At 57.5% G+C, this 53,850-nt stretch carries 59 protein-coding genes and 1 tRNA gene (1 of these 60 running past the window's edge); 42 read left to right on the top strand and 18 right to left on the bottom strand.

All coding sequences use genetic code 11. The annotated features are described in order from the left end of the window. The 4 genes from VE23_RS06985 to pstA all read left to right on the top strand — a co-directional run. The coding region (locus tag VE23_RS06985; RefSeq protein ID WP_198156142.1) for a hypothetical protein at positions 1–515 on the top strand (515 nt) is incomplete at its 5' end. Between the two features lie 63 nt (positions 516–578). After that, positions 579–1,439, top strand: a complete 861-nt coding sequence (locus VE23_RS06980; protein ID WP_021877162.1) for a phosphate ABC transporter substrate-binding protein — start codon at positions 579–581, stop codon at positions 1,437–1,439. Between the two features lie 98 nt (positions 1,440–1,537). After that, positions 1,538–2,470, top strand: coding sequence for a phosphate ABC transporter permease subunit PstC (gene pstC / locus VE23_RS06975; RefSeq protein WP_049867633.1), 933 nt, complete (start codon positions 1,538–1,540; stop codon positions 2,468–2,470). 1 nt (position 2,471) lies between these two features. Then, positions 2,472–3,365: a phosphate ABC transporter permease PstA gene (gene pstA, locus VE23_RS06970; RefSeq protein WP_048743819.1), complete on the top strand. Its 894-nt coding sequence runs from the start codon at positions 2,472–2,474 to the stop codon at positions 3,363–3,365. Positions 3,366–3,422: 57 nt separating this feature from the next. Here pstA and VE23_RS06965 read toward each other — a convergent pair whose 3' ends face one another. The 3 genes from VE23_RS06965 to VE23_RS06960 all read right to left on the bottom strand — a co-directional run bounded on the left by VE23_RS06965 (position 3,423) and on the right by VE23_RS06960 (position 4,499). Next, a complete protein-coding gene (locus VE23_RS06965; protein ID WP_021877165.1) occupies positions 3,423–3,656 on the bottom strand; it encodes a hypothetical protein in 234 nt (77 codons plus the stop codon). 120 nt (positions 3,657–3,776) lie between these two features. Next, complete coding sequence (locus tag VE23_RS25725) at positions 3,777–3,920, bottom strand: aspartyl-phosphate phosphatase Spo0E family protein (RefSeq protein WP_021877166.1); 144 nt, start codon at positions 3,918–3,920, stop codon at positions 3,777–3,779. Positions 3,921–4,055: 135 nt separating this feature from the next. Beyond that, complete coding sequence (locus VE23_RS06960) at positions 4,056–4,499, bottom strand: VanZ family protein (protein ID WP_198156141.1); 444 nt, start codon at positions 4,497–4,499, stop codon at positions 4,056–4,058. Between the two features lie 208 nt (positions 4,500–4,707). On the opposite strand from VE23_RS06960, the gene VE23_RS06955 reads away from it, so the two are divergent. Next, positions 4,708–4,780 (top strand) — tRNA-Val (locus VE23_RS06955). Between the two features lie 147 nt (positions 4,781–4,927). Here VE23_RS06955 and VE23_RS27740 read toward each other — a convergent pair. Further along, positions 4,928–5,149 (bottom strand): DUF6199 family natural product biosynthesis protein, encoded by a 222-nt coding sequence (locus VE23_RS27740; protein ID WP_048743823.1) that lies wholly within the window; start codon positions 5,147–5,149, stop codon positions 4,928–4,930. 165 nt (positions 5,150–5,314) lie between these two features. On the opposite strand from VE23_RS27740, the gene VE23_RS06945 reads away from it, so the two are divergent. From VE23_RS06945 to VE23_RS06930, 4 genes are all read left to right on the top strand, one after another. Then, positions 5,315–5,821, top strand: a complete 507-nt coding sequence (locus tag VE23_RS06945; RefSeq protein WP_048743895.1) for a DUF3231 family protein — start codon at positions 5,315–5,317, stop codon at positions 5,819–5,821. A 222-nt stretch (positions 5,822–6,043) separates the two neighbouring features. Beyond that, the gene (locus VE23_RS06940) at positions 6,044–7,390 is read left to right on the top strand and encodes a spore germination protein (RefSeq protein WP_048743826.1); all 1,347 of its coding nucleotides are present in this window, start codon (positions 6,044–6,046) and stop codon (positions 7,388–7,390) included. Beyond that, positions 7,383–8,453 carry a GerAB/ArcD/ProY family transporter gene (locus tag VE23_RS06935; RefSeq protein ID WP_049867631.1) on the top strand — a complete coding sequence of 357 codons (1,071 nt, stop codon included), beginning with the start codon at positions 7,383–7,385 and terminating at the stop codon, positions 8,451–8,453. The genes VE23_RS06940 and VE23_RS06935 overlap by 8 nt, the downstream gene beginning before the upstream one ends. Then, positions 8,450–9,532, top strand: coding sequence for a Ger(x)C family spore germination protein (locus VE23_RS06930; RefSeq protein ID WP_048743831.1), 1,083 nt, complete (start codon positions 8,450–8,452; stop codon positions 9,530–9,532). Before VE23_RS06935 ends, VE23_RS06930 begins: the two co-directional genes overlap by 4 nt. 79 nt (positions 9,533–9,611) lie before the next feature. Here the strand turns inward: VE23_RS06930 and VE23_RS06925 are convergent, their stop codons facing one another. Next, positions 9,612–10,634, bottom strand: a complete 1,023-nt coding sequence (locus VE23_RS06925) for a cytochrome d ubiquinol oxidase subunit II (RefSeq protein WP_048743833.1) — start codon at positions 10,632–10,634, stop codon at positions 9,612–9,614. Then, positions 10,631–11,974, bottom strand: coding sequence for a cytochrome ubiquinol oxidase subunit I (locus VE23_RS06920; RefSeq protein WP_049867630.1), 1,344 nt, complete (start codon positions 11,972–11,974; stop codon positions 10,631–10,633). Before VE23_RS06920 ends, VE23_RS06925 begins: the two co-directional genes overlap by 4 nt. A gap of 162 nt (positions 11,975–12,136) precedes the next feature. Between VE23_RS06920 and VE23_RS06915 the strand changes: the two genes are divergently transcribed. The 7 genes from VE23_RS06915 (at position 12,137) to VE23_RS06890 (ending at position 15,953) form a co-directional block, all read left to right on the top strand. Continuing rightward, entirely contained in the window at positions 12,137–12,559 is a 423-nt protein-coding gene (locus tag VE23_RS06915; protein WP_048743835.1) for a hypothetical protein, read from the top strand. Positions 12,560–12,788: 229 nt separating this feature from the next. Beyond that, positions 12,789–13,949: a YhgE/Pip domain-containing protein gene (locus tag VE23_RS06910; protein WP_049867629.1), complete on the top strand. Its 1,161-nt coding sequence runs from the start codon at positions 12,789–12,791 to the stop codon at positions 13,947–13,949. A gap of 64 nt (positions 13,950–14,013) precedes the next feature. Then, positions 14,014–14,619, top strand: coding sequence for a TetR/AcrR family transcriptional regulator (locus tag VE23_RS06905; RefSeq protein ID WP_049867628.1), 606 nt, complete (start codon positions 14,014–14,016; stop codon positions 14,617–14,619). Positions 14,620–14,701: 82 nt separating this feature from the next. Then, entirely contained in the window at positions 14,702–14,992 is a 291-nt protein-coding gene (locus tag VE23_RS06900) for a hypothetical protein (protein WP_049867627.1), read from the top strand. A 140-nt stretch (positions 14,993–15,132) separates the two neighbouring features. After that, positions 15,133–15,414 (top strand): phage holin family protein, encoded by a 282-nt coding sequence (locus VE23_RS06895; RefSeq protein WP_049867626.1) that lies wholly within the window; start codon positions 15,133–15,135, stop codon positions 15,412–15,414. Positions 15,415–15,420: 6 nt separating this feature from the next. After that, complete coding sequence (locus tag VE23_RS26400) at positions 15,421–15,588, top strand: hypothetical protein (protein WP_021877180.1); 168 nt, start codon at positions 15,421–15,423, stop codon at positions 15,586–15,588. A gap of 77 nt (positions 15,589–15,665) precedes the next feature. Beyond that, a complete protein-coding gene (locus VE23_RS06890) occupies positions 15,666–15,953 on the top strand; it encodes a hypothetical protein (protein WP_048743842.1) in 288 nt (95 codons plus the stop codon). Positions 15,954–15,977: 24 nt separating this feature from the next. On the opposite strand, the gene VE23_RS26395 is transcribed toward VE23_RS06890, so the two are convergent. Then, positions 15,978–16,133, bottom strand: a complete 156-nt coding sequence (locus VE23_RS26395; protein WP_021877182.1) for a hypothetical protein — start codon at positions 16,131–16,133, stop codon at positions 15,978–15,980. A 109-nt stretch (positions 16,134–16,242) separates the two neighbouring features. Between VE23_RS26395 and VE23_RS06885 the strand changes: the two genes are divergently transcribed. From VE23_RS06885 to VE23_RS06870, 4 genes are all read left to right on the top strand, one after another. Then, complete coding sequence (locus VE23_RS06885) at positions 16,243–16,494, top strand: DUF3892 domain-containing protein (RefSeq protein WP_049867625.1); 252 nt, start codon at positions 16,243–16,245, stop codon at positions 16,492–16,494. A 142-nt stretch (positions 16,495–16,636) separates the two neighbouring features. Continuing rightward, a complete protein-coding gene (locus VE23_RS06880) occupies positions 16,637–16,849 on the top strand; it encodes a hypothetical protein (protein WP_021877184.1) in 213 nt (70 codons plus the stop codon). 209 nt (positions 16,850–17,058) lie between these two features. After that, positions 17,059–17,619, top strand: a complete 561-nt coding sequence (locus tag VE23_RS06875) for a stalk domain-containing protein (protein WP_021877185.1) — start codon at positions 17,059–17,061, stop codon at positions 17,617–17,619. Between the two features lie 75 nt (positions 17,620–17,694). Continuing rightward, complete coding sequence (locus VE23_RS06870) at positions 17,695–18,003, top strand: DUF1292 domain-containing protein (RefSeq protein ID WP_049867624.1); 309 nt, start codon at positions 17,695–17,697, stop codon at positions 18,001–18,003. Between the two features lie 63 nt (positions 18,004–18,066). Here VE23_RS06870 and VE23_RS06865 read toward each other — a convergent pair whose 3' ends face one another. Further along, a complete protein-coding gene (locus VE23_RS06865; protein ID WP_048746612.1) occupies positions 18,067–19,536 on the bottom strand; it encodes an aminotransferase class I/II-fold pyridoxal phosphate-dependent enzyme in 1,470 nt (489 codons plus the stop codon). Between the two features lie 122 nt (positions 19,537–19,658). On the opposite strand from VE23_RS06865, the gene VE23_RS06860 reads away from it, so the two are divergent. Continuing rightward, positions 19,659–20,909: an MFS transporter gene (locus VE23_RS06860; protein WP_232313040.1), complete on the top strand. Its 1,251-nt coding sequence runs from the start codon at positions 19,659–19,661 to the stop codon at positions 20,907–20,909. Between the two features lie 70 nt (positions 20,910–20,979). Here VE23_RS06860 and VE23_RS06855 read toward each other — a convergent pair whose 3' ends face one another. Further along, entirely contained in the window at positions 20,980–21,666 is a 687-nt protein-coding gene (locus VE23_RS06855) for a YktB family protein (RefSeq protein ID WP_083436433.1), read from the bottom strand. A 281-nt stretch (positions 21,667–21,947) separates the two neighbouring features. On the opposite strand from VE23_RS06855, the gene VE23_RS06850 reads away from it, so the two are divergent. Both VE23_RS06850 and gndA read left to right on the top strand, forming a co-directional pair. After that, complete coding sequence (locus VE23_RS06850; protein ID WP_021877190.1) at positions 21,948–22,544, top strand: hypothetical protein; 597 nt, start codon at positions 21,948–21,950, stop codon at positions 22,542–22,544. Between the two features lie 344 nt (positions 22,545–22,888). After that, positions 22,889–24,310 carry an NADP-dependent phosphogluconate dehydrogenase gene (gndA, locus tag VE23_RS06845; protein ID WP_048746608.1) on the top strand — a complete coding sequence of 474 codons (1,422 nt, stop codon included), beginning with the start codon at positions 22,889–22,891 and terminating at the stop codon, positions 24,308–24,310. A gap of 49 nt (positions 24,311–24,359) precedes the next feature. Here gndA and VE23_RS06840 read toward each other — a convergent pair whose 3' ends face one another. Then, on the bottom strand, positions 24,360–24,659 hold the full coding sequence (locus tag VE23_RS06840) for a hypothetical protein (RefSeq protein WP_048746607.1): 300 nt from the start codon (positions 24,657–24,659) through the stop codon (positions 24,360–24,362). A gap of 137 nt (positions 24,660–24,796) precedes the next feature. Here VE23_RS06840 and VE23_RS06835 point away from each other — a divergent pair, with 137 nt between their 5' ends. The 5 genes from VE23_RS06835 (at position 24,797) to ptsP (ending at position 30,994) form a co-directional block, all read left to right on the top strand. Further along, positions 24,797–25,351, top strand: a complete 555-nt coding sequence (locus tag VE23_RS06835) for a shikimate kinase (RefSeq protein WP_232316822.1) — start codon at positions 24,797–24,799, stop codon at positions 25,349–25,351. A 37-nt stretch (positions 25,352–25,388) separates the two neighbouring features. Next, positions 25,389–26,687, top strand: coding sequence for a 3-phosphoshikimate 1-carboxyvinyltransferase (gene aroA / locus VE23_RS06830; protein ID WP_049867622.1), 1,299 nt, complete (start codon positions 25,389–25,391; stop codon positions 26,685–26,687). 46 nt (positions 26,688–26,733) lie between these two features. Further along, complete coding sequence (locus tag VE23_RS06825) at positions 26,734–27,162, top strand: CoA-binding protein (protein WP_049867621.1); 429 nt, start codon at positions 26,734–26,736, stop codon at positions 27,160–27,162. Between the two features lie 182 nt (positions 27,163–27,344). Further along, positions 27,345–29,240 carry a glucose PTS transporter subunit IIA gene (locus VE23_RS06820; RefSeq protein WP_048746599.1) on the top strand — a complete coding sequence of 632 codons (1,896 nt, stop codon included), beginning with the start codon at positions 27,345–27,347 and terminating at the stop codon, positions 29,238–29,240. Beyond that, the gene (ptsP, locus tag VE23_RS06815; protein WP_021878344.1) at positions 29,237–30,994 is read left to right on the top strand and encodes a phosphoenolpyruvate--protein phosphotransferase; all 1,758 of its coding nucleotides are present in this window, start codon (positions 29,237–29,239) and stop codon (positions 30,992–30,994) included. Before VE23_RS06820 ends, ptsP begins: the two co-directional genes overlap by 4 nt. Positions 30,995–31,065: 71 nt before the next feature. Here the strand turns inward: ptsP and VE23_RS06810 are convergent, their stop codons facing one another. Further along, on the bottom strand, positions 31,066–31,593 hold the full coding sequence (locus tag VE23_RS06810; protein ID WP_021878345.1) for a type 1 glutamine amidotransferase domain-containing protein: 528 nt from the start codon (positions 31,591–31,593) through the stop codon (positions 31,066–31,068). 328 nt (positions 31,594–31,921) lie between these two features. Between VE23_RS06810 and VE23_RS06805 the strand changes: the two genes are divergently transcribed. The 4 genes from VE23_RS06805 (at position 31,922) to VE23_RS06790 (ending at position 34,509) form a co-directional block, all read left to right on the top strand. After that, a complete protein-coding gene (locus tag VE23_RS06805) occupies positions 31,922–32,305 on the top strand; it encodes a hypothetical protein (RefSeq protein ID WP_332310158.1) in 384 nt (127 codons plus the stop codon). Positions 32,306–32,360: 55 nt separating this feature from the next. After that, on the top strand, positions 32,361–32,699 hold the full coding sequence (gene ytxJ / locus VE23_RS06800) for a bacillithiol system redox-active protein YtxJ (RefSeq protein WP_048746595.1): 339 nt from the start codon (positions 32,361–32,363) through the stop codon (positions 32,697–32,699). A gap of 92 nt (positions 32,700–32,791) precedes the next feature. Further along, entirely contained in the window at positions 32,792–33,802 is a 1,011-nt protein-coding gene (gene ccpA / locus VE23_RS06795; RefSeq protein ID WP_049867620.1) for a catabolite control protein A, read from the top strand. Beyond that, positions 33,799–34,509 (top strand): 5'-methylthioadenosine/adenosylhomocysteine nucleosidase, encoded by a 711-nt coding sequence (locus VE23_RS06790; RefSeq protein ID WP_049867619.1) that lies wholly within the window; start codon positions 33,799–33,801, stop codon positions 34,507–34,509. Before ccpA ends, VE23_RS06790 begins: the two co-directional genes overlap by 4 nt. A gap of 130 nt (positions 34,510–34,639) precedes the next feature. Here the strand turns inward: VE23_RS06790 and VE23_RS06785 are convergent, their stop codons facing one another. Next, a complete protein-coding gene (locus VE23_RS06785; RefSeq protein ID WP_049867618.1) occupies positions 34,640–35,821 on the bottom strand; it encodes an acetoin utilization protein AcuC in 1,182 nt (393 codons plus the stop codon). A 19-nt stretch (positions 35,822–35,840) separates the two neighbouring features. Then, positions 35,841–36,473, bottom strand: a complete 633-nt coding sequence (locus VE23_RS06780) for a GNAT family N-acetyltransferase (protein WP_048746590.1) — start codon at positions 36,471–36,473, stop codon at positions 35,841–35,843. A gap of 270 nt (positions 36,474–36,743) precedes the next feature. Between VE23_RS06780 and acsA the strand changes: the two genes are divergently transcribed. Further along, entirely contained in the window at positions 36,744–38,465 is a 1,722-nt protein-coding gene (acsA, locus tag VE23_RS06775) for an acetate--CoA ligase (RefSeq protein WP_048746588.1), read from the top strand. 136 nt (positions 38,466–38,601) lie between these two features. Here acsA and VE23_RS06770 read toward each other — a convergent pair whose 3' ends face one another. Next, on the bottom strand, positions 38,602–41,712 hold the full coding sequence (locus VE23_RS06770) for a transglycosylase domain-containing protein (protein WP_049867617.1): 3,111 nt from the start codon (positions 41,710–41,712) through the stop codon (positions 38,602–38,604). Positions 41,713–42,254: 542 nt separating this feature from the next. Here VE23_RS06770 and tyrS point away from each other — a divergent pair. The 3 genes from tyrS (at position 42,255) to VE23_RS06755 (ending at position 45,756) form a co-directional block, all read left to right on the top strand. Then, on the top strand, positions 42,255–43,547 hold the full coding sequence (tyrS, locus tag VE23_RS06765; RefSeq protein ID WP_048746585.1) for a tyrosine--tRNA ligase: 1,293 nt from the start codon (positions 42,255–42,257) through the stop codon (positions 43,545–43,547). Between the two features lie 114 nt (positions 43,548–43,661). After that, positions 43,662–44,186 (top strand): NfeD family protein, encoded by a 525-nt coding sequence (locus VE23_RS06760; protein WP_048746583.1) that lies wholly within the window; start codon positions 43,662–43,664, stop codon positions 44,184–44,186. A 10-nt stretch (positions 44,187–44,196) separates the two neighbouring features. After that, the gene (locus VE23_RS06755; RefSeq protein ID WP_021878356.1) at positions 44,197–45,756 is read left to right on the top strand and encodes a flotillin family protein; all 1,560 of its coding nucleotides are present in this window, start codon (positions 44,197–44,199) and stop codon (positions 45,754–45,756) included. 97 nt (positions 45,757–45,853) lie between these two features. On the opposite strand, the gene rpsD is transcribed toward VE23_RS06755, so the two are convergent. Beyond that, positions 45,854–46,453: a 30S ribosomal protein S4 gene (gene rpsD / locus VE23_RS06750; RefSeq protein WP_048746580.1), complete on the bottom strand. Its 600-nt coding sequence runs from the start codon at positions 46,451–46,453 to the stop codon at positions 45,854–45,856. Positions 46,454–46,744: 291 nt separating this feature from the next. Between rpsD and VE23_RS06745 the strand changes: the two genes are divergently transcribed. The 4 genes from VE23_RS06745 (at position 46,745) to VE23_RS06730 (ending at position 49,539) form a co-directional block, all read left to right on the top strand. Next, positions 46,745–47,491: a hypothetical protein gene (locus tag VE23_RS06745; RefSeq protein WP_049867616.1), complete on the top strand. Its 747-nt coding sequence runs from the start codon at positions 46,745–46,747 to the stop codon at positions 47,489–47,491. 93 nt (positions 47,492–47,584) lie between these two features. Further along, positions 47,585–48,700: an aminopeptidase gene (locus VE23_RS06740; protein WP_048746577.1), complete on the top strand. Its 1,116-nt coding sequence runs from the start codon at positions 47,585–47,587 to the stop codon at positions 48,698–48,700. A 137-nt stretch (positions 48,701–48,837) separates the two neighbouring features. Beyond that, positions 48,838–49,080, top strand: a complete 243-nt coding sequence (locus VE23_RS06735; RefSeq protein WP_021878361.1) for an HPr family phosphocarrier protein — start codon at positions 48,838–48,840, stop codon at positions 49,078–49,080. Positions 49,081–49,242: 162 nt separating this feature from the next. Continuing rightward, positions 49,243–49,539 (top strand): YlaN family protein, encoded by a 297-nt coding sequence (locus VE23_RS06730; protein ID WP_021878362.1) that lies wholly within the window; start codon positions 49,243–49,245, stop codon positions 49,537–49,539. 90 nt (positions 49,540–49,629) lie between these two features. On the opposite strand, the gene cax is transcribed toward VE23_RS06730, so the two are convergent. Beyond that, complete coding sequence (gene cax, locus VE23_RS06725) at positions 49,630–50,706, bottom strand: calcium/proton exchanger (RefSeq protein WP_021878363.1); 1,077 nt, start codon at positions 50,704–50,706, stop codon at positions 49,630–49,632. 173 nt (positions 50,707–50,879) lie between these two features. Here cax and VE23_RS06720 point away from each other — a divergent pair, with 173 nt between their 5' ends. Then, a complete protein-coding gene (locus VE23_RS06720) occupies positions 50,880–51,269 on the top strand; it encodes an Asp23/Gls24 family envelope stress response protein (protein ID WP_048746575.1) in 390 nt (129 codons plus the stop codon). A gap of 59 nt (positions 51,270–51,328) precedes the next feature. On the opposite strand, the gene ftsW is transcribed toward VE23_RS06720, so the two are convergent. Together ftsW and VE23_RS06710 are read right to left on the bottom strand one after the other, a co-directional pair. Next, complete coding sequence (gene ftsW / locus VE23_RS06715; RefSeq protein ID WP_021878365.1) at positions 51,329–52,534, bottom strand: putative lipid II flippase FtsW; 1,206 nt, start codon at positions 52,532–52,534, stop codon at positions 51,329–51,331. Positions 52,535–52,547: 13 nt separating this feature from the next. Then, on the bottom strand, positions 52,548–52,895 hold the full coding sequence (locus tag VE23_RS06710) for a YugN family protein (RefSeq protein WP_048746573.1): 348 nt from the start codon (positions 52,893–52,895) through the stop codon (positions 52,548–52,550). Positions 52,896–53,177: 282 nt separating this feature from the next. On the opposite strand from VE23_RS06710, the gene VE23_RS06705 reads away from it, so the two are divergent. Next, a protein-coding gene (locus VE23_RS06705; RefSeq protein WP_084781696.1) for an amidohydrolase crosses the window boundary here: on the top strand, positions 53,178–53,850 show its 5' portion. It continues 473 nt past the right edge of the window; only the first 673 of its 1,146 coding nucleotides appear in the window; the start codon lies at positions 53,178–53,180; the stop codon falls past the right edge of the window.

Here is a 53,850-nt window from a genome sequence, read left to right as displayed (position 1 = left end):
GCCTGTCCTACTCCGTCGTCAAGGCCGGCACGGTGACGGCTGACGCTTCCAAGGCGGTTGATCTCGACGATGTCTCCATCGACGATTCCCAGACGAACCCGCAGCTGTTCGATCTCGATCTGAGCAAGAGCGATGCGAAGCCGGTGCAGGTGACCAAATCCGACGACGGCAAGCTGTTCATCCAGCGTTCCGCGGCCGGCAAAGTCTACTATGTGCAAGCTGGAGACGAAGGCTCGAATTCCAAGCTGGCCTCCGCCACGGCAGCCGGACAAGCCGTCGCGTTCGACAAGGAGGACGTGCAGGAAGCTGTGCAGGCCGGTTCCTATGTCGGCATCCTGACAGACCGTTCCGTCTATGTGCTCAACGAGGAGTCGGGCAGCGTGAGCAAGCTCGCCGACGCTCCGGAAGGCGCGAGCAATCTTGCTCTTTCCAAAGACGGCAGCAAGGCGGCTCTTATCGCGGACGGCAAGCTTCAAGTGCTGAGCGGCGGCAAATGGATTTCCCTGACGAAATAATCGTTTCGGTCTGAAGAGGCCTTACTCGGAACATTCCCCCAATACGAGAGGAGATTTTACACAATGAAATGGTATGGAAAACTTACGACTCTTACACTCGCGGCAACACTTCTGCTTGGTGCGGCAGGCGGCGGCGCGGCTACGGCCGCAGCCTCCAAGCTGAGCGGCAAAATCGTCGTCAACGGATCCTCCGCTCTGCTTCCGCTGACGCTTCAAGCCTCCAATGAATTCAAAAAGCTGAATCCGAAAGTCCGCATCTCCGCATCGGCAGCAGGCTCCGTAACGGGTCCGCAAGCCGTGCGCAAAGGCATCGCCGACATCGGCGCCTGCGACTGGGACGCTTCCACGGACGTTCCGGGCTTCAGCAAATTCGACGGCCAGGTAGCGAACAAGGTAGCGGTCATTCCCTTCGCAGCGATCGCCAACAAGAGCGCAGGCGTAAGCGGACTGACGACCAAGCAGCTGCAGGACATCTTCTCCGGAAAAGTAAAAAACTGGAAAGACGTAGGCGGCAAGGATGCCGACATCGTCGTCGTCAACCGTGCATTCGGTTCCGGCACGCGCGTCAACTTCCAGATGAAAGCCCTGCAAGGCACGGACTTCATCACCAAAGGCGACAATTACAAAGAAGTCAAATCGAGCGGCGACATGAAAACCGCCATCGAAACGACTCCCAACTCCATCGGATACATCGACCTTGTATATGTGACGGACAAAATGACGGCTCTGAAAATCGACAACGTCGCTCCTACGACCGACAACGTCATCAACGGAAGCTACAAAGTATGGAGCTACGGCTACTTCATGACCAAAGGCCAGCCTACAGGCGCGACGAAAGCATTCATCGAGTACATCCAAAGCGCGAAGTTCCAGAACGGCTCGCTGAAAAAGCTTAAATTCATTCCGCTTACGGCCATGAAATAAGATTCATCCTCTCTTCGATTCTTGAACAAAGTCCGGAGCCGAGCTGAAGCTCGGCTTTTGGGCATCCATTATACGGCCAGAAAGGACCGGCCCTTCCTATGAGCAAATCCATTTCCGCACCCGCCCGGCAGCAATCCGGCGGAGTGCCTGCAGGCATCGGTCGCAGGATGCGTCTGCGGCTTGCCCATCGCTCCTTCCGCATACTGTGCGCGGCAGCGGCTGTACTCGTGAGCGGCGTCCTGCTGACGATGCTCTTCTTCATGTTCCGCACCGGCGTGCTGACCTTCCAAAGCGTCTCCTTGCGGGAGTTTTTCCTGTCCGCCGAGTGGGAACCGGAGAACGACAAGTACGGAGCGCTCGTCTTCATCGCGGGCACCTTCATGGTTACCGCCCTTACGCTGGCGATCGCGGTGCCTATATCTATTCTGGCGGCATTGTTCCTTGCCGAGCTCGCTCCGTCCAGACTGGCCCGGGTAATCCGTCCGATCCTGGATCTGCTCGTCGGCATCCCATCCGTCGTCTACGGATACATGGGGCTTACGCTGCTCATTCCGGCGCTGCGCACCGTGACGGGGAGCAATCTCGGGGATGGGGTGCTGGCGGCCTCGCTGGTGCTGGCCATCATGATCCTGCCGACCATAACCCGCATCAGCGACGATGCGATCCGCACCGTTCCCCGCAAATATATTCAGGGCTCGTACGCTCTGGGAGCGACCCGCTTTCAGACCGTGACCGGCGTCATCCTGCCCGCTGCGAGCCGCGGCATCGTCCAGGCGTGCATTCTCGGCATGGCCCGCGCCATCGGCGAGACGATGGCCGTCGTCATGGTCATCGGCAACACGCCGCAGCTGGCCGACAGCCTGCTGAAGCCGACATCCGTGCTGACGAGCAACATCGTCATGCAGATGCCGAACGTGCCCTTCGATTCGACCTGGAACAACGCCCTCTACATGATGGGCTTCCTGCTGCTGGCCATCTCGCTGCTGATGATCGCTGTCGTGCGCCTGCTGCAGAAGAAAGGGGAGAATTAGGATGAGCATGTCCGCAACTGGAATGTCGGACCGCAGGCAGGTCAGGCGCAAGCGCAGATCGGACCGGATGTTCACCGCTCTCGTGTGGGCCGTCGGCATCGGCTGCACGCTGTTTACGCTTGCTCTGATCGCCATGATTCTGGAAAAGGGCATGCCCGGCCTCAGCTGGAGCTTCATCTTCGGGCTGCCGAGCGAGATCGATGCCGGAGGCGGCATTGGGCCGGCGCTGTTCAACTCTTTCTATATTCTGATCCTGTCGCTCGCCATCTCCATCCCGCTCGGGCTCGCGGCAGGCATCTATCTGGCCGAATTCGCCCCGGACAACAAGCTGATCGGATTCGTGCGGATTTGCGTGGAGGGGCTAGCCTCCGTGCCCTCGTTGATTTTCGGGCTGTTCGGCATCGCCCTGTTCGTCGAGGGAATGGGAATCGGCCTGACCATCCTTGGCGGAGCGATCAGCCTGGCGCTGCTCAATCTGCCGCTCCTGACAAGGGTGACGGAAGAGGCGATGCGCTCCGTTCCGCCGGAATACAAGCAGGGGTCGCTCGCACTCGGGGCGACGCATACCCAGACCATCTTCAAGGTATGTCTTCCGGTCGCTCTGAACGGCATCATGACCGGCATATGCCTGACGGCGGGCAGGGCATTCGGCGAAAGCGCCGTGATCGTCCTTGTGGCAGGCGTATCGACCTCCGGCATCATGTGGGATTTCGATCCGTTGTCTCCCGGAGCGACTCTTGCCGTGCATCTCTGGTATGTGCAGTCGGAGGCTATCGTTCCGGATGCGGCCGAGATCGCAAGCAAGTCTGCGGCTGTCCTGCTCATCGTGGTGCTTCTCATCAACATGGTGCTGAGAATTCCGCTGTGGCTGGTCGACCGGAAAAAACAGGCTTGAGTTTATACGATAATAACCGCCTCCGGCAGGAGGCGGTTATTTGTGCCGGCCGGAAGCTCAACCGGTTTCGGATGCCTCCGAGGAAGCGGGCCGTACCTGCTGGCAGCTCTCGAACTGGCATTCGTCCCGGAAATAATAGTTCCCCCGGATCTTGACGGTATGCTCATTGAACAGCTGCAAAGGAGCGCCGGGCTCCAAAAGTCTGCCGTTGCGGTATACGGCGACGGAAGCTTTGGCCGCAAGGGCCGCTTCAAAATGGGCGAGAGTGGTGAGCATACGAAACAGCAGCATGGGCAGCTCCTAAGCAAGGATCTTTTAATGATACAAATCGTATCATAAAAAGATCCCGGATAGAAGAGTTCTTTGCCAGCTGCTGATAAAAATACAACTATATGACGATAACGGGACCGTTTACCCGGCTTTATAATAGGAAACAATCAATTCATCCAGGCGTTGGCTAAGCTCCAAATTGTATCCGGATTTTCCCGTAGCCGTTTTGTTCAAAATTTCTCTCAATATTTCGATATTTCTCATGATTTCATGTTTATTCGACATTATTCATTCTCCTATTCATTAAAAGATCAATAAGATGTCGAACTTCCGGACAAATTTATACCTAAAATTTAACATATCGCATATTCAATATTAACCGATCTAATTGCTTTGAAACAGAATGTTGATTGAATATGACTATTGCTTTTTTATTGGTGCAGAGATCGGATGCAGTCGGAATAGAGAGCGGGAGACGAGTCCGGCTGTCAGGGCTCCAAAGGAATCAATGAGCACATCGTAAAGGCGGCCGTCGCGGTTCAGATATAGCTGCAGGATTTCAGTCGCCAAGGCGAACAAAATGGACACAAGAAGCGAGACGGGCCGGTTGCGCAGCCAGTTGTATACGAGCAGATCAAGAATGCCGAAGCCGATGAAATGGCCCAGCTTGACGATGACCCAGACGTGATGAATGCGGGTAACGTCGGCCCAGTTGAAAAATTCGCCGAAATCCGGGTGGGGATTGAAGACAAAGACGAGCTGCTTGTGCAAGAGCAGATTGTTGAGGTTTTCGGTGCCGGTAAAGATCAGCAGCACAAGAGCCCAGAGCAGGGCCGCGGCCGCCCTTGTACGATTCGAAATCATATCGAGCAAGCCCCCCATGAAAAAACTTCCATTTTGTAAATGCTGACGACACGGAAGGGGCAATGGTTTCGGTGGAGAGAAGATGTAAACGCTCCCTAAAAGAAAAATAAAAATATCTAGAAAAAGTGTTGACTGTGATCTGGGGTTTTGATATATTAATAACTGTCCTCGAGACGAGGTCGAAAAACAAAAGAGAAATACTTAACATGATCTGTTAGCTCAGCTGGGAGAGCACCATCTTGACAGGGTGGGGGTCAGTGGTTCGAGCCCACTACAGATCATACTGAAAAACCCTTGCGGAGCAAGGGTTTTTTGCTTTCTACGGAGAATTAGCGTACTGAATTTAGTGCGAGCTATGCTGCGTGCTGCTTGCCGGACCGGCCGCAGAGGGTCAGCGTGATGACAGCCTGCATAAGGCCAGGCGGATCTTATAATAAGTAGGCAAATCCAATAAGCAGAAATATGGATCCGAAGAGGATAATTGCCACGCCACCTGCTTTGGAGAGAGCGAGATACATGTCGCTTGGCTCTGAATCCCCGTCTACTTTCCATCCCTCTCTTATGTACCAAGCAAACGAAGGATAAATGACGTTTACGATTCCCAACCCCAGTAAAAATAAGCCGCCTAAAAGATACCCCACCCGAATCATCTCCTTTGTTAATAACTACGCGGTAAATGGAAATTTGTTGCCATGTTGATGCCGAACGATTCGAAAACGACAGCTAAAAGCTGGGATGATAGGGATGCATACAAGCTATATCCAGAGGGAACCATCTTAACCGTCGATATCAATTTGCTAAAAAGGAGCATGGAAATGTCTATTTTAGGCGGGAACCCGAAAGATGAGCCCTTGCATTACGGAGAGATATTTGCAATTTGGACCTACTCTGTAGGTGCGAAAGGAATGGTCTCGGCCTATCAAGCCTTCCTTTCGCATGCTGGAGACAAAGATCTGAGGAAAATACTTGAAAACCTTATCGAACAGGCAAAGAAGGAAGCCAAAGAAGTGGATGTTTTATTGACAGCAAACGGCATCGCACCTGCACCTGCTCTTCCTGAGCGCCCTCCCGTTAATCTGGAGGATATCCCCGTCGGGGCAAGATTCAGTGATCCAGAGATTGCAGCTGCATTGTCGATGGACATTGCTGCAGGCTTAGTCAGTTGCAGCCAGGCGATGGGAATGTCCATTCGTGAAGACGTCGGCGCTTTGTTTTTGAAATACCACACCGTCAAAGCAGCCGATGGCGTGAAAATCTTGGAAATGAATAAAGAAAAAGGCTGGCTGATTCCACCGCCTCTTCAAGTAAAACGGCCCGAATAGGCAAGCTTCACTAAAATCACTAGAAGAGGTAAAGGCCGCAGCTGTTGTTGCGGCCTTTATTCTTGAAGCATGAGCACATCCTCGATTGTACATTTTTTTCTGAGGTCTCCGAGACCTTCATGCCCTTTAACCGTCCGCGCTTCATACGCACAGGAAAAGCAAGAGCCAATTGCATAAAGAAGTTGGAAAACCGGCATAATACCTCCAAAGAGGTGGTAAATTTTGCAGCATTTTGATCCGGAAATTGTTCAAAGCTTGGAGAGCGGGCTGCAGGAGCGTTTTCATCAAAGATCGGATTTTCTTTGCAAGCACGTTGTCATTGCAGGAGAGAAATTCAAAGCCTATTATTTCCGTACTCTAGTCAACCTTCCCAAGACGCTGTCGATTCTAAATCAGATCGGCATCGATAGAAAGAATGACTTGAAATGGAATTCCATTCATTCAATGGAAGTCGATGCTCCCGTCTCGTTGAATGAGTTGTACAATCATTTGCTGCGAGGAAAGCTTATCCTTCTTGGCCAAGAGGGATTTGTCGCCGTTATTGAACCTGAACATGCGGAACTTTCCAGGCCGGTCATGAGTCCCAACAGCGAAAATCCCCTGCAGTCGGCATTTGATGCCTTTACGGAAGATCTGGATACCAATATCGGGCTGATCCGAAAAAAAATGATTTCGGACCAATTGGTGATCGAAACTCGATCCGTCGGCAGCCAATCGATAAAGAAAATCGCCCTTGTGTATTTAAAAGGAACAACGCTTCCGGAAGTAATTGAATCGGTGGAGAAAAAGCTGGAGGAAAATGCCCATCATGAGCTTACCACCGTACGGGACTTGACCCAAATTTTGGGGCATCCTAAATTCACTCTTATTCCAACCTATATTTCCTCCGAGTTGCCCGAGGAGACGGTGCAAAATCTGCTCAATGGAAAAGTGGTTATTTTAATGGACCAATTTTCCTTTGCTTTCGCATTTCCAGCAATCGTCTCTGATTTGTGGTCCACCACCCTGGATGTCCAATACCCGCTTCTGTTTCAACAGTTTCTCCGAACCATTCGCGGCGCATCCTTATTGTTATCCGTCACGCTTCCAGGCTTATATGTTGTTCTCAACTCCGTGAACCCAGAGCTTCTCCGCATCCAGCTGGCCATCACCGTAGCCAAGAGCAGGGAGGGCGTACCGTATCCATCGCTCATTGAAGCGCTGCTGGTTTTATTGCTGCTGGAGTTGATCGTAGAAGCGACCATACGGCTGCCCAAAAACATTGGTCCGACCATAACGATGATCGGCGGCATCCTGCTGGGACAGGCGATCGTACAGGCCAAGCTGGTCAGCAATCTGCTTATTATTATTTTGGTGGCGTCTGCCATTTCGAATTTTGCCTTGACGAGCTACATGAATGCGGTCGGAGTAAGGCTGTACAAGTATGTGGTGCTGGTGGTCAGTTCCATTTTCGGCATTTGGGGTCTAGAGGCTGCCCTAGTTTGGGTCATTCTTTACTTCGCGTCGTTGACGACCTGTACGGTGCCTTACTTGAGCTGGAGTGTGAAGGGAAAGACGGCTGATGAATAAATTCCCGACGATCATCCTTTTCTTCCTGCTGCATTTGGCTTCCATATTCGCCATTTTTCCCGAGCGAATGATGGTTTCCGCCTCCAAAGGACACTGGATGCCGGTTGCGATCATTTTTTTGGTTGAGCTGCTTGTCGTGAGGCTCTACCTGAAGGCCCTGTCCAAATTTCCTGGGAAAACGATCCTGGATCTTTGCTCGGATGCAGCCGGAAAATGGGGGGCCAGGCTAATCGTGCTCCCGCTGTTGGTTTTTTTATTCCTGGAAGTAGTCCTGCTGACTTATTACCTGTCTGTAGAGATCCGAACCGTTCTGCTCCCGAAAACACCTACATACGCTACATCGGCCATTTTTGTCGCCCTCTGTTTCTACGGAGCCTGGAAGGGACTCAGCATAATGATCCGGGCGAGTATGGGATGGTTTATTTTGTTCATGCCTTTCATTCTTTTCTCCATGCTGATCAGCATAGGCAATTTTAATGTCCGCTATATTTTTCCGGTCTGGGATAGCCAGTTTTCTTTCCTGTGGCGGCCGGATTTTTATGTGGGGACTGTTATTTTCGCGGGTTTTCTGTTTCTTGGCATGACTCCGTCCCATTTGAGGATCCGTTTTGGCACTGCTGCTGCGCTGGTCGGAGTTATCTTCCTGTTTGCGCTGACCGCCGTCTACGTCCCTTTGCTCATTTTCGGACAGGAAACGGCGATTCATTTTCAATATCCGATGCTCATGGCTTCGGATACCGTCGATTTGGAATGGGTCGTTTTTGACTGGCTTCCGAGTTTTTATGTCGTGTCTTCCAGCGGACTGGGATTAATAAAGGTTGCTGTTTTGCTCTCGATGCTGATGACTATGCTGAAACAGCTCTATTTGCCTAAGGCGAAAAACCGATGGATCCTGGCCGTTGTATGCCTGTTTCTGTATGCCGCTTGCCAGTGGATCCCAAATGCAAAAGCTCTCGATAAATTTCTGTACATCAACTCCTGCTTATGCTTGTATTCCACCATAGGTTTTCCAATCATCGTTTACCTGTCGACAAAGTGGCGCAGAAAGGAGGTTCGCGCGTGAAAAGCTTCAGGGTGAAGATCATTGCCGTCATCATGGGGATGATGGTTTTGCTGGAAGGATGTTGGGATATGAAAGATATCAATAAGGCTTATCTTCCTGTCGTTATGGGAATCGGGAAGGGAAGCAAGGAAAAATATAAGATTATTCTGGAAATCCCCGATGCGGCCGGAAAAATTCAGTTTTTGGAAAAGGAGGCGAAATCCATCAGCAAAGCGATCGACCTCATTCGCACCGATTCCGAAAAAAGCATTAATTTGGTGCATTTAAGGCTGATGTTGTTTGATCGGAAGGTTGTCGACGATGGAATTCGGGATATTATCGATTATGCCGTAAGAGCAAACGATATTTCCATAAAAGGAATGATCGCGATTGTGGATGCAGATTTTGACAAGACGCTTTATCACGTCATTTCGCCGACACCTGAAATATCGACCTATGATTTTTTCAGCAAAGAAGCAGGATGGACGCCTAATCAATCGCTGGTAACCATATGGGAAGCCTATCGCAGCCAGAATTCCTATTCCGAAGATATGGCCGTACCGCTTCTTCAGAATGGCGAGCGCACCATCTACACCTTTAAAGGAACGGCTGTCATGCGGGAGGACCGCATGGTCGGAAAGCTGAACCGGGAAGAGACGTTTCTGTACAATTTATTCAAAGGAAACTATTCCGGCGGAACGATCGAGATTGCGGAGAATACGAGCGTTCTGATCAAACAATCCAAAATAAAGCATCATCGCCATTGGTCGGATAAAGGGCCATCGCTGGCAACGGATATTACGCTCGATGTGGTCATTGCTGAAAGCCCGAGCGGTAAAAGCAATGTGCAAATTGAGAAAGAGGTCAGGGATCAACTGAATCGGAACTTTGAAATGACCCTAAAAAAAATAAAAGGCTACCGGTCGGATGTTCTAGGCATCGGGGTTATGTATCGTCCGCAGTTGACTGAAGAGCAGATCAAGAATTGGAAATCAAAATGGTTTCCAAAGCTGGAGCAGAAAATCAATGTTCGTGTGAACGTCATCAACGAAATCTTGATCAAAGATGAAGCTCATCTTGATCAGACCTTCATTCGGTAGAAGTGCAGCATCTTATGAATCAAAGGCTCATCAGGAAAGAGGCTTGCAGCCGCAAGCCTCTTTTTCCATGCCTTCCTTCTCAAGGCTTCAAGTAACGCTTGTCCTTGAGGAACAGCAGCCAGAACCAGATGAACACCGGGACGAGAACCAGTGTGCTCACGCTGTAGCCTGCCAGCAGCGACACGAACATGGCGTGGTTCGTGAAGCCCTGCTCCACCGTCATATGCGGGTAGATCAGATAAGGAAGATGGGCGCTGCCGTAGCCGAAGCTGGCCATGGCGTATTGGATGATGACCAGCACGACGGCCGCGCGGGGAACACCCGTCCAGCCGCCTCTTCCTTTCCACCATAAAGCGCTGTACCCGGCGACGAAGAACAGCGCGGACAACGCGAACCAGATCCACTGCTCCTTCATTCTCTCGACAATCCACTGGGCTTCCGGATTCATGGCGACAGCGGCCAGCATGCCGGTCAGGAGAGTCAACGGGCCGATGGTCATCGCAATATTGCGGTAGATGCCGTACGCTTGGCGGTCTTCCGATTCCCGGGCGTAATCGGCCAGAAATACGGCGGACAGGAACAGCTCGCTCGCGATCCCGAAGCCGAGATGGGCATAGAGGGTACGGCTGGTCAGCAGCTTGTCGGCAAGAACCTGAAGATGGCCTTCCCGGAGCTCCACGAACCCTCCAAGGGTAACCGGAAGCACGGTAATGAGCAGGCCGGGAATGAGCAGGCCCGTCACCCCCGAGACGATCCGAAGCTGGGCCACATATTTGGCCGACATTTGCGAGTAGACCATGAAGGTGCTCCGCAGCGCAAGCAGCAGCAGCACGAGACAGACCGGCACGACGAGCAGGGAGCTGAGCATCGGCATCGCGAACGGGAAAAAACCGACGAAGGCGACGACGAGCAGGACGAGAAAGACGTTGGTGACCTTCCAGGTCGGGGACAGGTAGCGGTTGGCGATATCCGCCGCCGTGCTCCCTTGCCGGCCGGCAAACACCATCGACCAGAAGCCGGCGCCGAAATCGATCGAGCCGAGTATGGAATACGCGAATACGAATATCCAGATCAGCAGGATGCCCAGGCTGGAATCGCTCATCGGCCGCTATGCTCCATATGCTTGACCGTCAGCTCGGCATGGACCGGATTGCGCTTGAAATAAGACCACAGCACCAGGATGGTGATGCACATCAGCATCACATACAGTCCGATGAAGAGGATGAACAGCGTTCCGAGATTCTGCGACGCGGTTGCGGCTTCGGCCGTGCGCTGGATATGGTAGATCGTCCATGGCTGCCGGGCGCTGCAGCTGAAGATCCAGCCGGTCTCGATGCCGATCAGAGACATCGGCCCGGTCAGGACGAGCACCCTCAGCATCCAGCCGGGGAGGGGGCGTTTTTTTCTCCAGCGGTAGAACAGCGCCCCGAAGGAAATAACGATTAGCAACGATCCGAGCATGACCATCAGATTGAATAGGGTATGCACGAATAGCGGCGGCCAATTTTCCACCGGGAACTCATTCAAGCCTTTGACGACCGTATCGAAGCGGTTGCCGGCCAAAAAGCTCAGCGCTCCGGGAATCTCGATGGCGCCTTTGATCTCTCTGCTTTCCTTGTCGACGATTCCTCCGATGGCGAGAGGGGCATAAGCCTGCGTTTCGAACAGCCCCTCCGCTGCGGCCAGCTTCTCTGGCTCGTATTGATGAAGCATTTGAGCCGTACTATGGCCGTTCAAGGCGGTGGCAAGCGACATCACGCCGCCGATGACGAGCGCAAGCATGAGGCCTTTGCGGTGATAAGCCGTCTCGCGCGGCTCCCGGTTCCGGGAGAGCAGCTTCCAGGCTGCGATCGAAGCGATCGCGAATGCGCCTGTCATGTAGCCGGATAAGGAAACATGTAGCGCCGTGTTGAAAAAGCTGGGGTTGAAAACCGCCGCCCACGGATGCACATCCGTAATTTTGCCGTCTGCAATCGTGAATCCTCGCGGCGTATTCATCCAGGCATGCGCATCGGTGATGAGGACGGCGGAGCCCGTAGCTCCGACAGCCACGAAAACAACGCTGACGATTCTCATCCATGGACTCAGCCTGTCTGCGGCATAAACGTATATGGACATGAACAGGGCTTCCAGGAAGAAGGCCCAGATCTCGATCTGGAAAGGCAGCGAAATCACTTGCCCCACGATTTCCATGAAGCCGGGCCAGAGCAGGGCGAGCATGACGCCGACAATCGTTCCCGAAGGGATCGCGACGCCGAGCAGGATGGCAAAACCTTTGGTCCATCTGCGGGCCATGGTGGCGTAGTCCGAATCCTTGCGGAGCTGGAACAGCACCTCCGCCGCGATGATCATCAAGGGAAGGCCGACGCCGAGCGTCGCAAAGATGATGTGGAAGGCCATGGAAGAGCCGAATAGAGAACGGGCGAGCTGAACATGATCCATACCAAAAACTCCCTTTTCAAATTGATGCGGGTATTATTGGCAGAAGCACCCATGATTATGTAAGCCTCCGTCTCTTCCATTAAAAGGCGCATTCCCTCTCACAATCTATCAATCTGCGAATATAGTATAGTATTCTTCGCCGGAGAAAGGAGGTGCACGAACATGTCTACTTTCCTTGATGCACGAACATCCCAGAACGCCAGCACCGCCGGTTCGATCGCCATTCCGATCACGGTTCTGAACACCCCTCAGCTGTGGGCGCAGCTGGGATTGATCACTGCGGGCGCGGGCGCCAACCCGCGGGCCATCTTCACGGGAACGATGACCGTCACGCTGCCGCTCGCGCTTGTCGGAATTACGATTACGGTCGTTCGCGGAACCGCGATCACGGATCCGGTCATCTTTTCCGCCACTTCCACATTCGAGCTTACCGTTCTCGCTCCGCAAATCATCACCTTCACGGCTGCGGATTATCTCCCTCCCATTACACCCCAGCTCACGTACACCGCATTTGTCTCCTCCAACCTGCTCGGCACGGTGCGCGTCGGCCCCGAAAGCTTCCAGGGCATCCTCGTCAGCGACTAATCTCGTCCACGCCGCCAGCCAAACACAGCACGCCGAAGGGGCGCCTGAACCAGACTTCCATCATGAGGAAGCCAGGGGGAGGCGCCTTTTTTTCATGCCCGCCGAAACCGCTTTAATTGAAGCGGCTTGAAAATTTATTGACAACTTAAAGATAAAGGAGATAAACTTCGTTTAAACATTTGTTTTAAACAAGTGTTTAAATACAGATAGCCTGGGAGGGCATATAGGCATGTGGAGAGGGATCACTCTGTTTTTAAGAAAGCCGATGACGATCGTCGGAATCGTGACGGCTGTTTTGTTCCAGGTCATTTTCTCGAGCATCTGGATGACGGCTTACAAGGGCGTCAATGACCGGGCAGGCAATCTCAGCGTCGGCATCGTCAACGAGGACAGCGGCCTCGGCGCCAAAGTGGTCGAGTCGCTGGAAGCCCAGTCGGCCTTCCATCTGATCTCGCTGGGATCGGCCGAAGAGGGCATGGAGCGGCTTAACACCCGCGAACTGCAGATGCTGGTCACCATTCCCCCCGACTTCACCAAAAAAGCGACCTCGCTTCAGGACAAGGCCGAGCTGAAATTTACGGTCAACGAATCGAACCCCGCTCTCATCAAAAGCATTATGACCTCGGCGGCAGGCGGAATTGCCGGAGCAATCAATGGACAGGCCGTTCAAATGGGAACTGCCGGCCTGCTTGAGCAGCTGAATGCGCCTGGGGAGCTGGCGAAAACCGCAGCGGCCGGGCTGGGGCAGCGGGTTGTCGCCGACATCCAATCGGTCAATCCGGTCAAAGGCATGAACAACCAGATGGTTCCGATGATGCTCGTCCTGGCTTCCTACGTCGGGGCGATGATCATGGGCATGAACTTCGAGCAGGCATCGATGATGCTGCGCAGGGAGGGAATGGGCAAATGGCACCGTCTGCAATCCCGATTCGCTCTCAATTTCGCAGCCGCGATTCTCGTATCCCTGATCGGAACGATCATGCTGTTCTCTCTCGGAGGCCAGCATGGTCACGGCTTCCTGGCACAGTGGGGCTTCCAGGCATTGTTCGTCGCCGTCTTCATGTTCGTATCCCAGATGTTCCTGGTCGTGCTGGGAATGCCCGGCATGCTGTTCAATATCCTGCTGTTGTCCGTGCAGCTCGTCACGTCCGGCGCCATGGTTCCGCGCGAGCTGCTGTCTGGCTTCTACAGCCGTCTCGGCGATTTCCTGCCGGCAACCTATGCGGTACAGGGCTGCATGAACCTGCTGTTCGGCGGCGCGGGAACCGGCAAGGCTTCGTGGCTGCTCGTCGCGATCGGCGCCGCCGCAATCGTCATCAGCGCAGCGGGAGTCGCTGTGCGCAAGGAAACAGCGCGTCAAGCCGAAGCATCGCCGGCGACCGCTTCATAAGGCGGCGGAGCCGGCATCGGCAGCAGCTTCGATGAAGAATCAAGCCTAAGAGGAGATGAGAGCCGTGAGCGAGGAGACGTCTATCCGGGAAAGGCTGCTTGCCTCCGCCCGCTGCCTGTTCGCCAGGCAAGGCTATGAAGGGACATCCGTCCGTCAGATCTGCGAAGGCGCAGGGGCGAACCCGGCTCTCGTATCTTATTATTTCGGTGGAAAGGAAGCGATGTTCGAGGAAGTGTTCCGGAGCCTGGAGATGTCTCCGGCGCTCGCTTCCTTGCTCTCGCAGCCTCATCAGGCGCCCGATGAAGGCCTGAGGACCTTCATCCGCGAGATGATCGCGCACAGGCTGGACAATCCGGATATTTCCCGCATCATCCAGATCGAGAAATGGACGGAAAGCGAGCGGAGCCAACTGATCCGGGAATGGAGCATGCCGATCTGGAGAAACCTTCGCACCTTCATCGAAGAAGGCGGCAGGCAAGGCTTGTTCCGTTACCGTTCTCTGGATACGGCGCTCAGCTGCGTGCAGGCGCTGCTTCTGAACAACAGCTCATCCTCTTATTGGAAGGACCTGATTTCGTACGGGACAGAAGAAAGGGAAGCGTTGGTGGAGGATATGACGAGGTTCATATTCAGAGGACTCGACTACGATCCCAATCGTTCCTGCCCGTGACACGGGTTCTGGGCCGGGATTTTGAAGCATGCTTCTAGGTCCTGCCTCCTGTTTATTAATACTTGACAGGAGGTTGAGAGAGATGATGAGTACAGATGATCGCCATGCGCTGCAGCATCTGCAGCTTAAAGTTGTCGAGCTTGAACATAGCAGGGACTCGCTGCGCCGCATCAGCCTGGAGCAGGCCGCTGTCATCCGCTCCCAAAACGAGAAGCTTGATGCCTTGGCCGCCATGCTGGCGGCTCCGGACTGGTTCATGGCCGAATTCGGGCCCACAGCCGCGCAGTCCGGGGACAACCCGGCCAATATTCAGCGCACAACCGAGTTCTGGAGCGGAATCGCCGCAGCGCTGCGGGCGGCGGACCGCCGTTAAGCGAGGCGCCTAGAATATCGATCAAGCCAGCCGCATGCCAGCGGCTGGCTTTTTTTGTGCTTGTTCCGCTTCAATTCGAAGTCATGAAGAGGCTCACCGCTTCATATAGTAGCTTGTCGAAGAAATAGGGGGTGACCGCCATGTCGTTGGATTCGCTGTCGGAGGTTCTAGACCCGGGCTTGGCCATCGTCGTTGCCGCATGCTGGGTCATCGGCATTATTCTCAAGGGGACGCCGCAAATCCCCGACTGGACGATCGTTTACGTCGTGACTGCGCTTGCCGTCGTTCTGGCGATGGCTTTGCAGGGCTGGACGCTGCATAATGCCCTGGAAGGGCTTGTCGCTGGCGCCATGGCGATATACGGCCATCAGCTGTTCAAGCAGACGCGGGAAGCGGTTCAATCCGTTTCGGGAAAGGAGTGAGGGGAGATGGCCATCTGGACGGCTCACCTGGCGGTATGGCTGCTTGGCCTGGGGGCGCTGATCACGGCTGCGGTCGTTCCGCTCGCCAGGCTCATCCGCCATGATTCCACCCGTCATGATGAAGTCTATGTCTGGCAGCGCAAGCTGGACGGACCTCCGAGGGAGGACAAGTAAAGCGGAGGACAGCGGTTGAAGCCTCCATTCCCGGTGCATACTTTCCTTATAGGAAGGAAATACCGAGGAGGCTGGACATGGCAACGAGGACATATCGCAGGGGACAAATAGGGAAGAAGCTGCTCATGCAGCTTGCCGCCGCGCTGCTTTTGGCCGCATCGGCAGGCTGCAGCGGAATCCATCACGCAGGAGAAGATGCCGGAGGCAGCCGATCCGCCGCGGAAGAGCTTGATCCTCTTGCTACTTCCGTAAGGGCCTCGCTGTATCCCGATTCCGTACGGGCCTCGATCTACGGAGACGAGGACAGGCCTCGGCTTGCTGCGCCTCATGCCCATGACCGGGGACGCGATTGGAAGAAGTCATGAGGATAGAAAAAGGGACGAGGATCTTTATTCCTCGTCCCATTTTTTGGAGTACGCCTTTTTGGTGACGGCCAGCAGGAGCCATACCATAAGGACGACCATCAAGGCGGATAGAATATAGACAACGACCATGCGTTCCTTCCTCCGTTCGTAGTTGGACAGCTTCCTGCTGCATGCTTCCATGATACCTTATGCCTTCTTTGGAATGCCACCCTTTTATAAAGAGCTCCCTCTCTGGGCAAGCTAGGATGGCATGCCGAAGATCACCTAACGGAAAGGAACGTGTCCAATTATGGAAATCAACAGCAGCGGACAGCAGGCGAGGGAACGGATTGTGGCCGTCCAAAAAAACGGGGATGGCGATCTGACGTCGTTCAAAACCGAGAATGGGCGCATCCTCGCTTATGACGAGGCGATTGCCGAAGCGGGGCAGGGCAGGCTCGCCGGAGTGAATGTGTTCAAAGGGCGGGACGGAGGCCATTATCTGCGCGGCGACGCCGATGGGGATCCGACCAACAACCTGGACAATTTGCCCCTTTTCTGACGTTTCGATTCGATTGAAGCCGTCCTTATGGGACGGCTTTTTTGCTGCGTCCGAATAGGGATTCAGGAGAGCCAACCATCCGGCTCCTGCATAGGATAGCAGGGAAGCGCCCGCCCAGGGCGCCCGGAAGGAGAATGACATCATGAGCAAAGGCAAGGGCGGCTCATCGAAGGCGGCAAAAAAGAAAGTGCCGGCAAGCGACCGCAGGCAGGTCAATATGAAGCTGGTGCTGTCCGATACATGCGCCGTATGCAAAACCCCCTGCAGCCGGGGGATGCGCTACCTGGACCGGATGCGCCAGCCGGGAGCGCTTGGCAAAGGCGTTCCGTGCGTGCTCACGCGAACGTACGGCTGAGCGGGAAATAGACGGATCATTTCCCGGGGAAGCGCATCGTTCTACATGTTGCGACAGCTTGCGGCAGGCGGGTATTCGCTTGCCGCGACGGCTTCGTTCGCGATTCGGGACCATAGTCCCGAATCGCCATGGGGAGTCTCGAAACCCGCGCAACTTTGGGCTGCGGGCTGAGTATAAAGCTGTAACGAACAATCGGGAAGAGGGATCGAATGAAAGGAAAAAAAGTCCTTGTGCTTACGCTTGCCATGGCTCTCTGGGGAGGAACGATGATATTTGCGGACTCGGCCACCCAGGCCGTGAAAGTCATGTTCAACGGCAGCGAGCTCCAAGAGACGGGAATCATGTCGGACGGCAAGACTTACTTGCCGCTGCGTCAGGTGGCGCAAAAGATGCAGGCTCTCGTTGTATGGGATGACAGCAGCAAGAAGGCCAGCATCATCAAGCCCAACGTACATATGGTGCTGTTCGACAAAGACAACAGTCCGTTCGGCTATGTCAAAAATAAAGGAACGACCTCGTTCAGCCTGCTTGCCCAGGTGGACAGCCTAGCGGCGGAGGTGGACTCGTTCCGGATCACGATTATGGATCCTGCCGGCAAGGAGACGGTCCTCGCGACAAGCGCGACGAAGAAAGACAATTTCTTCTACCTCTCCAAGGAGATCAAATACAGCTTCGACAGCTCTGGAACGTATGCGATCCGCTTCGCGCTGCGCCTGAGTCCGAACGATGATTGGAGCGTCGTGTCGGAGAAGAACATTACAGCCGGATAGCCGTTTGACCCGGAGCGGGACAAGTGATACGATACGGAAGGTACTTTAAGGCAGACAGAATTGTGAGGGATAACGATGAGCGAGCATCAGCATGACGACAACTGCGGCTGCGGCCAAGACCATGACCATGAAGAGCATGTCTTTCTCGTGACGGATGAAGAGGGCAACGACCGCGAGATGGTGATGGTATATACGTTCGAATCCGAGAACCAGGCGTATGCCGTGCTTCTCGACCGCAACGATCCGGAGGAGGACGGCGTCATCTTCCGCATCGAGGAAGAGGAAGAGGAAGCCTTCCTCGTCGGCATCGAGGACGATGCGGAGTGGGAGCGCGTGACGGCTATCTACGAGCAGATCGCCAAGGAACAGAACGAAGGCAAATAAGCAGCAAAAGCAAAAGCCCGGCGGCCAGCCGGGCTTTTGCTTTTGGGAGCGGGATTGATTTCCTTAGAAAATCGCGGATTCCTCTACGATGACCTTCACATATTGGATGCTGCGGTCCTCGGGGCCTTTTACCGGAAGCCCGACTTCCACATGGTCGATGATATAATCGATGTTGGACTGGGAAATGACTTCTCCCGGAAGCAGGATCGGAATGCCGGGAGGATAGACATAAATGAATTCGGCGATGATCCGGCCGGCGGATTCCTTGAACGGAACGACCTCCGTCTCGCCGTAGAAAGCCTCGCGCGGCGTCAGGGACAGCTGCGGGATTTCCGGAATCTTCACGACCAGCTCCTGAACCTCGTCGACGCGCGGATAATGAGCCACCATGGCGCGCAGCGCTTCGACCAGCTGGCGGGTGGTATCTTCGGTGTCGCCCGGGGTAATAAGGCAGAGAATGTTGTACATATCCGACATTTCGACTTCAAGATTGAAGTTGTCCCGCAGCCAGTTCTCCGCGTCGTAGCCCGTAATGCCGAGATGACGGACGTGAATGGTCAATTTCGTCGGATCGTAATCGAATGTCGCTTCGCCGCCAAGGATCTCCTTGCCGAAGCAATAGAGGCCGTCGATTCCGTTGATCTCCGCCCGCGCCTTCTGGGCCAGCTCGATGGCCTTGTCCGCCATCTCGTAGCCGTTGACCGCGAGGTTGCGGCGGGAAGTATCCAGCGAGGCAAGCAGGATATAGGAAGTCGACGTCGTGGTCAGCATGCTGATGATCGTCTGCACCCGATGGGGATTGACGCGGCCGGCTTTCATGTTCAGCACGGAGCTCTGGGTCATGGAGCCGCCGAGCTTATGCACGCTCGTCGCAGCCATGTCCGCTCCGGCCTGCATCGCGCTCATCGGAAGCTTGTCGTTGAAGTGGATCAGGACGCCATGCGCCTCGTCGACGAGAACCGGTACGTCGTAGCTGTGGACGAGATCGACGATTTCCTTCAGATTGGCGCAGATGCCGAAATAGGTCGGGTTGATGACCAGCACGGCCTTCGCGTCCGGGTGGCGCTCAAGGGCGCGCCGAACCGAGCGCGTCGTGATGCCGTGGTCGATGCCGAGCTCGGCATCGCGGGCAGGCGATATGAACACCGGGCGCGCTCCGGCGAAGATGATGGCCGACATGATCGACTTGTGGACATTGCGCGGCACGATGATCTTGTCGCCTGGAGCGCAGACGGACAGAATCATCGTCATGATGGCGCCGCTTGTGCCTTGTACGGAAAAAAAGGTATAATCGGCTCCGAATGCATCGGCGGCCAGTATTTGGGATTCCTCGATGACGCCTGTCGGCTGATGAAGGTCATCCAAGGGAGCTATATTGATCAAATCGATCGACAAGGCGTTGTCGCCGATGAAGGCTCGGAATTCGGAATCGGTGCCTACTCCCTTCTTGTGCCCGGGAATATGGAACTGCAGGGGGTTGTTCTCTGCGTGGCGGCGAAGCGCGCTGAAGAGAGGCGTGCGTGTATGGTCCATCGCTATGATCCACAGCCTTTCAGATTCAGGTATACAAACAAAAATGAGTATAGCATGTACGGGGGGGAATGCAAGCATGCAAGCCCTCGCCGTCTCAGATCGGGAAAGGGGTTCGTCGCTGCTTGGAACTGAAGATGCCCGCGAACGGGAAAAAGATCATTCGCTCGCCGTTCGTCATTAAACTTCTTCTTATTATGTTCGGAGTCGAATTTGTCAAAGGAGCCGTGCTCGTATCGGTGCTCCCGGTGTATATGCGCGATGCCCTCGGGCTGTCCGCCTACGCCGTAGGCTGGGCGCTCGCGGCCCAATATATCGGCGACAACGCCTTCCGCAGCCCGCTCGGCTGGATCATCGACCGGATCGGCTACCGGACGGTCATGCTGCTCGGCGTGCTGTTCACCTGCATGTCCGTCGGGATCATCGCCTTCACCTCGGGCACCGGCTGGATCATTGCCGCCTGCGTGCTGCTCGGCGTCGGCACCTCGCCCCTATGGCCTTGCGTCATTACGGGGGCGACGGCCGTAGCCGGGAACGAGGCCGGCGGCAGCATGATGAGCGTCATCTATATGAGCTGGCTGATCGGCGTCGGCATGGGGCCGATCGTCATCAATTTCTTCATCATCAAAAGCTATGAGCCCGCCTTCTGGCTGATGGGGGCTATCCTGGTCCTCATCCTGCTCGTCACCTTGACTCTGCCCGGCCGCAGGGGATCGAGGGAAATCGAGGGCAAGCTCGAGGAGCAGGCGCCGCACGCATCGCGCGGACCGCTTATCCCGCGGATCCGCCGCTACTTCAAGAAGGTCGGCGAATCCCTGCATGCCAGCAAGCTGCTCTATCCCGCCATGTTCATCCAGAACTTCGCGCTCGGCTTGCTGACGCCTGTCCTGACGCAATATGCGCGGACGGTGCTGCATTTGACCCCGCAGCAGTACAGCGCTTATCTCGTGGCGGGGGGAGCGGTGACGGTGCTGGGCCTGATTCCGGTCGGCAAATGGGTGGACCGCTACGGCACCCGCTGGTTTCTGCATGTAGGCTTTCTCGTCGCGGCCGTAGCGCTGCCTCTGCTCGGCTATACGCGCCAGCTGACGCTTGTCCTGTTCGTCGTTGCGCTGGTCGGGCTCGGGTATGCCTGCATCATCCCGGCATGGAACGCACTGATCGCCAAGGCGATTCCGAAGGAGGAGCGAGGCGCGGTATGGGGCTTCTTCCTGACCATCGAAGGCCTCGGCATGGTGCTCGGCTCCATCATGTCCGGACGGCTCTGGGACAGCTACGGCTCCCATGCGCCGTTCCTCATCAGCGGCGGATCGCTCATTGTCCTGTTCGTCCTTCATCTGCTGATCATCCGCCGCGGCCGGATTTCCCTGGCCTAGCTGCCGGAAACGACAAGCAAGCCCCCCTGCAGGTCCTTGACGGGCCGGCAGGGGGGCTTTGTCGTTTCGATTATTGTACAGCCAGCCGGTAGAGGGGCATGAGCGTCTCGACGACCTGCTCCGCGCGGGCGACGAAAGCTTCGCCGTCCGTCAGGAGAGGGTCATGCCGGTCGATATGGATGCCGCACAGAATTTCCGCTGCCTTGACGTTCTGCAGGCGCTCGAACAAGGAGGCGAGCTCTCCGGGAGCCAGGGCGGAACCTGCGACGGCGCCGGGAACGGTATGATCTCCCGACCAGACGTAGAAGTCCGGGATGGCGGAGTGGATGCTGTCCAGCTGCTTCAGGGCGTCTGCGGCGAAGGCAGCCTTGCCGGCAGCCTCGTAGATGACGGCGAACTGGATGAAGACATGAGTACCCCACAGGCCGATCTGGAAATGGGGATGAGCCTTGTAGCCGCGCTTGTTGGCGGCGAAAGCGACCCAGGTGTCGCTGGGGGGATTCACGGTTCTTCTGGCATGCTTGGCCACATGCGGGTAGAATTCAGTCCCGGCGAGCACGCTCAGCAGCGGGGCGATGCGGCGGCCCAGCTCTTCCAGCTTCGGGCGAATGCGGCCGATGAGCGCTTCCATCCGCGGCTCGAGACCCTGGATCTCGAATACGTCGAAGTCGCTTTGGGAAAATCCGGGAAACGGAGCGATGCGGCCGTCAGCCTGAGCGGCAGGAGCGGTTTGCGGCGCTGTGGCGGAGGTTGTCATAGAGTGTCGTCCCTTCGGGGGAAATAATGAGCCCCGCATTCCGCTCAAGCGGTCATGCCGGGGCTGTCTTGTCCATATAGTATACCACAGGGCAGGGCCGATATGGACAAGGCGGGGACGTTGATCAGGTAACCGCTTCCAATCGAGAGGGGGCGGCAGCCCTTTTCTTGAAAAATAGTCAATAAACCAAGTTGCCAGCACATAAGATGGAGTATAAACTACAGGTAAGAACAAATTGTCAGAACATTTGGTCAACATTATCCAGACAGGGAGGGATTGCCGTGAACAAAAGCTACGAAGTGGAGTATTGCAATTTGGAGCTGCGATTTGACCGCCGGCAAATCCAAAATCTCATTCGCGATTTGATTCATGAGGGGTATTCCCTGTATTGGAGCGAGACCGAGGCACAGTTCCTGATCTCCATCCGCACGGGAAGAAAGCTCGTCAAGCTGCGCTTCCAAAAAATGAAGAGCCGCTACAAAATCGTGGGGGATTATATCATCAAGGATGAGAAGCTGTCGGAATTAATCGAGAAGCTGATTGGCGATACCCGGGGCCATGCTGTCGTGAAGCGGATGAAGGACCGTCAGATCGTCATTGAAAATATCATGTTCGGCGAAATCATCCGATTGGTGGAGGTGTCGGGAATGGAGCACCGCATCATTTATCAAAAGCGTCCAGTCGTCACGCTGGAGGAGATTCTCAAGTCGTTCCAGTCGACTCGGGCCGAAGAGCGGGCTGCCGTTCTCCGCTACGAGCTGGATTACGAGCTGTGCGTGCTGCACGACGCTCTCAAGAGCGGGGACGAGGCGGCGGCCGACGAGAGCCGCGAGCGCCTGGCCGTCATGAGAAGCGAAATGCTTCAGCTGGAGCTGTAAGGCCGAGACGGAGAACGTCGTGGAGGCCTTCGGCTGGAGCTGTAAGGCCGAGACGGAGAACCATTGTCGGGACGAAGCCAATTTAAAACCTGCGGCCGCCGGCGAGCCTTGTGCTCCCGGCTTTTTTTGCGTTGCCGGACTGCCGTCAAAGGGGTCCCGTTTCGCGCCGATCGGTCGGATTGGAACTTGCCGCGGCATTTCCGGCCCAGGGTTCATCCAATATTCATCTGGTCCGGATTCGTTTCGGGAGGCGTTCATGGTACAATGACTTGCATAACGGAACAAAAAGGGTACACTAGTGGAAGTGCGTATCGCCTGTATAACTTAGCAAAGGAATGGTCAATATGTCGAAACAGCAGATCGGCGTCGTCGGCCTTGCCGTCATGGGCAAGAACCTCGCGCTTAACATTGAGAGCAAAGGCTTCACGGTATCGGTATACAACCGTTCCCGCGAAAAGACGGACGAGCTTGTCGCGGAATCCGCCGGCAAAAACCTGTTCCCTGCCTACACGATCGAAGAATTCGTCGCTTCCCTTGAAGTGCCGCGCAAAATCCTCATCATGGTCAAAGCCGGCCGTCCGACGGACGCCGTCATCGACGAGCTGGTTCCCCATCTGAGCGAAGGCGACATCATCATCGACGGCGGCAACGCCTACTTCCCTGACACGGAGCGCCGCAGCAAGGATCTCGAGGCCAAAGGCTTCCGCTTCGTCGGCGCCGGCGTATCCGGCGGCGAAGAGGGCGCTTTGAAAGGGCCGGCGATCATGCCTGGCGGTCCTGAATCGGCCTACAAGCTCGTCGAGCCGATCCTGACCGGCATTTCCGCCAAAGTGAACGGCGACCCATGCTGCACGTACATCGGACCAGGCGGCGCCGGCCATTACGTCAAGATGGTCCACAACGGCATCGAGTACGGCGACATGCAGCTGATCACCGAAGCCTACCACCTTCTGAGCTCCGTGCTCGGCCTGTCCACGGACGAGCTGCACGAGATTTTCACGGAGTGGAACAAGGGCGAGCTGGACAGCTACCTGATCGAGATCACAGCCGACATCTTCTCCAAGAAGGATCCGGAGACGGGCAAAGCGATGGTCGACGTCATTCTCGACTCCGCCGGCCAAAAAGGTACGGGCAAATGGACGAGCCAAAGCGCTCTGGATCTCGGCGTGCCGCTGTCCATCATTACGCAGTCCGTCTTCTCCCGCTTCCTCTCCGCCATGAAGGAAGAGCGCGTCCATGCAAGCAAAGTGCTGAGCGGACCGCAAGCCGCTCCGTACCAAGGCGACAAGGCCGCATTCATCGAAGCGGTCCGCAAAGCCTTGTTCGCGAGCAAGATCTGCTCCTATGCCCAAGGCTTCGCCCAAATGCGCGCGGCTTCCGATGAGTTCGACTGGAACCTGCGCTACGGCGACATCGCCATGATCTTCCGCGGCGGCTGCATCATCCGCGCCCGCTTCCTGCAGAAGATCAAGGATGCGTACGATCGCGACGCGGGACTCAAAAACCTGCTGCTTGACGATTACTTCAAAGGTGTCGTAGAGGAGTATCAGGGCGCATGGCGCGAAGTCGTGACGGCTGCCGTAACGAGCGGCATTCCGGTTCCGGGCTTCTCCAGCGCGCTGGCCTACTTCGACAGCTATCGCACGGAGCGCCTGCCGGCCAACCTGCTTCAGGCGCAGCGCGACTACTTCGGCGCCCACACGTTCGAGCGTGTGGACAAGGAAGGAACGTTCCACTTCGAGTGGATGGAATCCAGCGAGGGCTGATGGCAAGCTGCGGGGATGGAGTCCAAGAGGAGGCCGGCGAGGCGTGGCGTCAGCCTTGCCTCTCCAAGCCGTGCAGAGCTTCGCGAAGCATGCCTCGCAGCCGGTCCGCCTCAAGCGGTCCGGTGCGCGGCGAAGCCAGCAGGCTCATGGCCGCTTCGGCGAATCCCCGATAGTTTTTGAGCAAGCGTGGCTGCGATAATTCCGCTAGGGCGGAATCTTCGTCGGCCACCTTTTTTTTGATATAATCCAGCGCCCACACGACATCTTCCCGGCATAATGACGATCCAGGATCGAGGATATGGCGAAGCTTGCGGGCTGATTGCGCCTGCGGTCCCTGTTCCATCGGCATGGCTGGCCGCCCTCCTTCAAGAGGTAGAATGATCTCCTCTATCCATATGGAAAAATAAGAATTTTATACCCTGTCTCTAGCAATTGATGATATGATATTTGAAAGATTGACATCGCATGGGAAGGTGTGAGCATCAGGTGGTCGGAGAAGATCAGCCCTCGCGCAGCAAAATCGTTCTCGTGGGCTTCATGGGAACCGGGAAATCCACCGTCGCGGGCCAGCTTGCCGCGCGCCTTGGATACGGCTGGACCGACACGGATTCCGAGGTGGTCGCCGAGGAGGGCTGCTCCATTGCGGAGCTGTTCGCCCGGCATGGCGAGCCTTATTTCCGCGAAGCGGAAACCCGGGCATTGACCCGGCTGCTGACAGCGGACACGCCCCTCGTCATCGCCACGGGCGGAGGAACGGTGCTGTCGGAAGCGAACCGCGAGCTGATGCTGCGGCATGGCTTCGTGGCCGCGCTGCACGCGAGCGAAGCCGTCATCGTGCAGAGGGTCGCCGGCGACACGGCCAGACCACTGCTGGCCGGAGATCCGGCGGCCAAAGTACGCGAGCTTATGAAAGCCCGCAGCGGAGCCTATGACTTCGCCCAGCTGAGCGTGGATACGGACGGCCTGAATCCCGGTGCCGTCGCCGAATCCGTGTTGTCGGGCTACCTCGGTACTTCAGGGCTTTACCGCGTTTCAGAATAATTCCATTTCAATCCAGCATAAAGGGGAATACACTCCAATGGACGTGATCGTAACGCCTACGCCGGAGCTCAAGGGCAGCATCCAGGCGCTTTCATCCAAAAACTACACGACGCGGTATTTGCTTGTCGCCGCCCTGGCCGAAGGAACCAGCACGATCTACTATCCGGCGCATAGCGAGGACAGCGACGCCATGCGCCGCTGCATCCGCGATCTCGGAGCCGAGCTTCAGGAAGATGACGAGAAGATCGTCATTAAGGGCTTCGGGAGCTCCCCGCGCGACGTGAAGGAGCTCAATGTAGGCAACGCCGGAGCTGTGCTCCGCTTCCTGATGGGCATCGCCGCTCTCTGCCCGGAGGTGACGTTCGTGAACGCGTATCCCGACTCGCTCGGCAAGCGCCCGCATCATGACCTGATTGATTCCCTGCGCCAGATGGGCGTCGAGGTGGACGATCAGGAAGGCAAGCTGCCGATCACGATCCGCGGCGGCAGCCCCAAGGGCGGCCGCATCACCGTATCGGGCAGCGTCAGCTCGCAGTTTCTGAGCGCGCTGCTGTTCCTCGCGCCTCTCCTGAAGGAGGACAGCGAGATCCAGGTGCTGCATGACCTCAAGTCCAAAGTCGTCATCGGGCAGACGCTCGAAGTGCTGGAGGAGGCGGGAATCGTCATCGAAGCGTCCGAAGATCTCATGAGCTACCGAATTCCCGGAGGGCAGCGCTATGCCGCCCGGACGTACCGGGTGCAGGGCGATTATCCCGGATCGGCCGCCGTGCTGGCTGCTGCGGCGGTGACCCGCTCGGATGTCGTCATCCATGGGCTTCCGGAGAAGAGCCGCCAGGGCGAGCGCGCCGTTGTCGACGTGCTGCGCATGATGGAGGTGCCTCTGGAGCATAAGGACGGCGACATCCGGGTCCGCGGCAACGGACGCCTCAAGGCGGTTGAATTCGACGGAGACGCGGCGACCGACGCGGTGCTGGCCATGGTCGCGGCAGCCGTCCACGCCGAAGGCACCTCCCGGTTCTACAATGTCGAGAATCTCCGCTACAAGGAATGCGACCGCATCACCGACTACTTGGCGGAGCTCCGCAAGGCCGGCGCCGACGTCGAGGAGAAGCGCGACGAGATCATCGTGCACGGCAAGCCGGAAGGGCTCGAGGGCGGCGTGGAAATCAACGCCCATTACGACCACCGGGTCATCATGGCGCTGACCGTCGTCGGCCTGCGCTGCCGCAAGCCGCTGCGGATCAAGGATGCGCATCATGTCGCGAAGTCCTATCCGATCTATTTCGATCATTTGCAGGCGCTCGGCGCGCAGGTGGAATGGACGGAATCCAAGTAAATATTCTCTATCATGGTTAAGTTAACTTGAAAGGGAGGGCTTGCACATGGCATTTGAAAACCCCGCCAGGGACGAAATCAAGAAGCTTCTCGAACAGAATCCTGTCGTTGCCGTCGTCGGACTGTCCGACAACCCGGAGCGGACATCCCATTCCGTATCCGCCGCCATGAAGGAGCGGGGCTACCGGATCATTCCCGTCAATCCCGCAGCTCCCGCCATACTCGGCGAGACGAGCTACGCCTCGCTGCTGGACGTGCCGGAGCCGATCGGCATCGTGAACGTGTTCAGGCGCAGCGAGTTCACGCCTGACATCGCCCGCGAAGCGGTGCAGGCCGGCGCCAAGGTGCTCTGGCTGCAGCTCGGTGTCTACAGCGAGGAAGCGGCCGACATCGCCCAAGCGGGCGGCTTGACGGTCATCATGGACCGCTGCATCAAGGTCGAGGATTCCATTCTCCGGCCGGCAATCGGCGGCTAGACGGACTGGGGGAGCGTTTGCTTGCGACGCTGCCTTTCTCGAATGTGCCGGCATGGGGCAGGACCTTTGAGGGCCTGCCTTTTTGCTTTTGACAAAGGGAAATGAAACGCTTACCATACTCATAGACCTCGGGCGGAGCCGTCATATGCGGACGCGCGAGCGATCGGAATAGGAGGTCCAGCATGAAATTCATGGGCAATCTGCAGCAGCTCGGCCGTGCGGTCATGCTGCCGATGATCATTCTGCCTGCCGCAGCCATCTGCCTGAGCTTAAGCACGCTTCCATGGGAATCGGTCGGACTGCCGTCGCTGGGGGAATATTTATCCGTTGCCGGGTATTCGCTGTTCGCCTTCCTGCCGTATTTGTTCGCTGCCGGCGTTGCCTGGGGAACCTCCAGCAACGGGGGAGCATCGGCCTTGTCGGCGCTGGCGGGCATGTTCATCTATACGGGCATCGTCAAGTACAGCCACTACGATATCGAGCCGACCGTCCTCATCGGCGCGCTCATCGGCATGCTTTCGGGATACAGTTATGAACGATTCAAATCTATCCGGCTGCCCGAGTACATACAATTTTTCGGAGGGCCTCGTTTCGTCCCTCTCTTCGTCAGCTTCGTCTCGGTGCTGTTCTCGGTCGCGATGATCGGAATCGCTCCGCTGCTGGGCAAAGGACTGCTGCTGCTCGGAGACGTGGTATCCTCCGCCGGAGGCTTCGGAGTATTTCTGTATGGCTTCCTGCACCGCATTCTCGTCGTGTTCGGGCTTCATCATCTGCTCAACCACGTTTTCTGGTTCCAGGTCGGCGGCTTTCGGCTGCCGTCGGGCGAGATGGTGAACGGGGACCTGCCGCGCTTTTTTGCGGGAGATCCGACGGCCGGAGCGTTCATGGCGGGCTTGTACCCGACGATGATGTTCGCTCTCCCGGCCATCGCCATCGCCATCATCCAGGAGGCCAGGGAGGACCTCAAGCCGAAGATCCGCAAGACGTTTTTGACGGCTGCGCTTGCGTCGTTCCTGACCGGCGTGTCCGAGCCGGTCGAATTCGCCTTTCTGTTCGTCGCGCCCTACCTGTTCGTCATCCATGCGCTGCTGTCCGGCGTCATCATGTGGCTGGTCTACGAGCTGGGCATTCTGCACGGATTCTCTTTCTCGGCCGGAGCCATCGATTACATTCTGAACATGCATCTGGCCACGAAGGGTTGGCTGCTGCTTCCGATCGGCGTGATCGTGTTCATTCTGTACTATGGACTGTTCCGCTGGGCGATCCGGCGCTTCCGAATCCCGACGCCGGGCCGCGAGGAAGGATCGGCCCTCGACGACTGGGCGGAGGATATCCCGTCCAGGGCGCCGCTCATCCTCCAGGCGATCGGGGGCAAGGCCAACCTCGATACGATGGAAGCCTGCATCACGCGCCTGCGGCTGAAGCTGAAGAACGACCGCCTGCTGGACAACACGGCGCTGCGGGATCTGGGAGCTGCCGGCGTCATCCGGCTCGGCGGAGGCAACGTGCAGATCGTATTCGGCACGTTCTCGGAGCTGATCCGGGAAGAAATCGTCAAGACGATGCAGCGGGACTCCGCCCAGGTTTTATTCAGCTCTCCAGTTCAAGGCCGAATGATTCCGCTGGAGGAAGTGCCGGATCCGATCTTCTCCGGCAAGCTTGTCGGCGATGGAGTCGCCTTCCTGCCGGATCGGGGCGAGCTGGTGGCGCCGGTGCGCGGCAAGGTCATCATTTTATATCCGACGATGCATGCCATCGGCCTCCGCACCGAGGAAGGGCTGGAGGTGCTGCTCCATATCGGAATCGATACTTCCTCGCTCAAGGACGGCAGCTATTTCCAGGCAGCCGTGAAGGAAGGCGACGACGTTGCGCCCGGCCAGCTGCTCATTTCCTTTGATTTGCAGAAGCTGCGGGCGAAAAGCAAGTCGCTGGCCACTCCGATGGTCATCACGAATTCCCAGCTGGTCCGCTCCTGGGGCTTCGGAGCCTTCAAGTCGGTGAAGAAGGGGCAGTCGCCGGTCATGTCCGTAATGCTGAAAGAACGCAAGGATAGTCATGTTGGAGGGATCAGGCCATGATGCAAGGAATCGGAGCTTCTTCCGGGATCGCGATCGGGAAATGTTTTGTGCTGCCGAACTGGGAATGGGATTTGCCGGAGCAAAGAATCGACGTCGCGGATCTTGCCCGCGAATTCGAGCGGCTGTACGAAGGCATCCGCACCTCCAAGGTCGAGATCGAGCAGATGAAGGATGAGCTGCGGGAGGTTGTCGGCCCGGATGAGCGGAGCATTTTCGATGCCCATCTCGCGATACTCGACGATCCCGTCTTCATGAACGAGATTCAGGGGATGATCGAGCGGCAGTACAAAGCGGCCGAGGTGGCGGTCAAGGAAGCGATCGACCATTTCGTCACGATGTTCGACTTGCTTGACGACGAATACATGAAGGAGCGGGCGCTGGATATCAAGGATGTCGGCAACCGCCTCCTCAAGCATCTGCTCGGCGCGCCCGAGATTACGCTGCCCTCGGACACGCAGCCGTACATCCTCGTCGCCAAGGAGCTGTCTCCTTCGCAGCTTGCCCATATCAATCCTCAGAACGTGCTCGGCATCGCCACTTTCGGCGGCAGCACAACCTCGCATTCCGCGATCATGGCCCGGGCGCTCGGCATTCCGCTCATCGTGGGACTCGACAGCAGGCTGGAAGAGAGCATCGCGACCGGGGACGTCCTGATCATCGACGGATCTACGGGGTATGTGGAGCTCAATCCGGGCGAGGAAGCCGTCCAGGCGTTCGCGGCTCTGCGCAGCCGCCAGACCGAAGAGCATGACCGGCTGCTCGGCATCGCCCATCTCGACACGTCCACCCCGGACGGCAAGCATCTGGAGCTGTCGGCCAACATCAGCTCGCTCAAGGAGCTTGAAGTCGCTCTCACGAGCGGAGCGCACGGCGTCGGCCTGTTCCGGACCGAGTTCCTATACATGGACCGCACCCGCTTCCCCAAGGAAGAGGAGCAGTATGAGGTGTACCGGAGCGTAGCCGAGAAGCTCGACGGGAAGCCGCTGATCATCCGCACGCTGGATATCGGGGGCGACAAGCATCTGGACTACTTCGAGCTTCCGGAGGAAGAGAATCCGTTCCTTGGCTACCGGGCGATCCGGATCAGCCTCGATCGCAAGGATCTGTTCAAGACCCAGCTGCGGGCGATTCTGAGGGCGTCCCATTACGGCAATGTGAAGGTGATGTACCCGTTGATCTCTTCCGTGGAGGAGGTCAGAGCTGCCAACGCCCTGCTCCGCGAGTCGATGCAGGAGCTCGAGGCGGAGGGCAAGCCTTACAACAAGGCGATACCCGCAGGAATCATGATCGAGCTTCCGGCTGCGGTCATGATCGCCGATCTGCTGGCCCGCGAAGTCGATTTCTTCAGCATCGGGACGAATGACCTCGTCCAGTTCACGCTGGCTGTCGACCGGATGAACGATAAAATCTCGCATCTGTACGAGCCGCTCCATCCAGCCGTTCTGCGCATGCTGCGGACGACGGTGGAGGCTGCGCGGGCGGCGGGCATCCACGTCGGCGTATGCGGCGAGCTGGCCGGTGACGCCAGGGCGCTTCCCGTCTGGCTCGGCATGGATGTCGACGAGCTGAGCATGTCGTCGCATTCCATTCTCCATGTCAAGGAGCGGCTGTTGCAGACGACCCAGCGGGACAGCCGGAACGTATATGCGGAAGTGATGGCTTGCGGCACGACCTCCGAGGTCAAGCGGCTGCTGGAGCTGAGCAGGGACAACGCAGACGGCTCCAAGGTAAGGACGGCTGCCGGAAGCGAATGACGGCAGCTCAAAAAGAACCCTTGCTTCGGCAAGGGTTCTTTTTCCTTCCATTCGCTGCGAACAGGACAGCTTCAGCTCCGCTGCTTCAGCGCCTCTACGAATGCCTTCGCATAAGGCGGCAGGTCGGGCGGACGGCGCGCGGAGACGAGGTTGCCGTCGACGACGACCGCTTCATCCACCCAGCGCGCTCCGGCATTTTCCATATCGTCCCGGATGCCTGGAGTCGAGGTCACCGTACGGCCTTGCAGAATCTTGGCGGAAACGAGCACCCAGCCCGCATGGCAGATCTGGCCGATCGGCTTGCCGCCGGCGTCCATTTCCTGCACGAGCTTCAGCACTTCGGGGTAGCGGCGGATTTTGTCCGGCGCCCATCCTCCCGGGACGAGAAGGCCGTCGATGCCGCCGGGTTCGAGCTCGCCGTAGGACAGATCGGCCGTTGCCGGCACGCCGTATTTGCCGATATGGACCTTTCCTTTTTCCGGACCGGCGAACAGAACCTCCGCTCCTTCTTCACGCACGCGGTAGACGGGGTACCACAGCTCGAGATCCTCGAATTCATCGTCGATCAGGCAGATGACGCGCTTTCCTTGCAAGGTCAACTTGCATTCCTCCTCTGTAAGGCCTGTCTCGGGATAGGCCGGGCTCTCGGTTCATTGTAAGGCAGCCGGCCCGGAGGCGCAAACGGCTTTCAGATCCTGCCGATCCCCGGGCGATGGAGGGAGCCGAAGCGGCCCATTTATTTTACAGAAATTGCATATGCCCTCCCGGCAGGAAAACAGGCGAAAAAGGTCGAAGTAAGGAGGCAAGCGACACTGCGCCCGTGCTGATTTGCTGCCGCCCCTTCAGGGGCTTGAGGCGGAGATAGGCAGGCGCGTTGACGAAGGAGCGGACTTTTCGATGCATAAACCCTGTTCTTGCGGCCATAAAATGAACATGAAATTAAGAACGGTTATCTACTCGAATAAAGTGGAAATCGACAATGTTCCCATTTATTCGTGCGCCGGCTGCGGCCGCAGCGAGGTGCTTCCCGAGGTGAAGCCGGATCTGACCGGCTTGATCGGCCAGCTTGGCGAAGAACCCGGCAAGCAGACCTTCTTGTTTAACGAGCTTAACGAGTGGGCAGATTTACTTGTAGAAGCTTCTTCGAAGCGAAAGAGTCCGGATCCAGCGGCTGTTCAGCAGATCGTCGGCGAACGGATCGATTCCTTGCTGGAGCTGCTGCTTATCGCGGGTTCGGTCGGAGACGAAGCATGGAGGCAGGAAATCGAGAAGAGGCTCGGCCAGCTGAGCCGCTGCATGATGCATACATAGCCGATGGAAGCCCGAAAGACCCCAGCCAGATAAACGACAATAAGGAGTGTGGCGTATGAGCAGCAAGCAATTGCACACGATGGAAGATTGGAAACAGATTTTGGAGCTGTCCCACGAGAAGCCGGTGCTCGTATTCAAGCACAGCACAAGCTGTTCGGTGAGCGCAGGCGCTATCGAGGAATGGACCCGCTGGCACGAAGGAAGCAAGGGAGAAGGAGTCGAGACGGCTCTCGTCCGCGTCATCGAGGAGCGTCCGGTATCCAATGTCATCGCCGAGGAGCTCGGGGTGAAGCATGCTTCTCCGCAAGCGATCCTGATCCGGAACGGCAAGGCGGAATGGAACACTTCCCATTGGAATATCACGGAAACGGCGCTGTCCGAGAATGCTCGCTGACATTGCATAAGCACGGTATTTGTCGTATGATTACCGTAATGTAAAGGGGTAAAGCCTGCCAATAAATTCGTTTACAATGGAGAGAAGGAACCGTGACTGTAACCATTTACGATGTAGCAAGAGAAGCGGGAGTGTCGATGGCTACGGTCTCCCGGGTCGTCAACAACAACCCCAATGTCAAGCCGCAGACCCGCAAGAAGGTCTATGAGGCGATTGAACGGCTCGGATACCGCCCGAATGCCGTAGCCAGGGGACTTGCGAGCAAGAAGACGACGACGGTCGGTGTCGTCATTCCCGACATCTCCAATTCCAACTTTGCCGAGGTTGCCCGCGGCATCGAAGACATCGCGAACATGTACCATTACAATATCATTCTTTGCAATGCGGACAAGCGCAAGGACAAGGAGATCCGCGTCATCAACACGCTTCTAGAGAAGCAGGTCGACGGCTTGCTGTTCATGGGCGGCGCCGTGACGGAGGAGCATCTCCAGGCGTTCAAGACGGCGAACGTGCCTGTCGTGCTCTGTGCGACGACGGACGAGCAGGGAATCATCGCGTCGGTGGACATCGACCATGAGGATGCCGCGCATGATGCGGTCAAGCATCTTCTGGACCAAGGGCATGCCGACATCGCCATGATCGGCGGCACTTTGCAGGATCCGTCGAACGGTTATGCGAGGTTCCACGGCTACAAACGCGCTTTGCAAGAGAACGGCATCGCCTACAGCGAGGACAGTGTCCGCATCGGGAATTACCGGTACGAGTCCGGAGTGGAGGCGATGAACCATTTCCTCGCCAAGGACAAGCTTCCGACAGCTGTATTCGCGGCAACGGACGAGATGGCTATCGGGGCTATCCATGCGATTCAGGACAAAGGACTCAAAGTGCCGCATGACATCTCCGTCATCAGTGTGGACAACAGCCGCATGGCTTCCATGGTGCGTCCGCAGCTGTCTGCGGTTGCCCAGCCGATGTATGACATCGGCGCCGTGTCGATGCGCCTGCTGACCAAGCTGATGAAAAAGGAGCCGGTCGAGCAGTCCAAGGTGATCCTCCCTCATGAGCTCGTCAAACGGCAGTCGGTAGGAGCTCCGAAGCAATGAGCATCTATCGCACGATCGGCATCATCGGAGCGATGGCAGAGGAGCTGGAGCTGCTTCACCGCCATGCGCAGATGGAATCGGAGATGGTCAAGGCCGGCCTCGTCTTTTATCGCGGGACGCTCCATGGCATGAACATCATCGCGGTCAAGTCCGGTGTCGGCAAGGTCAATGCCGCGGTATGCACGCAGGCGCTCATCGATCTGGGGGCGGAATGCATCCTCTTCACGGGCGTCGCAGGGGCTGTCGATTCCAGCCTGACGATCGGAGACATCGTCGTGTCCACCGCCTGCGTCCAGCATGATATGGACGTCACGGCGCTCGGCTTCGCTCCGGGGGCGATTCCTTACCAGGAAATCTCCGTCTTTCCGGCGGATGAGGAGCTGCGCAGTCTTGCTGTCCGGGCGAGCCGCGATGCGGTGAATGGCCGTGTGCTCGAAGGCGTCGTCCTGTCGGGCGACCAGTTCATCGCGAGCCGCGACAAGGTGCAGAGCCTTCGCGACGTCTTCCAGGGCGCCTGCGCCGAGATGGAAGGCGCTGCCGTCGCTCAAGTCGCGCATATGAACGGCATTCCCTATGTCGTGATCCGCTCCATGTCGGATCAGGCTGACGGCAGCGCGCATATGAATTTCGCCGAGTTCACCGTGCTGGCCGCCGGCCAGTCCTATGCCGTCATCGAAGGCATGGTGCGCAGTCTCCAGCAGGCTTGATCTTCGTTCGGCAGCCTCATTCTTCCCTTGGGAAGGATGGGGCTTTTTTTCAATTGCGCAGAAGGCTTTCCGAATGGCGGCAGCCTCCGTTCGAACGCGAGTGGTCTGTCCTGCCAGGAGGATGCGGCTGCTATAAGTCCTGAACGGCCAGTTCCCAGGCGGCGCGGTTCTGAAGGCGAATTTCTTCGCGCCTCGGCATAGGCTCCCAGATGTCGAGGGGATCGAGCCAATGTTCCGGCAGCGGCTCCGGACTAAGCGGCTGCCAGCGGCTCAGCCATTGCTCCGGGAGCGGAGCGGGGGAGGAAGGAGCGGCAGCGAGCCGGCTCGAGATCTCATGATCGGACATCGCCATCCAGACGAGCGACCAGGCTCTTGGAACGACCTTCCATAGATCGTATCCCCCGCCGCCGAGAGCGACCCAGCGTCCGCCGCAATGCTCGTGGGCGAGCTCATGGATGATGCGGGGCATCTCCAGATAAATCCTCATGCTGCAATGTATATGAGAGAGCGGATCGAAGGCATGCGCGTCGCAGCCGTGCTGGCTGACGATGAGATCCGGCTTGAACGCTCTGGCGACGCGAGTGATCGACTCCGAGAACGCCTCCAGCCACGATTCATCCTCCGTGTAAGGCTGCAGAGGGATGTTGCAGCAGGCTCCATATCCCTTGTCGATGCCCTTCTCGTGCGTGAAGCCGGTACCGGGGAACAAGTACTTGCCGGTCTCGTGGATGGAATACGTGAACACGTCGGGATCTTCATAGAAAGCGTACTGGACTCCGTCCCCATGATGGACGTCCGTATCGATATACAAAATCCGCGCCTTGTATTTGTCCTTCACGGCCGCGATAGCCACGGCAGCGTCGTTATAGACGCAGAAGCCGGAGCCATGGCCCGGAAACGCATGATGCAAGCCGCCTCCCATATGGTAGGCATGCAGCGCCCGCCCCGACATGACGGTCTCCGCCGCGAGGATGGAGCCGCCGCTGATGGCAGCGGCAGCCTCATGCATGCCTTCGAAGTAAGGCGTATCCTCCGTAGTCAGTCCGTAACGGGCAGCCAAGGCGAGGGAATCAGGATGCGGAGCCCGAACACTGAGCTTGAGGACCGCATCCATATAATCGGCGCGGTGAATCCTCTCGAGCTCGATGTCTTGCGCGGAATGCGCTTCCAAAACCATGTCGGGAGAAAGAGCGCCGGCCGTTTCAAGCAAGGAGCCTGCAAGCTCCAGACGAAGCGGGTTGAAGGGATGCTCATCATTGAATTTATACCGGCTCGCGCCGGATGAACGGATGAATAGGGCTGTATCCTTCATGATCTTCCTCCTGAGAGCGTCAGTACATGAACCGCTGCCTGAACCGGACCCGGTCGAACTGCTCCACGGAATCGAGCGGAACCTGCTTGCCGATGCGGACCATCAGGCAGTTGGCCGGATGCGAGCAGATTTCGGGATCGTCCGTCGCGTACCAGACCATGCCGACGGATTTCATCAGTTTCTCCATCATGGAGCGGTATTCCCAGATGCCGAGTCCCGTTCCTTCCAGATCCCAATGCCAATAATATTCGGTCGTATAAATAATGCTGTTCTCCAGCTGATCCTCCATGAACGCGAGCCGGATCATTTTCTTGCCCAGCCCGACCGAGCGGTATTCGGCTGCGACTTCTACCGCCCCGAGCTCGATCAGATCGTCCATGCCGCCTTCCGACCAGCGCTCGAGCTCGTCCGGATAGTGGAAGGTGACATAGCCTACGACGACATCTCCGTCCCGCGCCACGATGATGCGCCCTTCCGGCAAGCCGGCGATCTCCACCAGGGCGGTCTGCTGCTCGGCCGGCCGGCGGAATGCGTTCAGTCCCGGATGCATCGTCCAGTCCGCCAGGCGGCCGGGCTCGACGGGACCCTCTATATCCAAGCTTCTGCCTTGAAAAGGTATCGTTTGGGAATGGTAACGCTTGATATGTTCCAACGTTATCGCTCCTTCAAGCTTCTAGTGGCCAATCGGCAAGCCGTCTTTGCCTCTTATCACTTATAGCAGAAAAAAGTAGGGATGAAAAGGACGGTCCTTCCCCATGAGGGGGATTTTTCAAGCGAAAGGGGTAAATTTCGATAGAAGTAGGCGCATACATTTCCATTATGCTATACTAGTTAGCGACATGAACCGCGTTTCACCCTGTGTTTGAAAGCGCATCCGATTTCCATTTGCCCTAAAAGACGACGACTATGGAAGGTGATTAGCATGTCGATTGACCATCAGGAAAAGCTGGCTGTAACCGCGAAATCTCCCAATATGGCCGATTACGAGCAATGTTACCGGGACTTTGACTGGAGCGGGGTGGAGAAGCATTTCACCTGGCACGAGACCGGCAAGGTCAACATGGCGCATGAGGCTATCGACCGCCATATCGGAGAAGGCAGAGGGCAGAAGACCGCTCTGCATTACAGCGACCCGGAGCGGGATGAGTCGTATACCTTCGAGGAGCTCAGCCTGCTGTCGAACCGCTTCTCCAACGTTCTCCGCAAGCACGGCCTGGCCAAGGGAGACCGGCTTTTCATTTTCATGCCGCGCACTCCGGAGCTGTACGTAGCCCTACTCGGCTCGCTCAAGACCGGTGTCGTCGTAGGGCCTCTTTTCGAGGCCTTCATGGAGACGGCGGTCAAGGACAGGCTCGCGGACAGCGGAGCGGTGGCGATCGTGACGACGCCAGCGCTTCTTCCGCGCATCAAGCGCGACGAGCTGCCCGAGCTCAAGCATATTATCGTCGTCAGCCCGTCGGAGAACCCGGAGGGCACCATTTCCTACCACGAGGAAATGAAGGCGGCTTCCGACGAAGCCGAGATCGAATGGGTGGACCGCGAGGACGGACTTCTTCTCCACTATACTTCCGGTTCTACCGGCAAGCCGAAGGGCGTCTACCACGTCCATAACGCCATGATCCAGCATTACCACACCGGCCGGGTCGTCCTTGACCTCAAGGAAGACGACGTCTACTGGTGCACGGCCGACCCGGGCTGGGTGACGGGAACGTCCTACGGCATTTTCGCGCCATGGCTCAACGGAGCGACGAACGTCATCCGCGGCGGCCGGTTCAGTCCTCAGGACTGGTACACGACGATCCAGCGTTATGGCGTCACGGTATGGTACAGCGCGCCGACCGCCTTCCGGATGCTGATGGGGGCAGGAGACGACGTGTCGACCCAGTTCGACCTGTCCTCCCTGCGCCATGTGCTCAGCGTCGGCGAGCCGCTAAATCCGGAAGTGGTCCGCTGGGGCCTTAAGGTCTATGGCCAGCGCATCCATGATACGTGGTGGATGACCGAAACCGGCGGACAGCTGATCTGCAACTATCCGGCGATGGAGATCAAGCCGGGCTCCATGGGTCGTCCGCTGCCGGGCGTCCAAGCGGCGATCATCGACGATTCCGGCAGCGAGCTGCCGCCGTTCCAGATGGGCAATCTGGCGATCCGCACGCCATGGCCGTCCATGATGCGCGCGGTCTGGAACAATCCTTCCAAATACGAGGAATACTTCCACATTCCGGGCTGGTATATTTCCGGAGATTCGGCTTATCGGGACGATGAAGGCTACTTCTGGTTCCAGGGACGGATCGACGACGTCATCAACACCTCCGGCGAGCGGGTCGGCCCGTTCGAGGTGGAGAGCAAGCTCGTGGAGCATCCGGCTGTCGCCGAAGCCGGCGTCATCGGCAAGCCCGACCCGATGCGCGGCGAGATCATCAAGGCGTTCATCTCGCTGCGCGAAGGCTTCGAGCCTTCCGACGAGCTGAAGGCGGACATCGCCCGCTTCGTCAAAATCGGCCTGTCGGCGCATGCGTCCCCGCGCGAGATCGAATTCAAGGATAAGCTTCCGAAGACGCGCAGCGGCAAAATCATGAGGCGCGTACTGAAGGCTTGGGAACTGAATCTGCCTACAGGCGATCTTTCCACCATTGAAGACTAAACAAGAGCAACAGCCTCCCGGCGGATTTGCCGGGAGGCTGTTTTTTCGCAGAATGAGGAGGATGGCAACAAAAAAAACGCCCCGTCGGGGCGTTTTTTTTGTCGGGCCAGACAGGCTGCGAAACCTGCCTGATCGATCAGGAGCCGTAAACGACGGCTGAAGAGTAAGGAGAAGCTCCCGCGGCGTTGACCGCATTGATCCGGTACGTGCCGGCCGTGCTGGCCATCGTAGCCGAGAAGCTGTTGGTCGTAGCGGAGCCGATGCTTTGATAGTTCCCGTCATTGTTGGGGCTGTAGTACACCTCATAACGGGTAACTCCTTCGGTATCGGCATTCAACGTCCAGCTCAGGTTGACCGTCTTGCCGTCGACGGATACATTCAGACCGGCAGGAGCGGACGGAGGGGCTGCTCCTGGAGCTGGCGTACCGGGGTCCGGAGGCGTGACGCCTCCGGGGTTGTCGGTGCCGGCACCGACATTGTCGCCGCCTTGGCCGGTATCGCCGGGAACTCCGGGAAGGGCCGCGCCAAACGGGCTTACGGTCGCGCTTGGCGCCGACTCATGGCCGCCTACGTCCACTGCGGTCACGTAGTAGGACGACAGCAGGGAGCCGGAATGATCCGAGAAGGACAGCGTGCTGCCCGTCAGGATGGATTCTCCATGCTTGCTGAAGCCGAGTCCTTGCGAGCGGTACAGCCGGTAGCCGACGACATCCTTTTCGGGGCTTGCCGCGAAGGAAATCCGGTAAGCGCCGTTCACCGCTTCCAGCGATACGTTCGATGGGGCGGAAGGAGCGGCGCCGTCGTCTCGACGCGGGTCGACCATCGTCGGCGCGTCGTCGGTCGCATCCTTGGGGATGAAGGCCGACAGCGGCCTGCGGTATTCGGCCGGCATAGCTTGCTGGGCTTTGTTGATTTCGTCCATCAGCTCGCCAAGCGGCTTTTCCCTCTTGATGACGGTTTTCGTGAAGACGAAGTCCGATGGAGTCGTGTCCTGGGCGATGTAATTGACGCCGTTGTACGTAATGAAGGACATGCTGCCGAGAACGTTGTCCACTTTGGTCGGCACGTATTTCTTGTTGAACCAGTCGGTGACGAGCAGGCCGCGGGAGCGGATCAGATCGCTCGGCAGCATCCCGCTGACGGTCGAAACGGTCGCTTTGACGAGCCCGTCCGGTTTGGGGAACGCCTCGGTCTTGAACAGCTCGGGCCTGTCGGCGACCGTCTGGTTCATGATTTCGGTCCAGAGCGAGCGCGCCCTGGAATGGGAGTCCTTGAGGAGCACGTTCTTCTGCTCCTTGTAGCCGGCCCATACGCCCAGCGTGATGTCCGGCGTAAAGCCCATGAACCAGACGTCGCCATAGCTCTGGGTGGAGCCGGTCTTGCCTGCGATCGGAATCTTTCCGTAGGATTTGAAGCCGCTCGTCAGGCTGTGAGCCGTGCCGCTTGCATCCGAGATGACCGTGCGCAGCATGTCTGTCATCAGGAAAGCGGTCTGCTCGGAATAAACGCGCTTCGGCTTGAGCTCGTGCTGATAGACGATATGGCCTTCCGAATCCACGATCTTGCTGATCATGAACGGCTCATTGTAGACGCCGCCGTTCGGAATGGTCGCATAGGCATCCGTCAGCTCTTCGACGGTCACGCCCTTGCTCAGGCCGCCGATGACACCCGTTTGAGCGTTGTCGTCGCTAGGCTGCAGGGTCGAAATGCCGAGAGAGCGGGCAAAATCCCATGCCTTCGGAATGGTCACCTTGTCCAGGAACAGCTTGAGGGCCGGCGTGTTCAACGAGCGGTTGAGAGCTTCGCGTGCCGTCACGAGACCGTTGAACTTCTTGTTCGCGTTCATCGGAATATGGAAGCCCTTCTGGCCGTCCTTGAGAATGATCGGCGAGTCGTCGATGACGCTGGCCGGCTGGACGAGCCCGGCCTCGAGTGCCGGCAGATAGGCGCCGATCGGCTTCATCGCGGAGCCTGGCTGGCGCGTCATCTGCGTCGCGTAGTTCATCTGCTCGATGTTGAAGTCGCGCCCTTCCATCATGCCGAGAATGGCGCCGCTGCGGTGGTCGATCATGATCGCGGCGGCCTGTTCGGGGCCCTTTGTCTTGCTGGCCGGTCCGAAGTTGTCCGGGTTGCTCGCGACTTCGCGCATGTTGTTGTAGATGACCTTGTCGATCGTCGTGAACACCCGGTAGCCGGAGCGGAGCAGCTGCTCGCGCGCGCTGGCCAGAATTTCGGAATTTTCCGTCTTGGCCAGATCGCTCTTCTTGAGATTGGGGTTCTGCTTCATGGCGAGAATCGTTGCCGCTTCCCGCTCCGTCTCGAGCATCAGGTAAGGGAAGGTGTTGTAAGCCTTCTCCTTATGCGGGGCGAGCGTGCTCTTGAGATCGAAGGCGATCGCCTCGTCGTATTGGGCCTGGGTGATGCGGCCGGTGACGAGCATGCGGGACAGGACGATTTTTTGCCTTGCCGTGGCTCTCCGGAATCCGTCCGGGTTGAATACGCCCTTCCCGTTGAAGGCCGAATAGGACGACGGCAGCTGCGGAAGGCCTGCCAGGTAGGCGGATTGAGCCAGATTGAGCTTGCTGAGATCGGAGATGTTGAAGATTCCGATCGCCGCGGACTTGATTCCATACAGATTGTAGCCGGATGAACCGTTGCCGAACGGCATTTTGTTCAGATAAGCCGCGAGGATCTGGTCCTTGGTCAAATATCTCTCCATCCGGATGGAGAGCAGGATTTCCTTGACCTTGCGCGCATCGGTGCGGTCGAGGCTGAGGAATACCCTTCTTGCCACCTGCTGGGTGAGCGTGCTGCCGCCGGTCTGGCTGCTTTCATTGAGCAGCTTCTGCTTGACGGCGCGCCCGAAGCCCATGTAGTCGATTCCGATATGGGAATAAAAATTGCTGTCTTCCGTCGACAACAGGGCGTCGATGACGGATTGCGGGATGTTCTGCAGGTCGACGAGACGCCTGTCCTCGTCGGTCCTGAGCTGTCCTACGGGGGTTGTCCCGTCGTTGAAATAAACGAAGCCGGTCAGGGCATTCTCGTTGACCATGGCTTCCAGCTCGCTGCCGGGCCGGACAGGATCGTCCTTGACCAGGGCGGCCACATATCCGGTCGCGATGCCGCCGGCAAACAATGCGCCGGTAATGCCGAAGATAATCAGCCATTTCGCCGTGATCCACACGACGAGACCGAACGTCCTCCAGCCGCTGCGCCCGGGAGCTTGTTCATGCTCTTGAGCCATATGTACCTTTCCTCCTCCAAGTAAGCACAGCTATTATAGCACATGTCGCCGGAACCCGGCACCAGATGTCATTTCCATCGTTGAAATCTCCCCTTTTCCGGCTGTTGCTGCCGAAGCTTGGAAGTTGACACTCCTCGCGGGGCATGATATAACTTGCAAAACGATTCCGCACGGCTCGGAGGAGCCGGCGGACCATACGGCCAACGGCGTGGATGGGCATCCAGTAGCCGGACGGCAGGCGTTCACAGAGACCCGGTGGCAGGTGCGAACCGGGACGCCCCGTCCGCGCGAATTACAGCCCTGAGCCGGCCGGGGGAACCGCGGGCTGCCAGCCCGGCGCGTAGCCCGGTCCCGGAAGCAGCCTTCCGTTATGTTCAACGAAGTGGGAATCCATTTGGCTTTGCCTGTCATAGCATGCGCAGGCGGAGCGGATTCCAACAAGGGTGGTACCGCGAGCTAATCCTTCTCGTCCCTTCGGACGAGAAGGATTTTTTGCGTTTTCAGCGCCGCAGGCGCCCATCAGAGAAAGGGGAGCACAGAAAATGAACCAGCAGGAGAACATGGAGCGGAGCGGGCAGCGTCCCGGACCGAAGCTGACTTCGGAGCAGCGGCAGGAGGTTGCGCGGCAGCTGGCGATTCTCGCAAGGGGAACGGCCGAAATCATCCCGGAGAGCGGCCTTCGGGAGAAGCTGGAGGAATCGGTGGCGGCCGGCATTCCGCTCAAGGTGAAGCTGGGACTGGATCCTTCGGCTCCGGATATTCATATCGGCCATACTGTCGTGCTCCAGAAGCTGCGGCAGTTCCAGGAATGCGGACATGAGGTCCAGCTGCTCATCGGGGATTTCACCGGCCGGATCGGCGATCCGTCGGGCAAGTCGGAAACCCGCAAGGCTTTGTCCGAGGAGGATGTCCGGCGCAACGCCCAGACATACAAGGATCAGATTTTCAACGTGCTCGATCCGGAGCGGACGACGGTCTGCTTCAACTCCGAATGGCTGTCGCCGCTCACCTTCAATGAAGTCATCGGCCTCGCGGCCAAATCGACGGTTGCCCGCATGCTGGAACGGGACGACTTCACGAAGCGGTACAAATCCAACCTGCCGATCAGCATCCACGAGTTTTTCTACCCTCTTATGCAGGGATACGATTCGGTCGCCCTAGAGACGGACATCGAGCTGGGCGGAACCGACCAGAAGTTCAATCTCCTCATGGGCAGAAGCCTGCAGAAGGAATACGGCAAGCGGCAGCAGACCGCCATCACGATGCCGATCCTCGAAGGGCTCGACGGCGTTCAGAAAATGAGCAAGAGCCTCGGCAATTACATCGGCATCCAGGAGGAGCCGGACCAAATTTTCGGCAAAGCGATGAGCATACCGGACGGCCTCATGCCCAAATATTTCGAGCTGGCCACGGATCTGGACTCGGATCGCTTGGCCGCCGTCTCATCCGGATTGGCAGACGGCACCTTGCATCCGAGGGATGCCAAGCTGATGCTGGCTCACTCCCTCGTCCGCCTGTTCCATGGAACGGAAGCGGCTGACTTCGCCGAATCGCGTTTCCGCGCGATATTCTCCGAAGGCGCCTTGCCGGATGATATCGAGGAGGCCGTCCTGCAGGCGGCAGAGCTTGAAGAGGGCAAGATCCGGCTCGTAAAGCTTCTCACCGTCCTGGATTTGCTGCCGTCGGGCAGCGAAGCCCGCCGAAGCGTCCAGCAAGGAGCCGTCAAGCTCAACGGGGTTAAGCTGGAGGATGTCTCGGCGGTCGTGGAGCCGCAAGAAGGGGATGTCCTGCAAGCCGGCAAACGGCGCATGGCGCGGATTCGGATTCAATTGTAGCGGCTGTCCGAAATTTTCAACAAGAAAATGTCTAAGTTGTGAAACAAATGGCCGATTGCAACGTATAGAGTACCGGGCAGTTAACATTAGATGCCAAATATGGGGAGGTGCGGGATGGAAACGGTTTACCTGTCATGCCTTGCCTTCGGCGTCCTGTTCGCCATCGTAAGCGTAGTGCTGGGGGATATTCTGGGCTCTTTCCTGGACGGGGCGCTCGATTTCCTGTCCGTGGACGGTCATCATATTTTCCAGCCGGCTGCCGCTGCCGGCGCTGTTACGGCATTCGGCGGAGCGGGGCTTATGATGGAGAAGTATTCGAGCCTCCCGGCCTCCGGCATTGCGCTTCTGTCCGTCCTCGCTGCGGCGGGTTGCTCCTTGCTCGTGTTCTTCCTGTATGTCAGGCCGATGCAGAACTCCGAATCCACTTCGGGGTACTCCATGCAGGAGCTGGGCGGATCGATCGGCGAGGTGCTGACGGCCATTCCGGCCCGCGGCTGCGGCGAAGTGCTGGTCCGGATCGGAGCGGGAGTGACGAACCATACGGCCGAAAGCTTCGACGGCACCGATATTCCAACCGGAAGCAAAGTCGTCGTCGTCGAAGTGAAGCCGGATGCCTTGGCGGTATCCATTTTGAAATGAGAGAGGGGAAATGGGTTTGATTCCAGATTATTTGGTTATTCCTGCTATCGTTGTCGGTGTCATTGTCGTACTGGGTCTTGCGTTCTGGGCAAGGTACAAGACGGTCAGCCCGGATGAGGCGATGATCGTCACGGGTACGTTCCTCGGATCGAGCAACGTCGCATCCGACGATTCGGGCCGCAAAATCAAGATCGTCCGCGGCGGAGGCGCCTTCATCCTGCCGGTATTCCAGCGGGCGGAGTTCTTGTCGCTTCTGTCCATGAAGCTGGACGTATCCACCCCCGAGGTGTATACGGAGCAGGGCGTGCCGGTCATGGCGGACGGAGTCGCCATCATCAAGATCGGCGGCTCGGTCGAGGATGTGGCGACGGCAGCCGAGCAGTTCATGGGCAAGCCGGTTGAAGCTCTGAAGTCGGAAGCCCAGGAAGTTCTCGAAGGCCATCTGCGGGCGATTCTCGGCTCCATGACGGTAGAGGAAGTGTACCGCAACCGGGACCGTTTCGCCCAGGAGGTTCAATCCGTAGCGGCCAAGGACCTGAAGAAGATGGGCCTGCAGATCGTCTCCTTCACGATCAAGGATCTGCGCGACAAGCATGGCTACCTCGATGCGCTCGGCAAGCCGCGGATCGCCGCGGTCAAGCGGGATGCCGAAATCGCCGAGGCGCAGGCGGTTCGCGATGCCCGAATTCAGAAAGCCCAAGCCGAAGAGGAAGGGCAGAAGGCGGAGCTGCTGCGCGATACGAATATCGCAGAGGCTTCCAAGGAGAACCAGCTCAAGGTCGCTTCATTTAAAAAGGACCAGGATACGGCCAAGGCCGATGCCGATCAGGCGTATACGATCCAGGAAGCCCGGATCAAGCAGCAGGTCGTGGAGGAGCAGATGAAGGTCGAGCTCGTCCGCAAGGAACGCGAGATCGATCTCGAGACCAAGGAAATCCTTCGCCGCGAGAAGCAGTACGATTCCGAAGTGAAGAAAAAAGCCGACGCCGATCGTTATGCGGTGGAGCAGGCCGCCGAGGCGGAAAAGGCCAAGCAGATCAACGCGGCGGACGCCACGAAGTATCGGATCGAAGCCGAGGCCCGCGCCAACGCGGAGCAGAAACGGCTGGCAGGCCAGGCGGAAGCCGACGCCCAGCGGGCCAAAGGCACAGCCGAAGCCGAAGTCATCCGGCTGCGCGGTCTGGCCGAAGCGGAAGCCAAGGAAAAGCTGGCGCAGGCGTTCGAGAAGTTCGGCGAAGCGGCCGTGCTCGACATTATCGTCAAGATGCTGCCGGAGCTGGCCGGCAAGGTTGCCGAGCCGATCAAGTCGATCGACAAGCTGACGGTTGTCGATACGGGCAATGGAGCCGGAGCGGCCCGTCTCAGCAACTATGTGACGGATCTGATGGCGACAGCGCCGGAAATGCTGAAGAGCGTCGCCGGAATCGACGTCAATGCCCTGATGAAAAGCCTAACTTCCCGCGTTCCGGCGGCAGGCGTGAAGCCGGCGGCTGCTGATATCCCAGCGCTGCCGTCCGATGCGGCAGCTGCGATGGCTGCGGCAGCCTCGGAGGCATCCGTCAAGGAATAAGAAGAACCGGATGCAGCGGTCATATGAAGGAGAAAAACCCCCTTGCGGCAATCGCAAGGGGGTTTTTCGGGTCTCTTCCGAAGAAGAGAAGCCGGTATTAGCGGCTGTAGAACTCGACGATTTGCTTCTCGTCGATGTCGGAGCTCAGCTCGCCGCGCTCTGGCAGGCGAACGTACTTGCCTTCCATAGCCGTTTCGTTGAACTCGATGTAGCTAGGAAGGTGATGACGGCCTTCCATGGCTTCTTTAATCGATTTCATGCTGCGGCTGCGTTCGCGCAGGCCGATCACGTCGCCAGGCAGTACTTGGTAGGAAGCGATGTCGACTTTTTTGCCGTTGACCGTGACGTGGCCGTGGGCAACGAGCTGGCGAGCGCCCGGGCGGGAGTTCGCGAAGGCAAGGCGGTAAACCAGGTTGTCCAGGCGGGACTCAAGCAGGAACATGAAGTTCTCGCCGGAGATGCCTTTCAGCTTGGAAGCCTTGTCGAACAGGTTGCGGAATTGCTTCTCGTTGACTCCGTACATGTGGCGGAGTTTTTGCTTCTCAGCCAGCTGCAGGCCGTAGCCGCTCACTTTTTTGCGCTGGTTCGGACCGTGTTGACCCGGTGCGAAGTTGCGCTTGAGTTCTTTGCCGGTGCCGCTCAGGGAAATGCCGAGACGACGGCTGAGTTTAAACTTGGGACCTGTATAACGTGACATATTGGGTGTAACTCCTTCTTCAAATGGAATGTTTGAAAAGGGTCCAATGATTTCGCCGGATGCTGCACGGACATGGACAAGCCATGACCCCGAAGGACTAGTTCAGCCGCTGGCCCTCCAGCTGCAGCACCCCATGAGGGTGTCACAAAAACGTTGGCCTATATTCAACAACTAATTTTATAGGAATCAGGCATCCAGTGTCAAGCCGAATCCCGTTGCGGAAAGCTTGCTTCGCATATTAGTTGTTGCGGGTTGGAAATGCTAGTGGAAACGAGCGGAGGTTGGAATGACATGGAATGGAAGCGGGCAGGAACGGTTGCCGCCGGAACGGGCGCGATTCTGGCTATAACCTTGGGCGGCTGCGCGGCTATGCAGGCGGACCGTACGCCGGAGGAGCTGTTCAGCCTTGCCGTGTCGGGGCTGGCGGCTCAGGACAGCTACAGCTTCAGCGGCTTCTCCACATCGGCCGGCAGCTCCGCGGCCAAGACGCAGTTCAAGGGAGAGGTGCAGCGGCATGAAGGAGTTCGGCTGCTGGAGAGCAGAGAGGGAGAAGCGGACATGCTGGAAACCGAAGGCGGAATTCCGGCCGGATACAATCCGGCATGGCTGCTGGGCCGGCTGCTGGACAGCAAGGCGGCCGTCGCTCTGGACGCTGCCAATTCGGAGGCAGGCCGCGCTGTTCTCATCATCCGTCCGAACCCGGCAGAAGCCGGGAAGATATGGCGCAGCCGGCTTCAGGACCAATGGAGCCGCATCGAGAGCAGCTCCCCGGAGGACAGCGAGGTGTGGGGGCGGCTGGACGGCTCCCGGCAGGCGGAGCTGAAGCGGGAATGGAACCGGGAGCTTATGCGCAGCGCCGGACAGTGGCAGGAAATGATGGATTCCTTATCCGCGGACTCCTCGTATACTCTCGTCGTCGACCGCGGCAAGCTCGTGCCATTGAAATTGGCCGAAAACGCGGATCTTCATTATAGATTGGACGGGAACAAGGCCGATGAGCAGAGAAAGACGGAGTTTCTGTTCCAATTGAATCATTAGTGCAATAACGCATGACCGTGCAACAGAAGAGGCGTTCATGATAGGATGGTTCGCGTAAAAAGTTTTTTAGATCGAAGGGAGATTCAACCGTTCATGCGTGATCCTAGACTTCAAACACTCGCCGCGAATCTGGTGAGCCATTCCGTCCAAGTGCAGCCTGGCGAAAACATCCTGATCGACTTGATCGGAAGCGAGCTTGAGCTCGGCAAGTGCCTCATCGAGGAAGTGGTCAAGCGCGGCGGCCGTCCATTCGTGGAAACAAGCGACCGTTCCATCCTGCGCTCCCTGCTGCAAAATGCCTCCAAGGAGCAGATCGAGCTGTGGTCCAAGCTCGACCAGGAAAGAATGAGCCAGATGCAAGGCTACATAGGCGTCCGGTCGGGAGAGAACGTCAACGAGCTGGCCGATGTGCCGGAAGAAAGCATGAGGATGTACCAGCAGCTCTACTCTCACCCGGTCCACTCCGAAATCCGGGTGAAGCGTACCAAATGGGTCGTGCTCCGCTATCCGAGCGCATCGATGGCGCAGCTGGCCAAGATGAGCACCGAGGCGTTCGAGGACTTCTACTTCAATGTGTGCAATCTGGATTACAGCAAGATGGAAGCAGCGATGACGCCGCTCAAGCAGCTCATGGACCGCACCGACCGCGTGCGCATCACCGGACCGGGCACGGATCTCAGCTTCTCCATCAAGGGAATCGGATCCGTGAAATGCGCGGGCGAGCGCAACATTCCCGACGGCGAGCTGTACACAGCTCCGATCCGCGATTCCGTGCAAGGTACGATTACGTACAATACGCCCAGCGTGAATTCCGGCGTGACCTTCGACAACATCTCCTTCACGTTCGAGAACGGACGCATCGTCAAGGCGACCTCCAACAACACCGGCCGCATCAACGAAATTCTCGATACGGACGAAGGAGCCCGTTATATCGGCGAGTTCAGCCTCGGCTTCAATCCGTACATTCTGCATCCGATGAACGATACCCTGTTCGACGAGAAGATCGCGGGCTCGCTGCACTTCACGCCGGGTCAAGCGTACGAGGAGGCCGACAACGGCAACCGTTCCGCCGTCCACTGGGATCTCGTTCTCATCCAGCGTCCGGAATACGGCGGCGGCGAAGTGTATTTCGACGACGTGCTGATCCGCAAGGACGGCCTCTTCGTCCTGCCGGAACTGGAAGGCCTGAATCCGGACAGCTTGAAATAATCCGATTCGATTCCGACTGCGTTTGCGGGGCTCTAATTGAGGTTAAATTTTACATGTTCCATCTTGAATGGGCATCCTGATTCAGTTATGATGAAGGAAACGTTTTCTTTATCGACTTCTTACAAGGAGGAATCCCTATGTCCAACAATGCGGCTATCGTAGAAATTTCCCAAATTGCAAGCCGGTTCCGCTCATCGATCGTCCTTCAGGCCGACAACAAGTACATCGATGTGAAGAGCATCCTGGGCTTGTTCACGACGTTGGTCGGAGGCCATTCCTATGAGCTTCACGTTCACGGGCCTGATGCCGACGAAGCGAAAGCAGCCCTTTCCGAGGCTTTCTCGAAGCATAACCTCGACGTGAAAGTCATCGGCGAGTAGCTTCATTCAGCAGCTATCGATAAGCCCGGCCGCGCATTCGGCCGGGCTTATTTTCATGGGCTTGTTCCTGCAATGACCTTGTGTATTGGACAGAGATCGTCTAATATTAAAGATACTATCGTAACATGAAGACGGCGAGACATCCGCACAGGGGGGGAAACTATGTCTTCACCGGAAGTCCTGGTCCATCTGCATCAGAAGGCGGTTCAACTGCTGCAGGATGACGCGAACAAAATCGAGAAGCTGATTGAGGTTCAGATGGAGAATCTTGCTACCCGCAAGTGCCCTCTGTACGAAGAAGTCCTCGATACCCAGATGTACGGCTTCTCGCGGGAAGTTGACTTTGCCGTAAGGGCGGGGCTTATCGATGAGGCCGCTGGCAAAGCGATCATCAGCCGGCTCGAGCGCAACCTTGCCCAACTGTATGAAGCGCTGGACCAAAAGTCTCAGCTCCTATAGCAGCCAGCAACGGTGGCTTCCCGGCCATCCGCAGCAAAAAGGCGCATCCCCCGCTGTCGGCGGGAGATGCGCCTTTTTGCTGCGTGCTTCCTAGACGAGGAAGAAGGCGAAGCCTAGAATGATATAAACCATAATCAGCAGAAAGCCTTCATACCAGTTGGTCCTTCCGTCGCTGGAGACCGCCTTGGCGATAAATACCGCGACCGCAATGGAAGCCAGCTCGATCGGGGTGAAGACGATGTCCATCGTCGGCCCGAACAGACCGCTGATCAGCACGAGCACCGGGGCGACGAACAGCGCGATCTGCAGGCTGCTGCCGACGGCGATTTCCACCGCTGCGCCCATCTTGTTTTTGAGCGCGAGCATGATGGCCGCGCTGTGCTCGGCGGCATTGCCGACAATTGCGACGACGAAGGCGCCGATGAACAGCTCGGAGAGGCCGAAGCGGGCCGACACCTCATGCAGCGTTCCGACAAGCCATTCGCTGACGAAGGCGACCATGACGGTGGCCACGACCAGATACAGGATGGAGCGGCCTTTGCTCCATACGGGTTCTTCGTGGTGGCCCTCCGCCGACGCATCGGCCTTATCCTCCATATCGGAGAGCATGTTTTTGTGCGTGACCATGGAGAAGACCAGCCAGAGCAAATAGCTGACGATCAGAATGATCGCGACCGTAATGCTGAGCACCTTGTCGGCTTGTACGGAGAAATGCTCCGCCGCGACGAAGATGGCCGGCACGATGAGGGCGATGACGGCCATCACCATGAGCGTCGAGTTGTGGGTGGCCAGCTGGACGTTGTAGCGCTGCTCCTTGTACTTCAGTCCGCCCAGAAAAATGCTGAGGCCGAGCACCAGCAGCAGGTTGCCGATGATCGAACCGGTCAAGCTCGCTTTGACGGTCTCGAAGGAGCCTGCCCGAACGAGGAAAATCGCGATGATCAGCTCGGCAGCGTTGCCGAAGGTGGCGTTGAGGAAGCCGCCGAGACGCTGTCCCGCATAATGCGCCACGGACTCGGTGGCCTGCCCGAGAAACCCGGCCACGAAGATGACGGAGATGGCGGAGACGACGAATTGGAACATTTCGTTCCAATGGGCGTAATGGGCGATTCCGCTCAATGCGAAGCTGATGATCAGCCCGGCGAAAAACAGTTGACGACGACTCAAGAAGCGGCACCTCGATCATTTTGGAATATGTAATACGGCAAAATCTGTATCTTAATATACCCATCCCGCATGGAAAAGTAAACGCCCGGAATGGATTGTGCTTGTCTTGCTTTTGGAAGAGATCATCCCTTACAATGGAAGAAAGAGTGGATTCATTGAAGGAGTTGAACGTGATGGCGGAAGACCTTCAAACAGGCTTGATTCGGATTTCGGATGACGTTGTCGCTACGATCGCCGGACTGGCGGCGCTTGAGACTCCCGGGATCGCCGCGATGTCCGGCGGCATATCCGAAGGTCTCGCCAAGAGGCTCAGCGGAAAGAACGCCCAGAAGGGCGTATCCGTCGAAGTCGGCCAGCTGGAAGCGGCCGTCGATCTCAGGGTAATCGTCCAATACGGCATTCCGATCCAGGAAGTCTGCAGGCAGCTGCAGCTGAACGTCAGGGAAGCCGTAGAGAATATGACGGGTCTCAACGTGGTCGAGATCAACGTCAAAGTGGATGGAGTCCTGTTCCGGGACGAACCGGTAGAGGAAGCCGGAACCGGTCCGGCAAGGCTGAAATGAAAAAAGGAGCCGCTCAATGAGAGCGGCTCCTTTTCATTTTGCGGATGCAGGGACGGCAGCTACGAATTGGCCTGCCGGCCGACTGCGCGAAGCGGGTTGTCCGTCGCCCGCTTCGCCGATGCGGGCTGACGATTGGCTTCGCGGCTGATGCTGAGCAGCACGCCGACGGACATCAGGCTGGCCAGCAGGGAAGAGCCTCCATAACTGATGAACGGAAGCGTGACGCCGGTCAACGGAATCGCATTGGTGACGCCGCCGATGTTGATGAATGCCTGTACCGCGAACAGAGAGACGATGCCGGCTCCCACAACCGTGCCGTATATATCGGGACAGCGAAGGGCGACAATCAATCCGCGCCACAGGAAGAGCAGGAATACGATCAGGAACAACGTGCTTCCGATGAAGCCGAGCTCTTCCCCGATGATGGCGAAGATAAAGTCATTGTAGGCGAACGGCAAGTACTGGACCTTCTGGATGCCGTGTCCGAGGCCGGCTCCGCTGAATCCGCCATGGCCGAGCGCCATCAGCGAGCGGGCGACCTGATAACCGTCCCCCAGGGAGTCGGCCAGCGGATCCTGATAGCTCGTAAACCGGCTGATGCGGTATTCCCACTTGGTTGGCGAGATGAGGAAGGCTACGGCTCCGACAGCGGTCAGGACGATGCCTCCGAAAAAGGCGGATGCAGCCAGCTGGCGCAGGTTGGCTCCTCCTGCAACGATCATCAGGAACGCGCAGGCCGCTATGACGAGGCAGGAGCCGAGATCCGGCTGCAGCATGATCATTCCGCATACGATGCCGACGATGACGATGACCGGCACGAGCCCTTTTTTGAAGCTGCGGAACCGTTCCCCTTTTTTGGCGATCAGAGTGCCGAGATAGAGGATAAGCGCCAGCTTCGCGAATTCCGTCGGCTGTACCGCGAATCCCATCACATTGAACCAGCTTCTTGCCCCGTTGATCTCTCTTGCCACGAACGGAACGATCATGAGCATGAAAAAGACGGGAAGAAAGAACAGCATGAACCCCCGCTTGAACACCTGATAGCGGAAATTCATCACAACCAGCATGATGACCGTCCCGAGAGCGGCGAACAGGAATTGCTTCTTCAAGTAATAAAGAGGATCATTTCCTGCAGTGCGGCTGACGGCGGCCGTGCTGGAGCTGGAGCTGAACACCATGACGAGACCGAAGCCGACAAGAGCCAGCGTCAGAATCAGGAGCAGGAAGTCCGGCCTGCCGCGGCGGCCCTCCGGATTGACCTTCATGGTTGGCTGTCACCTACTCGGAAAGCTTATTTTTGAGGTCGGCGAGCTTCTGCTTGGCAGCGCTCAGAATAGGCTGGGGCACGGCGGACTCATATTCGAGGCCGTGCGGGAAAGTGGCTCGTCCGATATAGACGGATTCAACGGTGAGCACGGCTGCCGGATTTTCCAGCTTGCCTTCGACGGCCCGCGTGCTGATCCGCAGGAAATATTCGTAGTTCGTGCCGCGGTCCACGAATTTCAGATCATATGTAGCGCGGTAGTATTCCCATTGCCAGCGGACGAATCCGAGGCTCTCGGCGCTTTCGTCAAGGTGGGCCAGATCGCTTTTCAACCCGTTCAAGCCTGAATTTTCAATTAACATGGGGGAAATCCTCCTCAGCAGCATGGCAAAGACTGTATTCCCTTTCATATTAGTATGTTTCCAAAGCCAGTGCAACCCTGCGCGGCCTGTCGTCCCGAGCGCCGCGGCAGTATCGTCTACCCCGGCGGGGCCTGCATCTGGTACACTACAAGAACAGCAGGAAGATTATAAACGGCCGCTCCGGGAGCCGCCTCTGGCGTCCCGGCACAAGGCAAGGAGGGCAACAGCTTGAATCAAGACCAGACCGCCGCGGCGGACAAGCTTTTGGAATTGTATCCGCGCATGGTAAGCGACCGCCGCCATCTGCATCGGCATCCTGAAATCAGCTTCCGGGAAGAGCATACATCCGCCTGGATTGGAGATCGTCTGGCAGAAATCGGCTGCGCCTCTGTCCGCAAGGGGGTCGGAGGCTACGGACTTGTCGTCGATCTGAAAGGGGATCATCCGGGTCCCGTAATCGCGCTGAGAGCGGACATGGACGCTCTGCCGCTCCAGGACTTGAAGGAAGTGGAATACCGCTCCCAGACACCGGGCGTCATGCATGCATGCGGGCACGACGCCCATACGTCCTCGCTGCTGGCGATCGCAGAGTACTATCATTCGCTCGACGGCGGCTTCGGCGGCACCCGCAGGCTGCTCTTCCAGCCCGCGGAGGAGCTTACTCCCGGCGGCGCGCTGCCGATGATCCGCGACGGAGCGCTTGAAGGCGTCGACGTCATCTACGGCGTGCATCTATGGACGCCGGTCCAGGCCGGTACGGTCAGCATCCGCGGAGGCGCATTCATGGCCGGCGTGGACGAGTTCACCATCGAGATTACCGGCAAAGGGGGGCATGGAGGGATGCCGGAGCATACCCGCGACACGATCGTCGCGGGGTCTGCGCTCGTCCAGGCTCTGCAGTCGGTCGTAAGCCGCAATGTCAGCCCTCTCGACACGGCGGTTCTTTCCATCGGCT

It is taken from the genome of Paenibacillus sp. D9, from assembly GCF_001188365.1.
GTDB classification, from domain to species: domain Bacteria; phylum Bacillota; class Bacilli; order Paenibacillales; family Paenibacillaceae; genus Paenibacillus_O; species Paenibacillus_O humicus.
The sequence above is the reverse complement of the archived record's forward strand: the minus strand, read 5'-3'. Positions and strand labels throughout refer to the sequence as shown.

Coding starts and splice junctions, on each gene's coding strand:
- VE23_RS06980 (WP_021877162.1), top strand. CDS start 579: ATGAAATGGTATGGAAAACTTACGACTCTTACACTCGCGGCAACACTT.
- pstC (WP_049867633.1), top strand. CDS start 1,538: ATGAGCAAATCCATTTCCGCACCCGCCCGGCAGCAATCCGGCGGAGTG.
- pstA (WP_048743819.1), top strand. CDS start 2,472: ATGAGCATGTCCGCAACTGGAATGTCGGACCGCAGGCAGGTCAGGCGC.
- VE23_RS06965 (WP_021877165.1), bottom strand. CDS start 3,656: ATGCTGCTGTTTCGTATGCTCACCACTCTCGCCCATTTTGAAGCGGCC.
- VE23_RS25725 (WP_021877166.1), bottom strand. CDS start 3,920: ATGTCGAATAAACATGAAATCATGAGAAATATCGAAATATTGAGAGAA.
- VE23_RS06960 (WP_198156141.1), bottom strand. CDS start 4,499: ATGATTTCGAATCGTACAAGGGCGGCCGCGGCCCTGCTCTGGGCTCTT.
- VE23_RS27740 (WP_048743823.1), bottom strand. CDS start 5,149: ATGATTCGGGTGGGGTATCTTTTAGGCGGCTTATTTTTACTGGGGTTG.
- VE23_RS06945 (WP_048743895.1), top strand. CDS start 5,315: ATGTCTATTTTAGGCGGGAACCCGAAAGATGAGCCCTTGCATTACGGA.
- VE23_RS06935 (WP_049867631.1), top strand. CDS start 7,383: ATGAATAAATTCCCGACGATCATCCTTTTCTTCCTGCTGCATTTGGCT.
- VE23_RS06925 (WP_048743833.1), bottom strand. CDS start 10,634: ATGAGCGATTCCAGCCTGGGCATCCTGCTGATCTGGATATTCGTATTC.
- VE23_RS06920 (WP_049867630.1), bottom strand. CDS start 11,974: ATGGATCATGTTCAGCTCGCCCGTTCTCTATTCGGCTCTTCCATGGCC.
- VE23_RS06915 (WP_048743835.1), top strand. CDS start 12,137: ATGTCTACTTTCCTTGATGCACGAACATCCCAGAACGCCAGCACCGCC.
- VE23_RS06910 (WP_049867629.1), top strand. CDS start 12,789: ATGTGGAGAGGGATCACTCTGTTTTTAAGAAAGCCGATGACGATCGTC.
- VE23_RS06900 (WP_049867627.1), top strand. CDS start 14,702: ATGATGAGTACAGATGATCGCCATGCGCTGCAGCATCTGCAGCTTAAA.
- VE23_RS06895 (WP_049867626.1), top strand. CDS start 15,133: ATGTCGTTGGATTCGCTGTCGGAGGTTCTAGACCCGGGCTTGGCCATC.
- VE23_RS26400 (WP_021877180.1), top strand. CDS start 15,421: ATGGCCATCTGGACGGCTCACCTGGCGGTATGGCTGCTTGGCCTGGGG.
- VE23_RS06890 (WP_048743842.1), top strand. CDS start 15,666: ATGGCAACGAGGACATATCGCAGGGGACAAATAGGGAAGAAGCTGCTC.
- VE23_RS26395 (WP_021877182.1), bottom strand. CDS start 16,133: ATGGAAGCATGCAGCAGGAAGCTGTCCAACTACGAACGGAGGAAGGAA.
- VE23_RS06885 (WP_049867625.1), top strand. CDS start 16,243: ATGGAAATCAACAGCAGCGGACAGCAGGCGAGGGAACGGATTGTGGCC.
- VE23_RS06880 (WP_021877184.1), top strand. CDS start 16,637: ATGAGCAAAGGCAAGGGCGGCTCATCGAAGGCGGCAAAAAAGAAAGTG.
- VE23_RS06875 (WP_021877185.1), top strand. CDS start 17,059: ATGAAAGGAAAAAAAGTCCTTGTGCTTACGCTTGCCATGGCTCTCTGG.
- VE23_RS06870 (WP_049867624.1), top strand. CDS start 17,695: ATGAGCGAGCATCAGCATGACGACAACTGCGGCTGCGGCCAAGACCAT.
- VE23_RS06865 (WP_048746612.1), bottom strand. CDS start 19,536: ATGGACCATACACGCACGCCTCTCTTCAGCGCGCTTCGCCGCCACGCA.
- VE23_RS06855 (WP_083436433.1), bottom strand. CDS start 21,666: ATGACAACCTCCGCCACAGCGCCGCAAACCGCTCCTGCCGCTCAGGCT.
- gndA (WP_048746608.1), top strand. CDS start 22,889: ATGTCGAAACAGCAGATCGGCGTCGTCGGCCTTGCCGTCATGGGCAAG.
- VE23_RS06840 (WP_048746607.1), bottom strand. CDS start 24,659: ATGCCGATGGAACAGGGACCGCAGGCGCAATCAGCCCGCAAGCTTCGC.
- aroA (WP_049867622.1), top strand. CDS start 25,389: ATGGACGTGATCGTAACGCCTACGCCGGAGCTCAAGGGCAGCATCCAG.
- VE23_RS06825 (WP_049867621.1), top strand. CDS start 26,734: ATGGCATTTGAAAACCCCGCCAGGGACGAAATCAAGAAGCTTCTCGAA.
- VE23_RS06820 (WP_048746599.1), top strand. CDS start 27,345: ATGAAATTCATGGGCAATCTGCAGCAGCTCGGCCGTGCGGTCATGCTG.
- ptsP (WP_021878344.1), top strand. CDS start 29,237: ATGATGCAAGGAATCGGAGCTTCTTCCGGGATCGCGATCGGGAAATGT.
- VE23_RS06805 (WP_332310158.1), top strand. CDS start 31,922: ATGAACATGAAATTAAGAACGGTTATCTACTCGAATAAAGTGGAAATC.
- ytxJ (WP_048746595.1), top strand. CDS start 32,361: ATGAGCAGCAAGCAATTGCACACGATGGAAGATTGGAAACAGATTTTG.
- VE23_RS06790 (WP_049867619.1), top strand. CDS start 33,799: ATGAGCATCTATCGCACGATCGGCATCATCGGAGCGATGGCAGAGGAG.
- VE23_RS06785 (WP_049867618.1), bottom strand. CDS start 35,821: ATGAAGGATACAGCCCTATTCATCCGTTCATCCGGCGCGAGCCGGTAT.
- acsA (WP_048746588.1), top strand. CDS start 36,744: ATGTCGATTGACCATCAGGAAAAGCTGGCTGTAACCGCGAAATCTCCC.
- VE23_RS06770 (WP_049867617.1), bottom strand. CDS start 41,712: ATGGCTCAAGAGCATGAACAAGCTCCCGGGCGCAGCGGCTGGAGGACG.
- tyrS (WP_048746585.1), top strand. CDS start 42,255: ATGAACCAGCAGGAGAACATGGAGCGGAGCGGGCAGCGTCCCGGACCG.
- VE23_RS06760 (WP_048746583.1), top strand. CDS start 43,662: ATGGAAACGGTTTACCTGTCATGCCTTGCCTTCGGCGTCCTGTTCGCC.
- VE23_RS06755 (WP_021878356.1), top strand. CDS start 44,197: ATGGGTTTGATTCCAGATTATTTGGTTATTCCTGCTATCGTTGTCGGT.
- rpsD (WP_048746580.1), bottom strand. CDS start 46,453: ATGTCACGTTATACAGGTCCCAAGTTTAAACTCAGCCGTCGTCTCGGC.
- VE23_RS06745 (WP_049867616.1), top strand. CDS start 46,745: ATGGAATGGAAGCGGGCAGGAACGGTTGCCGCCGGAACGGGCGCGATT.
- VE23_RS06740 (WP_048746577.1), top strand. CDS start 47,585: ATGCGTGATCCTAGACTTCAAACACTCGCCGCGAATCTGGTGAGCCAT.
- VE23_RS06735 (WP_021878361.1), top strand. CDS start 48,838: ATGTCCAACAATGCGGCTATCGTAGAAATTTCCCAAATTGCAAGCCGG.
- VE23_RS06730 (WP_021878362.1), top strand. CDS start 49,243: ATGTCTTCACCGGAAGTCCTGGTCCATCTGCATCAGAAGGCGGTTCAA.
- VE23_RS06720 (WP_048746575.1), top strand. CDS start 50,880: ATGGCGGAAGACCTTCAAACAGGCTTGATTCGGATTTCGGATGACGTT.
- ftsW (WP_021878365.1), bottom strand. CDS start 52,534: ATGAAGGTCAATCCGGAGGGCCGCCGCGGCAGGCCGGACTTCCTGCTC.
- VE23_RS06710 (WP_048746573.1), bottom strand. CDS start 52,895: ATGTTAATTGAAAATTCAGGCTTGAACGGGTTGAAAAGCGATCTGGCC.